General features: G+C 40.5%; 40 protein-coding genes (1 of these 40 running past the window's edge). 12 read left to right on the top strand and 28 right to left on the bottom strand.

The features are described from left to right. Positions 1–689: 689 nt before the first annotated feature. Positions 690–1,907, bottom strand: coding sequence for an enoyl-ACP reductase FabV (gene fabV / locus B5D47_RS09320; protein ID WP_078931566.1), 1,218 nt, complete (start codon positions 1,905–1,907; stop codon positions 690–692). 251 nt (positions 1,908–2,158) lie between these two features. Here fabV and B5D47_RS09315 point away from each other — a divergent pair, with 251 nt between their 5' ends. From B5D47_RS09315 to B5D47_RS09305, 3 genes are all read left to right on the top strand, one after another. Next, a complete protein-coding gene (locus B5D47_RS09315; RefSeq protein WP_078931564.1) occupies positions 2,159–2,911 on the top strand; it encodes an RluA family pseudouridine synthase in 753 nt (250 codons plus the stop codon). A 1-nt stretch (position 2,912) separates the two neighbouring features. Beyond that, a complete protein-coding gene (locus B5D47_RS09310; protein ID WP_143592664.1) occupies positions 2,913–3,935 on the top strand; it encodes an omptin family outer membrane protease in 1,023 nt (340 codons plus the stop codon). An 82-nt stretch (positions 3,936–4,017) separates the two neighbouring features. After that, positions 4,018–4,659: a cytidylate kinase-like family protein gene (locus B5D47_RS09305; protein WP_078931562.1), complete on the top strand. Its 642-nt coding sequence runs from the start codon at positions 4,018–4,020 to the stop codon at positions 4,657–4,659. 100 nt (positions 4,660–4,759) lie between these two features. Here the strand turns inward: B5D47_RS09305 and B5D47_RS09300 are convergent, their stop codons facing one another. From B5D47_RS09300 to B5D47_RS09285, 4 genes are all read right to left on the bottom strand, one after another. Next, on the bottom strand, positions 4,760–6,040 hold the full coding sequence (locus B5D47_RS09300; protein WP_078931561.1) for a hemolysin family protein: 1,281 nt from the start codon (positions 6,038–6,040) through the stop codon (positions 4,760–4,762). After that, positions 6,040–7,323 carry a hemolysin family protein gene (locus B5D47_RS09295; RefSeq protein WP_078931560.1) on the bottom strand — a complete coding sequence of 428 codons (1,284 nt, stop codon included), beginning with the start codon at positions 7,321–7,323 and terminating at the stop codon, positions 6,040–6,042. Before B5D47_RS09295 ends, B5D47_RS09300 begins: the two co-directional genes overlap by 1 nt. Positions 7,324–7,457: 134 nt before the next feature. Beyond that, positions 7,458–8,519: a thioredoxin domain-containing protein gene (locus B5D47_RS09290; protein WP_078931559.1), complete on the bottom strand. Its 1,062-nt coding sequence runs from the start codon at positions 8,517–8,519 to the stop codon at positions 7,458–7,460. A gap of 183 nt (positions 8,520–8,702) precedes the next feature. Next, on the bottom strand, positions 8,703–12,728 hold the full coding sequence (locus tag B5D47_RS09285; protein ID WP_078931558.1) for a phosphoribosylformylglycinamidine synthase: 4,026 nt from the start codon (positions 12,726–12,728) through the stop codon (positions 8,703–8,705). Between the two features lie 162 nt (positions 12,729–12,890). On the opposite strand from B5D47_RS09285, the gene proB reads away from it, so the two are divergent. Together proB and proC are read left to right on the top strand one after the other, a co-directional pair. Continuing rightward, positions 12,891–13,685, top strand: a complete 795-nt coding sequence (gene proB, locus B5D47_RS09280) for a glutamate 5-kinase (protein WP_078931557.1) — start codon at positions 12,891–12,893, stop codon at positions 13,683–13,685. Between the two features lie 11 nt (positions 13,686–13,696). Next, entirely contained in the window at positions 13,697–14,488 is a 792-nt protein-coding gene (gene proC, locus B5D47_RS09275) for a pyrroline-5-carboxylate reductase (RefSeq protein WP_078931556.1), read from the top strand. A gap of 226 nt (positions 14,489–14,714) precedes the next feature. Here the strand turns inward: proC and B5D47_RS09270 are convergent, their stop codons facing one another. Continuing rightward, positions 14,715–16,733: a pectate lyase family protein gene (locus tag B5D47_RS09270; RefSeq protein WP_078931555.1), complete on the bottom strand. Its 2,019-nt coding sequence runs from the start codon at positions 16,731–16,733 to the stop codon at positions 14,715–14,717. Between the two features lie 184 nt (positions 16,734–16,917). Between B5D47_RS09270 and B5D47_RS11545 the strand changes: the two genes are divergently transcribed. Then, positions 16,918–17,052: a LamB/YcsF family protein gene (locus B5D47_RS11545; protein ID WP_200806571.1), complete on the top strand. Its 135-nt coding sequence runs from the start codon at positions 16,918–16,920 to the stop codon at positions 17,050–17,052. Between the two features lie 2 nt (positions 17,053–17,054). On the opposite strand, the gene B5D47_RS09265 is transcribed toward B5D47_RS11545, so the two are convergent. The 17 genes from B5D47_RS09265 to B5D47_RS09190 form a co-directional block, all read right to left on the bottom strand. After that, positions 17,055–18,287, bottom strand: coding sequence for a Zn-dependent hydrolase (locus tag B5D47_RS09265; RefSeq protein WP_078931554.1), 1,233 nt, complete (start codon positions 18,285–18,287; stop codon positions 17,055–17,057). Positions 18,288–18,347: 60 nt separating this feature from the next. Next, the gene (locus tag B5D47_RS09260) at positions 18,348–19,007 is read right to left on the bottom strand and encodes a cytidylate kinase-like family protein (RefSeq protein WP_078931553.1); all 660 of its coding nucleotides are present in this window, start codon (positions 19,005–19,007) and stop codon (positions 18,348–18,350) included. 13 nt (positions 19,008–19,020) lie between these two features. Continuing rightward, positions 19,021–19,719: an urea ABC transporter ATP-binding subunit UrtE gene (gene urtE, locus B5D47_RS09255; protein WP_078931552.1), complete on the bottom strand. Its 699-nt coding sequence runs from the start codon at positions 19,717–19,719 to the stop codon at positions 19,021–19,023. Between the two features lie 2 nt (positions 19,720–19,721). Further along, entirely contained in the window at positions 19,722–20,588 is an 867-nt protein-coding gene (gene urtD / locus B5D47_RS09250) for an urea ABC transporter ATP-binding protein UrtD (RefSeq protein WP_078931551.1), read from the bottom strand. Positions 20,589–20,708: 120 nt separating this feature from the next. Then, the gene (locus B5D47_RS09245; RefSeq protein WP_078931550.1) at positions 20,709–21,815 is read right to left on the bottom strand and encodes an ABC transporter permease subunit; all 1,107 of its coding nucleotides are present in this window, start codon (positions 21,813–21,815) and stop codon (positions 20,709–20,711) included. A gap of 12 nt (positions 21,816–21,827) precedes the next feature. After that, positions 21,828–22,691, bottom strand: a complete 864-nt coding sequence (gene urtB / locus B5D47_RS09240; RefSeq protein ID WP_159443519.1) for an urea ABC transporter permease subunit UrtB — start codon at positions 22,689–22,691, stop codon at positions 21,828–21,830. A 116-nt stretch (positions 22,692–22,807) separates the two neighbouring features. Further along, a complete protein-coding gene (locus tag B5D47_RS09235; RefSeq protein ID WP_078931548.1) occupies positions 22,808–23,977 on the bottom strand; it encodes a transporter substrate-binding domain-containing protein in 1,170 nt (389 codons plus the stop codon). A 162-nt stretch (positions 23,978–24,139) separates the two neighbouring features. Next, positions 24,140–25,006 carry a carbon-nitrogen hydrolase family protein gene (locus B5D47_RS09230; RefSeq protein WP_078931547.1) on the bottom strand — a complete coding sequence of 289 codons (867 nt, stop codon included), beginning with the start codon at positions 25,004–25,006 and terminating at the stop codon, positions 24,140–24,142. Beyond that, entirely contained in the window at positions 25,006–26,163 is a 1,158-nt protein-coding gene (locus B5D47_RS09225) for an iron-containing alcohol dehydrogenase (RefSeq protein ID WP_078931546.1), read from the bottom strand. The genes B5D47_RS09230 and B5D47_RS09225 overlap by 1 nt, the downstream gene beginning before the upstream one ends. Positions 26,164–26,179: 16 nt before the next feature. Further along, positions 26,180–27,505 carry an aminotransferase class III-fold pyridoxal phosphate-dependent enzyme gene (locus tag B5D47_RS09220; RefSeq protein WP_078931545.1) on the bottom strand — a complete coding sequence of 442 codons (1,326 nt, stop codon included), beginning with the start codon at positions 27,503–27,505 and terminating at the stop codon, positions 26,180–26,182. A 146-nt stretch (positions 27,506–27,651) separates the two neighbouring features. Further along, the gene (locus B5D47_RS11805; protein WP_268811078.1) at positions 27,652–27,780 is read right to left on the bottom strand and encodes a hypothetical protein; all 129 of its coding nucleotides are present in this window, start codon (positions 27,778–27,780) and stop codon (positions 27,652–27,654) included. A gap of 34 nt (positions 27,781–27,814) precedes the next feature. Beyond that, positions 27,815–28,723 carry a patatin-like phospholipase family protein gene (locus B5D47_RS09215; RefSeq protein WP_078931544.1) on the bottom strand — a complete coding sequence of 303 codons (909 nt, stop codon included), beginning with the start codon at positions 28,721–28,723 and terminating at the stop codon, positions 27,815–27,817. Positions 28,724–29,041: 318 nt separating this feature from the next. Beyond that, on the bottom strand, positions 29,042–31,315 hold the full coding sequence (locus B5D47_RS09210; RefSeq protein ID WP_078931543.1) for a pectate lyase family protein: 2,274 nt from the start codon (positions 31,313–31,315) through the stop codon (positions 29,042–29,044). A gap of 295 nt (positions 31,316–31,610) precedes the next feature. Further along, positions 31,611–33,242 (bottom strand): MBL fold metallo-hydrolase RNA specificity domain-containing protein, encoded by a 1,632-nt coding sequence (locus B5D47_RS09205; protein ID WP_078931542.1) that lies wholly within the window; start codon positions 33,240–33,242, stop codon positions 31,611–31,613. A 127-nt stretch (positions 33,243–33,369) separates the two neighbouring features. Then, positions 33,370–34,077, bottom strand: coding sequence for a tRNA 2-thiocytidine biosynthesis TtcA family protein (locus tag B5D47_RS09200; protein WP_078931541.1), 708 nt, complete (start codon positions 34,075–34,077; stop codon positions 33,370–33,372). Position 34,078: 1 nt separating this feature from the next. Further along, positions 34,079–34,843, bottom strand: coding sequence for a protease inhibitor I42 family protein (locus B5D47_RS09195; RefSeq protein WP_078931540.1), 765 nt, complete (start codon positions 34,841–34,843; stop codon positions 34,079–34,081). Between the two features lie 96 nt (positions 34,844–34,939). After that, a complete protein-coding gene (locus B5D47_RS09190) occupies positions 34,940–36,661 on the bottom strand; it encodes a GGDEF domain-containing protein (RefSeq protein WP_078931539.1) in 1,722 nt (573 codons plus the stop codon). 199 nt (positions 36,662–36,860) lie between these two features. On the opposite strand from B5D47_RS09190, the gene B5D47_RS09185 reads away from it, so the two are divergent. From B5D47_RS09185 to B5D47_RS09170, 4 genes are read left to right on the top strand one after another with little or no spacing between them, the layout of a single operon-like run. Beyond that, the gene (locus B5D47_RS09185; protein ID WP_078931538.1) at positions 36,861–37,982 is read left to right on the top strand and encodes a C40 family peptidase; all 1,122 of its coding nucleotides are present in this window, start codon (positions 36,861–36,863) and stop codon (positions 37,980–37,982) included. A 19-nt stretch (positions 37,983–38,001) separates the two neighbouring features. After that, complete coding sequence (locus B5D47_RS09180) at positions 38,002–38,679, top strand: hypothetical protein (RefSeq protein ID WP_078931537.1); 678 nt, start codon at positions 38,002–38,004, stop codon at positions 38,677–38,679. A gap of 17 nt (positions 38,680–38,696) precedes the next feature. Beyond that, on the top strand, positions 38,697–38,897 hold the full coding sequence (locus B5D47_RS09175) for a SlyX family protein (RefSeq protein ID WP_078931536.1): 201 nt from the start codon (positions 38,697–38,699) through the stop codon (positions 38,895–38,897). A 24-nt stretch (positions 38,898–38,921) separates the two neighbouring features. Next, a complete protein-coding gene (locus B5D47_RS09170; RefSeq protein ID WP_078931535.1) occupies positions 38,922–39,878 on the top strand; it encodes an RluA family pseudouridine synthase in 957 nt (318 codons plus the stop codon). A gap of 23 nt (positions 39,879–39,901) precedes the next feature. Here B5D47_RS09170 and B5D47_RS09165 read toward each other — a convergent pair whose 3' ends face one another. Continuing rightward, positions 39,902–41,401: an NAD(P)H-hydrate dehydratase gene (locus B5D47_RS09165; RefSeq protein WP_078931534.1), complete on the bottom strand. Its 1,500-nt coding sequence runs from the start codon at positions 41,399–41,401 to the stop codon at positions 39,902–39,904. A gap of 138 nt (positions 41,402–41,539) precedes the next feature. On the opposite strand from B5D47_RS09165, the gene B5D47_RS09160 reads away from it, so the two are divergent. After that, entirely contained in the window at positions 41,540–41,860 is a 321-nt protein-coding gene (locus tag B5D47_RS09160; protein WP_078931533.1) for a prevent-host-death protein, read from the top strand. Positions 41,861–41,863: 3 nt separating this feature from the next. Beyond that, on the top strand, positions 41,864–41,971 hold the full coding sequence (locus tag B5D47_RS11940) for a type II toxin-antitoxin system RelE family toxin (RefSeq protein ID WP_374047905.1): 108 nt from the start codon (positions 41,864–41,866) through the stop codon (positions 41,969–41,971). A gap of 268 nt (positions 41,972–42,239) precedes the next feature. Here B5D47_RS11940 and B5D47_RS09150 read toward each other — a convergent pair whose 3' ends face one another. The 4 genes in view from B5D47_RS09150 to B5D47_RS09135 are tightly spaced (at most 59 nt apart) and all read right to left on the bottom strand, a layout consistent with a single transcriptional unit that may run on beyond the window. Further along, the gene (locus B5D47_RS09150) at positions 42,240–43,619 is read right to left on the bottom strand and encodes an MATE family efflux transporter (protein ID WP_078931532.1); all 1,380 of its coding nucleotides are present in this window, start codon (positions 43,617–43,619) and stop codon (positions 42,240–42,242) included. Positions 43,620–43,631: 12 nt separating this feature from the next. After that, a complete protein-coding gene (locus tag B5D47_RS09145) occupies positions 43,632–44,528 on the bottom strand; it encodes a mechanosensitive ion channel family protein (RefSeq protein WP_078931531.1) in 897 nt (298 codons plus the stop codon). Positions 44,529–44,587: 59 nt separating this feature from the next. Next, positions 44,588–45,232, bottom strand: a complete 645-nt coding sequence (gene nth, locus B5D47_RS09140; RefSeq protein ID WP_078931530.1) for an endonuclease III — start codon at positions 45,230–45,232, stop codon at positions 44,588–44,590. A 31-nt stretch (positions 45,233–45,263) separates the two neighbouring features. Beyond that, a protein-coding gene (locus B5D47_RS09135) for a YoaK family protein (protein WP_159443518.1) crosses the window boundary here: on the bottom strand, positions 45,264–45,880 show its 3' portion. It continues 73 nt past the right edge of the window; only the last 617 of its 690 coding nucleotides appear in the window; the start codon falls outside the window, past its right edge — the gene reads right to left on this strand; the stop codon is at positions 45,264–45,266.

Raw genomic sequence — 45,880 nt, 5'->3', positions numbered from 1 at the left:
TTTGTTCTCCTGTAAAAAGTTTTTGATTTGAGGAAAATGAAGGCTTTGTGATGATAAAGGTTTTAAATTTTTTCAGATTCGCTCACTATATATATTGTAAGCGGTTGTCAACTTTTGACATATTTTGAGGAAAAAAAACAAAAAATTGCAAGCGTTTGTCGTTTTTTTTGATTATAACAGTGTTTCTTCCTCTTTTAGCAGGAAGTCCTTTCCATCTCTAGCCGGAATTACATTCCTGCTCCAGCAGGAAGCCCTTTCCGCTTAGAACAAAAAGCATTTTCCTGTTCTAAGCGGAACTGCTTGGTGGTGGCCAAGTGCCATTGCTGTGCTTGACACCGCAATGTTTGAATAGAAAATTTGTCTAGCAATCTGTTGTAAAATTTTAATAGATTGTCCGGTCAAGACGGATAATGACAAAACAGTTAGATTATAGGCCTCGAAAAATTATAGCAAAACTGAAATTAAACCTAAAAAAAGCAAAAAAATGCCGCATTTACGGAAAAACTTAGCCCGGATCGGAACAGCGCGGAGCGTTCAAAGGGCGGAAAAGTTTTCCGTCCTTTGAATGGAGCGTAAGCGGAACCGTGCAGAAGCCGGTTTGTGGCTGTGGTGTGCTCCTTTAAAATAAAAAAAACCTGCCTTAAAAAAAGCAGGTCTTTAATCACTAAGAACTTTTGTTTAATTTTTGATTAGTCGATCTCGTTCATTTTTGTGATTTCTTTTGTATAGTCAACGCCTGGAACGTCAAAACCGTTTATCATCAAGAAGTCGTGGCGGAGTCCTTCCATGTCGCAGTATTCGTTTACTGTTTCTTCTGTAACATTTGGCATTGCCTTGTCTACTTCTGCCTGAATTGCAGGATCAAGCTCCCAGTCGTCAATGCGGATTCTGTTTTCTGAATCTACAGGAACTTTTTTATCTGCTGTGTAAAGGCGTTCTGCAAAAAGACGTTCCATCTGTTCGATACAGCCTTCGTGTGTTCCTTTTGCCTTCATAATCTTGAACAAAACTCCAAGATACTGTGCGATAATTGGAATTACTGCCGAAGAGCGGGTTACAAGACCTTTGTTTACTGAAACATAAGCAGCGCCGTTCAATTCCTTGAGAGAGCTGTCAATGTTATGGGCACGTGCTTCCAAATCTTTTTTTGCTTCGCCAATTGTGCCGTCGCGGTAAATCGGATGGCTGTATTTTGGTCCAATGTAAGAATAAGCAAGTGTGCGTACACCGTCAGCAAGAACATCAGCTTCTTTTAACTGTTTAATCCAGCGTTCCCAGTCTTCGCCACCCATTACTTTTACAGTATTTGGAATGTCATCTCCTTCGGCAGGTTTTACTTCCTGTACAGCAATTTTTCCAGTCATCATATCAAGTGCAGGACCGGTAAAAGTCGAACCGATAGGTTTGATTACAGAGCGGTACATAACTTTTGTGTCTGGGTCTGTGCGAACTGGAGAAGCGAGAGAATAAATGATAAGGTCGAATTTAATTCCCTGTTTTTTTGCTTCGTCAATTACTGCCTGACGACATTCGTCAGAAAAAGCGTCCATATTGAAAGTTTTTGATTTAAGACCAGCCTTCTGAGCTTCCTTGTCAAAAGTCATATTGTTGTAAAAACCAGGAGTTCCGGCTTTTGTTTCTGTAGCTTCTTTTTCAAAAGAAACACCGATTGTGTCTGCACCGTATTCAAAAGCTGCAGAAATGCGGCTTGCAAGTCCATATCCTGTAGAACAACCAAGGACAAGAACGTTTTTTGGAGCATATCCACCTTCAGCGGCAGTTTTTGTTCCACGTTTTGCTTTCTGAGCAACAGCATAGGCAATCTGATTTCTAGTATCCTGTGCACATCCAAGTGGGTGCGAATTGATACAAATGTTCGAACGAATCATCGGTTTAATAATAGCCATTTTTTTCCCCTAAAAATCGGCACCTCAAATTATAGAGAGCCAAAATACTAATTATTACCATTATGACATTTTTTATGTTTTTGTCAATTTACTTTTTTTTAGGCAAAACCTACGCCGGGGTGTAAGTGCGCCGAAGGCGTTCTAAAAAACGAAGTTTTTTAGAATGACAACACTGAAACACCGGTTTGACCGTGCGGTGCCGTCCAAAATTCAACTTCTATCAACTCTTTTTTTGTGCTACAATTTTTTCTATGAAAATTACGCCAAATTACACTGTCATTTATAACGACGACGATATTATTGTTTTGAACAAACGTTCCGGACTTTTAGTTGCGCAAGACCGCTACGATCCCGACGCCCCACGCTTAGATTCAGAAGCTGAAAAAGAATTCGGCAGGCTTTACGCTGTCCACAGAATCGACAAAGACACTTCCGGCTGTGTAATTTACGCAAAAAATGCAGATTCACACCGTGCGCTTTCCATGCAGTTTGAAAACCGGACTGTCGAAAAAATCTATCACTGTCTTGTAAACGGTCGGCCTCTCTGGCAGACAAAAACCGTAGACTCAAAACTTTTGCCAGATGGAGATTTCCGCCACCGTACGACGATAAATTCGCGCTTTGGAAAAACAAGCATTACGGATTTTAAACTTATCGGCATCTGCGGACCTTACAGCTGGCTTGAAGCCCGCCCAAAAACTGGCAGAACTCATCAGATTCGTGCCCATCTGCAGTCAATCGGACTTTCAATCGTCTGCGATCCTCTTTATTCCGGAAACCAAAAACCTGTCCGCCTGAGCGACATAAAAAAACGCTGGAACGGCGACACAGAAACAGAACGACCTCTTTTAAGCAGACTGGCTCTTCACGCCTACAGTCTTTCGCTCGAACACCCAAAAACCGGCGAACGCATGACTTTTACCGCGCCTTACCAAAAAGACATGGAAGCAACACGCAAACAGCTGGCAAGCATTTTTGGGGTTGATCCTTTTAATCAAAAATAAAATGAAAAAAGTTTTACCGTTAGTTTTAGCAATTCCTTTTTTTTCGATTTTTGCCTCAGTTTATGCCAAAGCCGAAATAAAAAAAACAGACTTTTCGCTTTCTGTTGAACCGCTGATTGGAGTAAAAAACGGCCAGGTAAACGAATATGTCTTTTTAAAAGAGCCAATCTACGATTGCGACAAATTAAGTGAATTAAACTGGGAAATCAAAAACGAATTCTATTCTGGACTAAAACTTAACGGCGGCTACAAAAATGTTTTTCTGGAAGCAGGATTTACGGCAGGTTTTCCGATGAAATGCGGAACAATGAAGGATTCTGACTGGCGCAATAATAATTCAAGCGAGGTGACGGAAACTTCTGGACACGATTATAAAACAAACTATTCGGAAAGCCGCAATTACATCGATTACGACATTTCTGCAAGCTTAAAAACCGGCTATTCGTTCAAACTGCCAGAACTAAAAAAAATCAGCACAAAGATAAGCCCGTTTTTTGAATTTGAATACCAGTTATTTAAGTTTACGGCAAAAAATGGAACTGGCTGGTATGGAAACAAAACAGACGGTTATTACGCGGCCTGGAACGATGAAGAAAACCGGTCAATTGAATATTTTTCTGGCGACGTAATTTCTTATAAACGGCAGAATTTTATTTTTTGGCTCGGAGGCAGCATCGCTTTCAACCTTCCAAAAGATTTTTCGGTCGGAGCTGGATTTAAATTTTCTCCGTTTGTCTATTCTGAGTCAATCGACTGCCACCATTCAAGAGGGCTTTATTATTTGGACATTGTTTCGGATTTTTGCAGCCTCTTTAATTACAATTTTAACACCGAATATAAAATCGATTCAAAAAAATCAATCTGCCTTAACGCAGATTACCTTTATATGAAAACTCTTCGCGGAAAATCGTATCTCAGCAATTCTCAAAAATGGTCTAAAGACAACGAACTAAAAGATTCGGAAGGCGGCGCTGACCAGCACTGCTTTAACATTTCACTTTCATTTAAATATAATTTTTTCTAAAAATTCACTTCCTAAATTTCTGCATTTTTGTGATATAATAAGCCTACAAAAAAACAAAAATCAGTCTTTACGGAGGCTTTTTATGAAAAAAATTATTACTATCAGCCGTGAATACGGTTCCGGCGGAAGACTTATCGGAAAACTCGTTGCAGAATCTTTGGGTTATGATTTTTACGACAAGGAAATCATCGACATGGCCGCTCAGGAAAGCGGACTTTCTCCAGATTTTATTAAAAAAACTGAACAGAATCTTTCTTCAGGATTTTTATACAATCTTCTTTTAGGCTCAAGCTACTCTGGAACAGCAAATGGAGCGTCTTCGATTAACGGAACTCAGATGCTTCCTCTTGCGGACCAGGTTTTTAATGCCGAACGTAAAGTTATTCTCGACCTTGCAAAAAAAGGAAACTGCGTAATTGTCGGACGCTGTGCAGATTACATTCTTAATACAAGCGATGAAATTGACTCAAAATCTCTTTTAAATGTTTTTATCTATGGAAATCTGGAAGAAAAACTAAAGAGAATCGAAGACTTGTACAAAGAACCGGAACAGGCGGCAAAAAAGACAATCCAGCAGATTGATAAACGCCGTGCAAACCATTACAACACTTTTACGGAAGCAACCTGGGGCGACCGCAAAAACTACGATATTATGATAAACAGTTCAACAGCAGGAATCGAAGAAACTGCCAGACTGATTTCGGAAATCGCAAAACACCAGTAAGTCAGGCGGCAAAAACGCATTGCCTTGCAAAGACGGATTACGCTATTTTATTGAATTTGTAAACCGTCTTTGCAGGGAATTTGAGGAAAATCTTTTAATATTACGGGAATGTGATTCTTACGCTCTGAATCCGACGACGGGTCTGGTCTTCTACCTTGAACAAAACTCCGTCACGACGAATTGTTTCTCCTGCTTCCGGAATTGCATCGAACTGTTCCAAAAGCCAGCCGGCAAGAGTATCGTAATCATCGCTTACAAGTTCGAGTTTTAAAAGTTCATTTACATCGTCAATTTTCATATCGCCAGGAACCAGAAATTCCTTTGAGGTGACAGGAACTATCAAGGTTTCTGGAGGAATATCTGACTGTTCTCCGTGCACGCTGTGCCCGAAAACTGCGCGCATAATGTCGTCCATCGTTACAATTCCAATATTTGAACCGTTTTCGTCAACAGCAACCGCAAAATTTATGTTTTCCTTTCTAAATTTTTGCAAAAGTTCTGTCGCGGTAATCGTTTCTGGAATAAAAAGCGCCGGACGCATACATCTTACCGCCAGATTTTTAGATTCCTTTATAACTCTTCCTGCCAAAAGCACATTTTTGTAATAAAGAACTCCAAGGACATCTTCAAAAGAACCTCGGCAAACAGGAAGCCTGCTGTAGCCGGTTTCTGCAAAAATGTCGGCAATTTCAACATACGAGGCATTTTCCGGCACAAACTGAACCTGACTTTTATGACGCATAATGTCGTGAACTTTCAAATCCGTAAATTCAAAAATTTTATACAACATTCGCTTTTCACTGTTTTCCAAAGTTCCTTCGTTTGCGCCAACTGCAATCAGCGATTTTAATTCATCTTCAGTTATAAGTTCCCGGCCTTCGTGAATAAAACTTGTGAGGATTTTTGTAATAAAATCCGTAATTTTAGAAAAAAGCCAGACAATCGGAAACAACAGTTTTTCCAAAAAAATCAGAGGAGAAGCGAAAACACTTGCAGCCTGAACCGGATAAGCAGCCGCAACCGTTTTTGGCATAATTTCTCCAAAAACAATCAAAACAAACGAAATAATGATTGTTGCATAGGTCGAACCTGAATTTCCTGCAAGTTTAATCGCAATCATTGCGGCAAGACCGGAAGCCAGAGAAGTTACAAAATTGATTCCAATCAAAATCAACGACAAAAGACGGTTTGTATCTTTTTTTAAAAATTGAATTTTTTTGGCCGGCGTATTTTTTTTATCGCCTTCTTTTTTTAACATCTGATGCAAGGTTACGCGGGTAATCGACAAAAAAGCCGTTTCGCTCGCGGCAAAAAAAGCGACAATAAAAACAAGGAGAATGTCGGCAAGGATCGGAAGAATTATTTCGACAAAAATTTTCATTATTCTTCGCCTCCAGGAATTTTTGTACAATGAACGCTTGCAATTCTGAGCCTGTCCATTGAACTTACTTCAAAACGATATTCGCCCACTTCGATAAATTCGCCGGGAACAGGAATGTGTCCCAAAACTTCGCAAATGTAACCGCCAATTGTTTCGTTGTCGCGGCTTTCAAGTTTTAAGTGGAGTTCGTCCGCCAAATCAATAAGCCGCGCGCTTCCGTCGAGCAAATTGTCGTCAGGATTTTTTATATGGACAGAGGTCGGGTCTCCTGCCTTTTGAAAATCGTCCGCAATTGCACCAAAAATCTCTCGTTCAATGTCTTCTGTCGTCAAAATTCCGTCAGTTCCAGAATATTCATCAATTACAACAGCAAAACTCTGCTTATTTTTGCGCATCATCTCCTGAATCGAGGACATTTTTGTAGTTCCGGGAATAAAAAGCGGAGGACGCATCAATTTCTCGACAGAAAAATCTTCTTTTGCGCCTCTAAAAAACAGCAAATCCTTTACATAAAGCACACCAAGAATATTGTCAATTCCGTCTTCGGTATAAACCGGAAAACGGCTGATTCGCGTGCGTTCAGAAAGCTGAATTATATCGCGGTAAGAAGCCTTTGTCTCAATTCCAATTACGTCGCAGCGGGGAACCATAATATCGGTAGCATTCAAATCGGTGAACTTAAAAACGCGGTTCATCATATTTTTTTCGCCATTTTCAAGAACGCCTTCTTCGCCGCCAACATCAATAAAAGTTTTGATTTCCTCTTCAGTAAAAGTTGCCTGCTTCTTTTTTGTGGAAATTCCAAAAATTTTCAAAAAAAGCCTGGAAATTGAAGTAAAAACTATTACAAAAGGACGCAAAAAATAAAAGAAAAACCAGACAAACCGGCTCAAGAAAAAAGATGATTTTTCTGGATAACGCGTGGTCAGACTTTTCGGGGTAATTTCGCCAAAAATCAAAAGCAAAACAGTCGCAATCGAAGTGGCAATTCCAAGACCAGCCGCTCCAAAAAGTTTTAAAAAAATTGAAGTTAAAACGACGGAAAGCGTAACATTTACAATTTCGTTTCCGACCAAAAGCATATTTAAAAGTTCTTCCTTGCGTTCAAGCAGTTTTCCAGCCCGAATAGCGCGCTTATCGCCTTTTTCACGCAAAAAATGAACACGAAGCTTGTTAAGCCCGAGAAATGCGCTCTCCGAAGCCGAAAAAAGCGACGAAAGCACAATACAAGTAATCGCAATCAATAAAAGAATAATTAAATTATCCGAGGGGTAGTCGTCCATATTTTTCCTATAAATTTTTCAGTCTGTCAAAAAAAACACAAGTCTGCAAAGCCGGCTTAGAAAAATAAAAAGCCGGAAAAGCAAACTGTTTTTTACAAAAAAACGTTTTTTAGACAGACCAGTTTTTTAATATTTTAGTTCTCAGCAGAATCTTTAGCTTCCGGCGCGTCTGCAGGAGGTTCTGCGCTTTCACCGTATTTTTCTTCCATCATTCGCATCATGCTCAAAATCGACTCCGCATATTCCGAATCTGGAGCCACATCGTAAGCTTTCTGCAAATAATCTTTAACTTTTACAGCGTCGTCCGTTCCGCTCGAAGCAAAAAGGTATGCCGCTGTATAAAAACACTGCTGTTTCTGTTCTGGTTCCAAAAATTTGCTCTTTGCTGCCGTTGCAAATTCTTCGCTTGCAGCCAGAGGATCCTGGTCAAGATAATGCTGAACAGCGTTTGAATTTGCCAATGCAACGACATAGCTTCCAACCATTCCGGTCGAATTTTTTTTGTCGAGTTTGATATAATCCGAGCAAAAATCAGCAAGCAGATAGCGCAACTGAGGGTCGGTTTTTTCAAAAAGACGGTTGATTGCAGCCAGTCTGTCTTCGGTTTTTCCAGAACGAGCCGCAGAAATAGTGTTTTCGTATTCAGCAATTTCTTCAACAAGCGGATTGTAACCGGCAAAAAAATCTTCCACAGATTCAGGTTTGTTTTCAAAAACCATCTGCTTAATTACATAACCTTCTTTTGTCAAAATATAATAAGAAGGAGTCACCTGAATATTGTAAAGTCCGGCATCGCGCATATTTTCTTCGAGTTTGACCCAAAGTTTGGCAGCCTCGGCTTTTTCTTCTTCAGAAGCTGTCGGTTCAGCAGCGGCCTTGTCAAAAAGCGAATTAGAAAAATCCAAATTAACAAGGACATAATTCTTTGTCATTTCGGAAATAAAACCGTCGCGGTTAAAAATCTTTTCTTTAAGTTCGGCGCTTGACTTATCCTGATCATCGCCCGAAAAAAACAGGAAGATTTTTTTATTTTCTTTAGAAGCCGCAGCTTTTCCGTCAATCAAATTGTCAACCCAAGTCGACGAATCAATATTTTCAGAAGGCTTGCGGACCTGATTTTCTTCTTTTTTTGAACATCCGGCAAAAATAACCGAACTCATCAAAAGAACAGCAAAAAGTTTCAAAATTTTTTTCATCTTAAATTCCTAAATTCTAAAATTTGGGGCTTCCCCGCTTGCGCGGGTCGGGCTTTCCGTGGCTACGGCATTCGCCTCCGGTGGCAGTCAAAGCCAGCCACTAAACCACTCCAATCCCTAAGCCGAAGGCTGCATGCAAAAGTCGCAGCGTGCTTGCCACGCAAAAATCCCTAAGCCGAAGACTTAATTAAAGTATCTTACACCTGCAGCAAAAATATTCTGGCAAGAAGAAGAACCATTGTCTTCGCCAGCAATATTTTTAATCAAATCATTGCTAAATCCGCCGATTCCAACAGTGCGCTCAGAATGTCCCATCTTTCCGAGAACGTGTCCGTCCGGACTTGTAAGACCTTCGATTGCAAATGCCGAACCGTTTGGATTATCTGGTTCGCTCACAGCAGGAATTCCGTTTTCGTCACAATACTGTGTAAATACCTGGCCGTTTTTGAACATTTTTTCCGCAAATTCTTCAGACATAATAATACGTCCTTCACCGTGGCTTACTGGAACATAGTGCGGACGAGCGTCCAAAACTGTTTTATCCAAAGCCCATGGAGAAGAAGCGCTTACCATTGTCGTTCTGACAACGCGGCTTATATGACGGTGGATATTATTGTAAGTAAGTGTCGGGTTTTCGGCAGACGGTTCAACGATTTTTCCAAAAGGAACAAGCCCCGTCTTAATCAAAGCCTGGAAACCGTTACAAATTCCGAGAATTAAGCCATTTTTCTTTTCAAGATGGTCTGTAATTGCCTGCGCAATATTTGCTTCCCGAATAACGTTTGCAATAAATTTGCCTGAACCGTCAGGTTCATCACCGGCAGAGAAACCACCTGCAAACGCAACAATCTGCGCGTCAGAAATTTCTTTCTGCAAACCAACAAGAGATTCTTCCAAATCTTTAGAAGTTCTGTTGCGGAAAACAAAGATTTTTGAATCTGCTCCAGCCAAATTAAAAGCACGGGCCATGTCGTATTCGCAGTTTGTGCCCGGGAAAACAGGAACAATTACGCGAGGCTTAGCTTTTGCCTTGTCGAGAACTGTAAAAGTAGAAACCTTTGCACGGGCTTCTTCGAGAGAATCGTGCTTTTTAACTGCCCATTCAGGAAGTTTTTTAGCAGGTTCTACAGCAGAAACCGGCGGGAATACTTTTGCAAGAGTTTTGTCCCAAGCCCCGTAAAGCTCATCAAGCGAAATTTCTGTAAGAGGAAGAGGATTAAGACCTTCCATTGCAACACTGATAATAGAATCTTTTTGAGTATTTCCGATTCTAATTACAGTCGTATTTACAAATCCATTGTTTTCAAATTTGTCGTCATCAGTTTCTACGATAATCGAACCATAGAGCGGAGTAAACAAATCTGCAATAGTATTGTTTACATTGCGGTGGAAACCAATTGCGGTAGCGCTTGAAGGAATTGCAGTCAACTGAACGCCAATTTTGTTTCCAAAAGCCATTTTTGTAACAGCCTCGGCAATTCCGCCGGCGCCAACAGGATACATTGCAAGCACTTTTCCAGCCTTGTTTGCTTCGTAAAGGGCATCTGAGTTCTTTTTAAAAGTATCCCAGTCAGGAGCAAGTTCCGCAGAATATGGAACCTGAACCAGATAAATATAGCTTCCAGATTTTTTGAATGAACCAGACTGAACGTTCTTTGCTTCATCATGAGCCACAGCAAAAGAAACAAGTGTGTGAGGAACATTCATATTTTCAAAAGTACCAGACATTGAGTCTTTGCCGCCAATCGAAGCACAGCCCATTTCGCGCTGAGCATCAACAGAACCTAAAAGAGCTGCGGTCGGATAACCCCAAGTTTTCTCGTCAACAGTGCGTCCAAAGAATTCCTGATAGCTCATGCGGCTTGTAGTTGCTTTTCCACCAATACAAGTAATTTTTGCAAGAGAAGACAAAACCGCCGTCTGCGCGCCATGCCACGGAGACCATTCGGCAACGCGCGGATCATAACCGTAAGACATAAGGCTTACAGTCGAAGTTTCGCGTGGAGAAATTACAGGAATTTTTGCAGACATTGCACATTCTGGAGTTCCCTGATATTTTCCGCCAAACGGGAACAAAACTGTAGAAGAACCAATAGAACCGTCAAAACGTTCCTGCAAACCACGCTGAGAACAGCAGGCAAGGTCTGCCATATCAGCGATAAATGCGTTTTTAATCTGTTCAGAATTCGGCATATTTTCGCCGCTTTCGCCAGTAGCCGAAGCACAGTTTCCGAGAGCTTTCTGTACGCTTTCGAGAGGCTTTACAAGCGGAGAAGAAGAATTTTCGGACGGACTTTCAATTTTTGCCTTAGCAAAGTGAGGAGCGCCTGCAGAATCGAGGAAAGAACGGTCAATGTCAACAATAGTCTTTCCGCGCCACTTCATCGTAAGTTTATTTTTGTCAGTAACAGTTGCAACAACAACAGCATTCAAGTTTTCGTCGTTACAGAATTTAATGAATTTTTCAACATCGCCGGCACGAACAACAACCGCCATTCTTTCCTGACTTTCAGAAATTGCAAGTTCGGTTCCGTTCAAGCCCTCGTATTTTTTTGGAACAGCATCAAGATTGATGTCGAGTCCAGGAGCAAGTTCACCAACAGCAACAGAAACACCGCCAGCGCCAAAATCGTTTGAACGGCGAATCATGTGGCTTACTTCAGGGTTTCTAAAAAGACGCTGAATTTTTCTCTCTTCAACGGCATTTCCCTTCTGAACTTCCGCAGCCGCAGTCGTAACAGACTTTTCGGTATGAACTTTGGAAGAACCCGTCGCTCCGCCAATTCCGTCGCGTCCAGTTCCGCCGCCAAGAAGAATTACAATATCGCCTGCTTCAGGAGTTTCGCGCATTACAGTTGAATAAGGACTGGCAGCAATTACAGCGCCAAGCTCCATGCGTTTTGCCAAAAATCCTGGATGATAAATTTCCGTAACCTGACCAGTCGTCAAGCCAATCTGATTTCCATAAGAAGAAAATCCCTGGGCAGCTTCGCGGCAAAGCTTAAGCTGAGGCAATTTTCCGTGGAGAGTTTCGCTCATTGGAACAGTAGGATCGCCGGCGCCAGTTACGCGCATCGACTGATAAACCCAGCTGCGTCCAGAAAGAGGATCGCGGATTGCGCCTCCAATACAAGTTGCAGCTCCACCAAAAGGTTCGATTTCTGTCGGGTGGTTGTGAGTTTCGTTTTTAAACTGCAAAAGCCACTGTTCAACTTCATCTTTTCCGTCTGGATAAGGATTTCCGTCTTTATCTGTCGTATAATGAACATCAATAAAAATTGAACATGCGTTGTTTTCTTCGCTCACTTCCATGTCATCAAGCATTCCGTGCTTGCGAAGATATTTTCCGCCGATTGTGGCCATGTCCATCAATGTGAGAGGCTTGTCCTTGCGTTTTGCATAAAGATCAGTGTGCAGAGCCTTGTAATTTTCAAGCGACTGCTTAAAGAGTTTTGCATAAGGACCTTTTTCGATTTTTATATCTTTAAGAACAGTATTGAACGTCGTGTGGCGGCAGTGGTCAGACCAGTAAGTGTCAAGAACACGAATTTCGGTTTCTGTCGGATCACGGTCGATAGATTTAAAATATTTCTGCAAAAACTGAATATCCGGCAAGTCCATAGCAAGACCCATTTTAGAAAGATATTCACCAAGTTCTTTTTTGCCAAACTTGTTAAAGCCTTCAACAACAGGAACATCGCCCGGTTCAGCAGCTTTAATTTCCAAAGTGTCAGGAATTTTCGAATCAGTAAGGCGGCTGTCAACCGGGTTTACAAGGTAATGCTGAATTTTAGCAACTTCGTCAGCACCAACGCTTCCAGACAAAACAACCATTTTTGCGCAGCGAACGCGCGGAGGCAGAGATCCAACTTTTGCAGAATTCTTCATAGATTCACGCAAAAGAGAAAGACACTGCTCAGCAGAATCAGCACGCTGGTCATACTGTCCAGGCAAATATTCCCAGACAATAACCGTGTCTTTTTCATCAATTTTAACTTCTTCATAAGCCACACTGTCGCTCTGAGGCTCAGAAAAAATTCTCAATGCGGCCATCTTAGACACTTCTTCCGAAGTGTTTTCAATGTCGTAGCGGTTAAAGTAACGCACTCCCTTTACAGAGGAAATGCCCAAAAATCCATTGATTTCCGATAAAATGCTCTGAGCTTCACTCTGAAAGCCAGGCTTGCGTTCTACATAAATACGAAACATTCTACTATTTTAATGAGAAAGACCTCTTAATTCAACATCGAAAAACCTTGTAAAAACTTCAATAAAACGCAAAACCGCCTTAAAAAATGCATTTTTCAATTCAATTTATAAGCGCAAAAATTTCTTGTTGTCCACAGCCTGTCTTTTCACTAAAATACTGTTATGAATATTCAGGACGCAATAAAATCTTCTCGCAAAATCGTTATAAAAATCGGTTCAAACACACTCGCATTGCCAGACGGAACCCAAAACACGCAATTTATGGCTTCGTTTGCAAAACAGTGCAAAAATTTAATCGATCAGGGCAAACAGCTCGTCATTGTTTCTTCAGGAGCACAGGTTTCCGGAGTTTCGACACTAAAAGAATGGGCGCGCAAAAAAGACCTGCATTTTCGACAGGCGTTGTGCGCAATCGGCCAGGTAGAACTTATGGCTCAATGGCGCAAAGCGTTCAATGAACAAGGCCTTCATATCGGGCAAATTCTTTTGACAAAAGAAGATTTTGAGGACAACAACCGCTCACTGAATATCCGCAACACGCTTTTTACACTTGCAGACGAAGGCGTTGTTCCAATCATCAACGAAAACGACTCCGTTTCTACCCTCGAATTTTCAATCGGCGACAACGACAACCTTGCGGCGCTCACATCAATTCTCTGGAGCGCAGACCTTCTAATTCTTTTTAGCGACATCGACGGAATTTTTACAGACAATCCGAAAGTAAATAAAAACGCAAAACTCGTAGAAGTCGTAAAGTCAATTCCAGAATTGCGGAAAACAATTCACATTGGCGACGCAAACAGTTTTGGAACAGGCGGAATCGAAACAAAAATTCAGGCAGCCGAAAAAACAACAGTCTACGGAATTCCAATGCTGCTGGCAAACGGCGGCAAAGAAAATATTCTGGATAAACTCAACGACGGCACAGAAAAAGGCAGCCTTTTCCTGGCAGAATAAAGAGGAAAAATATGGAAAAAATTGCATTTATCGGAATGGGAAACATGGCGCAGGCTTTGACCGGAGGCTTTATAAAATCCGGCAAAATCGAACCAAAAAACATATTTGCCTACGCACCAAACCAGCAAAAACTTGCGCAAAACGCGGCAAAATACGGTTTTATTCCCTGCGCCTCGTTAAAAGAAGCAGTTTCAAAAGCCGACACGATTTTTATGGCCTGCAAACCATACCAGATAGAAGACGTAATTTCGGAAGTTGGACGGGATTTTGCAAACAAAACGCTCATTTCAATTGCACTCGGCTGGAATTTTCACGCTTTTGAAAAAATATTTTCAGCATACACCGAAAAACCACGCATCCAGTTTGTCATGCCAAATACACCAGCCATGGTTGGCGAAGGAGTATTCCTTTTTGAAAAGACAAATTCGCTCAAACCAGAAGAACGCGCGCAAATCTGGCAGCTTTTTGAAAATCTTGGCACAGTCGAAGAATTGCCAGACAATTTAATGGGAATCGGAGGCGCAATAAGCGGCTGCGGACCGGCCTTTGTAGACCTTTTTATCGAAGCCTACGCAGATGCCGCCGTCAAATATGGAATTCCGCGCGCAACGGCATATAAACTCGTAAGCCAGACAGTTTTAGGCTCAGCAAAATTGCAGTTGCAGACAGGCGAACATCCAGCCGTATTAAAAGACAATGTGTGCAGCCCGGCAGGAAGCACAATCCGCGGAGTAACCGCCCTCGAAGAAAACGGACTTCGCAACGCCTGCATAAAATCAATCGATTCAATAATGCAAAAATAAAAATTATCAGAAGATTGTCCTATAAAAACACAAAACCCGGCTTAAAAAATTCCAAAAACGGAATTTAATAAAACCGGGTTCTTTTTTTACAAGGGCAGTCCGGCAGCAAAGCTGCCGTCGGGCGTGCCGCAATTCGCTAACGCTCTAAATCCTCGCCGCGCAAACAGCGCGGCTGCGGTTTTCGGCTTCGGCAGGTTCCAACCCGCCATCGCCGCTGCTCTATGCCCTACTGCAAATCACTAGCCGTCAAAACGCCAACACCAACATTTACACCTGGAGTCGGTTCAGAAACAGCACTGGCTGGCGCAGTATATTTATACGGCGGTTTATAAGAACTTGAACCACCGTTATTCGAAGAATTATTTACAGCTTTCCATTTACCAGAAACATTACCATATGTTTTGTCAGCCTCTGCAAAATAAAAACCAATTAAATAGCTTCCATTCTTAACAGAGTCTCCTGTTGTTTTAGTAAAATTAGCAAAATTATTGCCTTCAATATACAGTTCACTTCCTGCACGGACATTTATGCAGCTTGCGCTATCTGACTGCGTGCCAGCGTCAAAATAAGTATTGAGAATATGGCCTTTTCCATAACGGAACAACGGCATACGGGCATTTATATTTTTAAAGTAATTTCCAGCAAAAGTTACTCTCATATCCGCGTCTGTTGCACCAGTTGTTGTATTTGTATCAGGTTTTTCATCTCCAGAAGCACAAAGAACAGCCTTCCAATGATCATGGAAATAACAATTTGAAACAGTAATCCAAGTTGAGCCGTTCTTTATATCAAGCAAGCCATCATAAAAATCTTTCTTCCAGTCGTCATCGAAAGAATAATATGTAGAACTTGATGTAATTTCGTTTCCGTCCAAATCATGCGGTGTCAAATGCGACTGAAATTCACAATGGTCAATCCAAACATGAGTTGCGCCATTCAAACTAAGAGCATCGTCTGCGCCACTTCTTGCGTATCCGTCCCAGCTGACAACTTCCCCAAGCATCATATTACGAATAATTACGTTTTCGCCTTCAACACATAATTCAATATTTTGCAAACGTCCTTGTTCTGTTGTATCTCCATAAATAGTTGTATTTGAACCAACAGTAAGGTTTACACTTAAAAGAGGATTTGACTGTCCTGCGGTCGAAATTTTTCCTTTTATTGTAAAAATTGCCGGCGTATCAGAGGCAAGCAATTCTTTCTTTGCAATAAGTTCATCGTAAGAAGAAACAGTTACGATATTTTCACTTGCTGCACCTGCACCACCAGTAATCGTATAAGAAGCTCCGTTATCAGTTGTAACACTTGCATATCCAATAAGGCTAGCCGGAGCATTGTAATTTTCTGGAATAAAATGCGCCATTAGATAAGTTGCTTTAGAAAGCGTTATTTTTCTTTCCGCACTTGTATCTCCGTCAGTCCAGCACTCAAACTTCCAACCAGGATTTGCAGTTGCTTTTAAACTTATTTCAGTTCCTTCCTCAAGGCTTCCGTTTGTAGCAGAAGACGTTACAGAACCGGCAGTTTCGTTTTCTGAAGAAACATAAAATTTATACGAAGATTTCACATCCGAAGGATTTCCAAAAGAAATTCCTTTTCCATTCACAATAAGATAGTCGATATTGGCAAGTTTTTCGTCATTGTTTACATCTAATTTCGTCAAACCCTTTGCAGTATCTTTTGCAGTTGGAATGAAGTTTTCGTAAGAACCCTCTGGTACTCCTTTTATTTCAATCTTGTTAGTTCCAGATTTTAAGCTTATTCCTGTTAAATAACCAGAATCATACCATCTATCGGAAAGAGCCTGCCCTTTATTTCCTTTATTAGTATATGTGAGCGAAATTGGATTATTTTCATTTAGAAGCACATTGTTTACATAAACGTATGCCCCACGCACATTTGAAGCTTCCCAGTTTGCATAATGAATTGCAATTTTCGCATCATCTATTGCTGCTTCTGCCTTTACCGAATAAATTACACTCGTACCTTTTCCAAGGTTTTCAATAAAACCATCTCTACTAAAACCAATCCAATTTGTCTCTGTTGTCTTAACTGAACCAGTAGTGCTGACAAAACCATTTCTATTCTCTTCGATTTTTAACGTCGTTGTTCCGTCTGCATTTGTTTCGTTTGACGGTCCGCTTTCTTCTCCGCTGTTGCCGTCGTCGGTTTTGCAGCTTATTGCGCTAAACAAGATTGCCGTGCCTGCCAGAATTGCAGCAAGTCTGGTTAATTTTTTCATTCTGTTCCTCCAGATTTGTAAACTTCTCTCTTTTACGATTCATATTCTTGTTTATTTTATTCGAGGATTTTTTAATTGAATATATAAAATTCTATCTGTTTTTTCCAAAATAAAGGCAAAACTAATTCATCAAAATATTGCGCGGCTCTGCTTAAAAAATGTCAGCCCTCTAGAATTAAAAGCGATGGTTCAGTATCAAATCGGAGCCTTGCATTCTATCTGCATGCATGGCGACAGCCCTAAAGCCCTTGAATTTGTAAAAAAAATCCGGAGTTCACTTGAAACCGAAGGAATTAAAGTTGTTGCCATGGGAAAATAATCCTATTTTTTGTCTATCTCAAGAATTGTGTTAAGGAGCACGTTTGCTCCTTTCCAGCACCATTCAACAGGCGAATATTCAAGTTCGCAGTGGCTGTGTCCGCCTTTGCTCGGAACAAAAATCATCGTAGTAGGAACAATCTCGCTCAGGTATTGTGCGTCGTGACCGGCTCCAGAGTACATTTTGTGGCTCTTGTAACCCAGTTTTTGAGCCGCATTTTCAACATCATCAACCCATTCCTTGTGGAAAGTTACGGTGTTTCGCGCCCACGCTTCTTTATAGCTCATCGTGCAGTTTGCCCATTCTTTTGGCATAGATTTTATTATTTCAACACATTTTTTTATTATTTCTGGATTCTGATGACGCACGTCTAAGGTGAATTTTACCTCGTCCGGAATTATCGTGTGAATATTCGGATGACAGCTTATTTTTCCGGTTGTATAAACCAGTTCCTTGTCGCCTATCTTGTCAAATTCTTCGTGAAGGAACAAAAGAGCCTGGCTGGCAGCAAAAAGAGCGTCTTTCCGATAAGGCATTGGGAATGTGCCGGCATGGTCGGCCTGTCCGTGAAACGTAAATTCATAATTTATCATTCCAACCACTCCTTCAACCACTCCAACGTCGTATCCACCGGCTTCAAGAACAGGTCCCTGCTCAATATGAAGTTCAACAAGAGCTTCTGTTTTTGAAGGTTCAATTCTGTTTTTTTCTTCACCCAAAAATCCGCTTTCCGAAAGAGCCTGTCCAAAAGTTTTTCCAGAACCATCCTTTGCAACTGAAGCAAACATTTCTTCTTTTTTGAATTTGCCGCAGATTATTCCTGAACACATCATCGCAGGTTCATAAAGCGCACCTTCCTCGTTTGTCCAGACAACAAGCTGAATCGGATGCCTGTGTGGAATTTTTTTGGTGACTATAGTTTCTATCACTTCCATAGCAGTAAGAACGCCAAGAATTCCATCGTAATTTCCACCCTGACGAACTGAATCGCAGTGGCTGCCGGACATTATGACTTTTGCATCCGGATCTGTTCCTGGAAGAGTGCAGTAAATGTCTCCAAGATCGTCCGTCTTAAAATCAAGACCAAGCCTTGTCATGCGCAATTTTATCTCGTTTCTTGCCTGAATAGCCGCTGGAGAAAGTGAAAATCTTGTAATTCCACCGTGGCCTGTGTCCCCAAAGCCTCCAAAAGCGGTTATTTTCTCTTCCATTCTTTTTATATCACATTCATACATTTGTCATACCTCTTTTTAGCAGAGTTGTCCGGTTAAAAAACCAGACAGCTTTATCATTCATTAGATTTTTCCCTTGAATGTATCTTCAAAGTCCGCCCCGAATCTCCGCCGCATATAATCGATAATGACATCGGCACAGCGTCCGCGTCCCACTCTCGCACTGTTGAGCGTAAGGTCGTAGTTGACAGGGTTTGTCCAGTAGTTTCCGCCAGAATAAAACTTATAGTACTCGGAACGATACTTGTCCGTATTCTCAATCATCTTTGCGGCTTCTTTTTCATTTACGCCGGTCTTTGTCATGATTGATTCCAGACATTCTTTGCGGGGAGCTTCTATATAAAAACTCGCAACATTGTCAAAATCTTTGAGAATATGGTCGGCGCATTTTCCAATTATTACGCACGACACGTTCTGTGCAAGCTGCTTTATTATTTCAGCCTGAATACAAAAAAGATTTATATCGCTCTCAAAACGCTTGCTTGTAGGCGAAACTTCCTTTGGAAAAGTAAATTTTGCAAGAGCATTGGTTACATAATTTCCACGGAGTTTTTCATCAACTTCAATGAACATTTCCTCGCTTAACCCGGAATATGCCGAAGCCATTTCAAGAATTTGCTTTTCGTAGACTGGAATTCCAAGTTTCTCTCCAATCTGTGTCGCCGTCTGTTTGCCACCAGAACCGAAACCTCTCGCAATTGTAATTACATAATTTTTAGACATTTTTTACCCCCGCCTATACAGAAATATATTTAGCAGAAACTTCATCGGTCAGTTCGTCGATAGAACCTTCCTTTACGCTGCGGCCTTTTTGAATAATCATAAAACGGTCGCCAATTCTGCGCGCAAAGTGAAGATTCTGCTCTACGATAATCAGAGGAATATTCTTCGCCTTTTGATACCGTTTGAGAATGTCTGCAATTCCCATAACAATATTTGGCTGGATTCCTTCGGTCGGCTCATCAAGAATCAGAATTTTAGGATCGCTCATTAGTGCGCGGGCAATTGCAAGCTGCTGCTGTTGTCCGCCAGAAAGCACACCTCCTTTTCTACGCAGATGTGGCGTCAAATCAGGAAAATATTCAAGAATTTCCTTCATTTTTGCTTCAAATTGAACTTTTTTATGTGCCACAGCCCCTAATTGCAGGTTTTCTTTAACTGTAAGCATAGGAATAATTTCACGTCCCTGAGGAACATAGGCAATTCCTTTTTGAGAACGCTCATACGCCCGGCTCTTTGTTATATCGCTTCCGTCAAAATTTATTGAACCGCAATCTACCGGCAAAAGCCCAATTATGCTTTTCATAAATGTTGTCTTTCCAACACCGTTTCTTCCAAGAACCAGGAATGTTTCTGCGCCGTCAATCTTTAGGGAGATTCCGTTCACAACCCGGCTCTTTCCGTAACTTACACATGCGTCTTTTACTTCAAGCATTTTTATTCTCCTCCTGTAGTCTTCTGGCCAGCAACCGCCCCGGTAGAAACACCTGCCTTTTCAAGAAGCTGTGTCTGCATCTGTCTGATGATTTTTTCTTCGGCCGTCGGTTCTTTTTTATCAAGGTCGGCATCGTTTTTAAGATAAACACGGACAACTTCCGGATTATTGGTAATTTCCTCGTAAGTGCCTTCAGCAAGAATCTCTCCATGATTTAAAACAGTGACTTTTTTTGCAATTTGCTTAACAAAATCTATGTCGTGCTCGATTACAAGAATAGTTTTTCCTTTCATAACATTGAGAATCATCTCGCCTGTCTTGTATGTTTCGTCCGCTGTCATTCCCGAAGTCGGCTCGTCAAGAAGAATAACCTTTGGATCCTGTGCCAAAACCATTCCCATCTCAAGCCATTGCCTCTGACCGTGCGAAAGCGAAGAACTTACCATATCCCGGTAATCGTAGAGATTTATCTGCTTTAAGATTCCATTGATTTTTTCAACAATTTGCGGCGTGCGTCTGTAGGTGAATGTTTTTATAAGCGACGAATAACCGCGTAGAGCAACTTCTATGTTCTCAAAGACAGTCATGTTCGCAAAAATATTCGGTCCTTGAAATTTGCGCCCGATTCTGTAAGTTTCGGCGATTTTATAAGGCGGTTCTCCTGTTATATCGTATCCGTCAAGAAGAATCTGTCCCTCTGTCGGTCTTGTCTTACCGGTAATCATATCCATTATTGTGGTTTTTCCAGCACCGTTCGGTCCAATAAGCACGCGAAGTTCGCCTTTTTCAATCTTGAGATTGACTTTATTGACAGCCCTAAATCCTGAAAAAACAACTGAAACATCTCTCAATTCAAGGTATGAAGCCATTGTCATGCCTCCTTCTAAAACTCCGCGTTAGCGGTGAGCTACGGATGGCGAGAATCACAGTTTGAGAAAGCAACGCTTGAGCAAACTGTGATGATAAAAATTACAAGGACGTAATTTTTATCATGCCTCCTGTTTTTGCTGCGAGATTACTTTTGCAATTCGACGGTTATACTGAATATCCTGCAAAGTTCCAATAATTCCTTTTGGCAAAAAATAAACGATAAGAATAAGGACAGCGCCAAGCACAAGCTGCCACATATTGCCAAAACTTTCAGAAAGCTTTGACTGCAAAAAACTTACAAGAAGTGCGCCAGCCATTGCTCCAGTCAAATTTCCACGTCCACCGACAGCAAGCCAAACAAGAACCATAGTCGAAAAACTAACGCCGGCTGCTTCAATAGAAATAAACGACGTCATTGGAAGATAAACCATTCCGGCAAAACCTGCAAAAAACGCTGCTATTGTAAAGACCGCAATCTTAAACACCGCAGGATTGTATCCGAGAAACTGAAGCCTGGCCTCGTTGTCGCGGACAGATTTTATTACGCTGCCAAAACGAGCCTTTGTAATAAGACGGCAAAGAACATAAACTGCCACAAGCGCAACAAGACCGATATAATACCAGCCTGTAATTGTTATAGGTCTGCCGAAAAATTTTATCTTGTCGAGTCCTCCCGCAATTCCGTTGATTCCAGAAGAACCGCCGGTGTACATCTGCTTTGTAGCAAGAAGAAGCTCAAACAAAGCCGCAAGCGCAAGAGTTATAAGATTATAGAAAACACCCTTAATCTTGCTGTAGAAAATAAAAAGTCCAAGAATAAAGGCGACTGCCGCAGGAACCAAAAGCCCCATCAAAAATGCAAACGGAATATTCTGCAAAGGCTTATATAATAGAGGAATCTGTGTTAGTCCGCCAAATTCCATGAATGCAGGAAGCCCGTTCTGGCACGAGAGAGAGATTCCCAATACATATCCGCCAAGCCCAAAAAAGAGCGCAAATCCAAGATTCATCAATCCGGCATATCCCCAAAGAATATCAAGCGCAAGCGCAAAAATCATATAGGAGATAAATTTTCCGAAAACCAGCTGGCTATACATTGAACTAAAAAGCGGAATAAAAACAAGGAGCGCAAACATTCCGTATGCAATCCACTTTTCAACGCTTACAGATTTTACAGACGACAAGCATGGCGTCTTCAGTTTTTCAATTTTTTCATCAAAACTCATAATTCACCTCACCTATCTTTTTTCCTTTGAAGAAAACAGACCGTTTGGCCGGAAGCGTACAATCACGATTATCACAACAAAAATTAAAAGCTTTGAGACAATCTGGCTCATATATCCTGACATTATTGTGATTGATTCATTGATTACAAACGAACTGGCAAATGATCCTATTATTGAATTAAGTCCTCCGAGAATTACGACAAGGAATCCGTCAACGTTGAACGCCGGTCCCATTCCAGGAAAAACACTCTTTATCGGAGCAATCAACGCACCAGAAAAACCTGCAAGAGCCGCACCATAGCCGAATGTAAACATATTTATCCGTGCAACATTGATTCCAAGGCACTGCGTCATGTCGCGGTTTTGTGTAATTGCGCGGAGTTGCATTCCAAACGAAGTTTTATAAAAAAGAACAAGCGTAAGCGCAAGCACAACCAAGGCCATTAAAATCAAAATAAGGTTGTAATACGGAATAGAAACTCCAAGAACTGTAATCTGTCCACGCAATGGAACTTCCAAAGTCTGGCTTTCCGGTCCAAAAATCATTCGTACAATCTGCTGAATTATGTATTCAAGTGCGAACGTAACAAGCAGGGTTTCGGCAACTTTTCCATAAAGTTTTTTAATAACCGCCTGCTCAATTATTATTCCGACAATTCCAGTCACGAGGGCTGCAAGAATGCATGCGAGTGCAAACGGAATATGCAAGGCATTAACGCTTATACAGGCCGTATAAGCTCCAATCATTATGAACTCTCCGTGTGCATTGTTGACAACGTCCATCATTCCAAAAATGATTACAAGACCGATTGTCGTAAGAAACAAAACCGATGAGTTACTGATTCCGTTCAATAGCTGTTGTAAGAAAAGGCTCATCTGTGCCTCCTTATTTGTGTTAAAAAACTCATCAAGCGACTGTGCGCCGCGGCAGTTTTCTGTCATTGTCCACCGCGACGGCAGATTTTTTCTTCAATTTATTTCGTTTTATTCAGTTACTCAGGAATAGGAGCTACAAGTCCGTCACTTTTTGCAAGAATCTTGTAAGACAAATCATCCTGAACCTGTCCAATATAAGTGTTAAGCCAGCAATGATGGTTTTTCTCGTCCATTTTTATCTTTCCTCCAGGTGAATCAACCTCAACACCACTAGCTGCGGCTATAATGTCCTGTGCCGAAAGCGACTTTGCATTTTCTATTGCTTTTGCAAGAATATAGATTCCGTGGTAAGCGCCTTCTGCACTGTTTGTAACCGTTGTTGTTGTTCCAAAAAGTTTCTGGTATTTTTCAACAAAAAGTTTGCTTTCCGGCGTATCAAGAGAATTAAAATAGTCGAACGAAGCATAGTTTCCGACAGCTGCCGAACCTACAGCCTTAATTGCAGACTCGTGCGACGAAATTGAACAAAGCGGAACTTTTTTTGGATCCATTCCGTACTGAACATAGTCCTTGTAAAAAGGAACATTTGAGTTGCCTGCTACACCGGAGAATACACAATCTGCACCAGAAGCCTTAATTCTGTTTACAACGGAAGAAAAGTCTGTTTCGCTTGTAGGTGTATATTCTTCTCCAACAATTTGTCCGCCAAATTTTGCGATATATTCCTTTGCAAAGGCGATTGTCTTGCGTGGAAATTCATAATCTGATCCAACGATATAAATTTTTGGACCGAGATTTTTTATCATCCACGGAATAAAAGCCGCAACCTGCTGGTTTGGACAAGTATTTGTGTAAAGAAGGTTCTTAGAAGGTTTTTCGCCCTCATAATAGGTATTGTAAACGAGAACGCTGTTGTATTTTTCAATCGTAGGAATTACTGCAAGACGCGTATTAGATGCATTTGTTCCAACAATGGCAGTAACGCCATCTTTTAAAATCATCTGCTGAGCCTTTTCCGCCGCCATAGCCGGGTCTGAACCATAGTCAACATACAAAGGTTCAATCTGCATTCCTTTTACGCCGCCGGCCGCATTGATTTCGTCTATCGCCATTTTAGCCGCATTCTGCATAGGCGTTTCAGAAAGGCTGAAATTTCCAGTCGTACTGTAGAGAATTCCAATCTTAACTGTTTTTGCAGAACTCTTTTTTTCTCCACAAGAAAAAAATCCAAAAGTAGCCGCAAGGACTGCTAAAACCTCAAGTGATTTCTTAAAGACTCTTTTCATAATTATGCACCTCCATAGATGAATAAAAAAAGGCGGCTCAATTCACCTCTACGATGAACAGAACCGCCTTTGATTCATAAAATTAAACTTAGTATACAGACATTGTCCCGGACATAAAAATCTTATTTGCACAAATTTTAATTTTTTTTTCGTGCATTTTAACTATATGTCCGCATTATTTTCTGTAGCTTTCTTGCATTCAACAAGCGAATAAACGTCTTTTCTCCGGGCAGCAAGAATTTTATACTGATTTCGGAAATCATCTACCTGTTCAAGCTGCAAATCGTACAAAAGAATATTCTCCTTTTCGTCCAGCTGAGCAAGGATTTTTCCAAATGGATCGACAAAAAGTGAATGTCCCCACGCAACATAACCAGCATTTTCGTCGCGGGCAGGAGAACACCCTGCCATAAAAACCTGATTGTCGGTTGCACGTGCACGGAACATAATATCCCACCAGGCAGGACCGCTCGTCATGTTGAACGCCGCCGGAACAACAATCAGTTTTGCCCCCTTATCAACCATAAGCCGCGCCAATTCAGGAAATCGAATGTCAAAGCAAATCATAAGCCCGATTTTGCCGAATTCTGTGTCGAATACTGTTACGTTTTTTCCTGGACTTAAGGTTTCGCTTTCATAAAACCGTGCCGAAGGAATATCGCAGTCAAACAAGTGCATTTTGCGATGCTTTGCAATCTGTTTTCCGGTTCGGTCAAAGACATAGGAAGTATTGTAGATTTTTTCTACACGGCTGCCATTTTCCTCACTTATTTCCAGCTCAGGCATTGAGCCGGCTACAAGATAAATTTTGTTTTTTCTTGCAGCCGCACTCAACTTTTGACAGTTCTTTCCGTCATCTTCCTGAGCATAGACAGGGAAATTTGACGCCTTGTAAGGACAGGAAAACATTTCCGGCAAAACAACAAAATCAGCACCAGAAGCGCTTGCTTTTTCAATTTGTTCCAACGCAATTTCGATATTATCATCATTGGAATTTTTTCCTTTCATCTGAATCAGCGCGATTTTCATTATTTATTCCTCAAAATCTCATAAACTGCAATCTGCTCTTCTTTTGAAAGAACCTTGTAGCAGTTTGCAGGTGAACCAGACGCAACGGAATCTGACGCCATTTTCTCTTCTTTTTGAGCAAATTTCTGAAGATCAAGTCCGTATTCGCGGAGAGTTGGAACATTCAAGGATTTTGTAAATTCCTCAAGTTTTTCAAGAAATTTTTCAGAAGCAATCGCAGGTTCCTCTCCGTCCTGAGCCGCTCCAACCAATACGGCAAGTTCTGCAAAACGTGAATATGCTCCAGAAAGCACAGCGCGCAGACATTCAACCAAAAGCATAGCATTTGATATTCCATGCGGAACATGAAAAACCGCTCCAATCGGACGGCTCATTCCGTGAACAATCGTTGTCGGACTTGTATTTATTGCAACTCCAGCCTCGTAAGCGGCAATGCTCATATTTTCGCGGGCAACCTTGTCCGTACCGTCTTTTACAGCGACTGGAAGATATTTAAAAATTCTCTTAATCGCATCAAGACAGTACAAATCCGTAACTGGAGTATGTTTTATACAAGTGTAGCTTTCAATCGCATGCGTGAGCGCATCCATTCCTGTGGCCAGTGTGATTGAAGCAGGAGAAGAAACCGTATATGTGTAGTCAACAACAGCAATTTTTGGAAGAAGAGCGTCGCCTTTTATTAAGAGTTTTGAATCCGTCGCTGTCTCTGTAAATACAACATACTTTGTCACTTCAGAGCCAGTTCCGGCAGTTGTAGGAATCAACACAAGCGGCGCAAAATCCCCGGATATCTCCTTTCCTTTATAATCACCGAGTTTTCCGGGAAGAACCGCCATAGCCGCAATTGCCTTTGCGCTGTCGAGAGGCGTTCCTCCGCCAAGCCCCACAATAAAATCACACTTTTCTTTCTTAAAAACTTCGACCCCGGCATAAATCATCAAATCCGTAGGCTCTCCAGGAAGATCGTTATAGATAACGCTGTCAATTCCCTGTTCTTTGAGCACAGTCTGAACCTGAGCGGCAAGCCCTGTCTTTGTAATTATTTTTCCGGTCACAATCAAAGCTTTGTTTCCAAAAGACTTAAAATAAGGCGCAGCGATTTTTAACGCACCTTCGCCCATTACAGTCCTTGGCGCTGTCGTAAAATTGAATACCATTGGTTCCTCCCGTACGCTAAATGTATTTTTCGTCAACAATACTCAAAACATCGTCCAGCTTTTCAAGTTCCTCGTCAATCTGTGCTTCGGTTATGATAAGCGGCGGAGCGACAATAATTACATTTTCGTGTGAATATGTAAAAAATCCCCGGCTTTTGAGTTCCTTTACAATCGCTCCCATTATTCCTTTTGGATCCTGTCCCCAAGGAACAAGAGGTTCACGGGTTTCTCTGTCCTTTACCAGTTCAATTCCAGAAAAAAGCCCGATGTAGCGAACATCTCCAATGCTCTTGTGTTTTGCCTTAAGCTCCTCAAGTTTTTCTCCAAGATGCTTTCCAACTTTCTGAACATGAGATTCAATATCGTTTTTAAGGTAGAATTCCTGACAAGCAACACCAGCGGCACATGCCAACGGATGACCGGAATATGTAAGTCCGCACGAAAGATACTTGTCGTCAAAGAAATGGGCAATTTCGTTCTTTACGATACAGCCACCCAGCGGAATATAGCCAGAATTTACGCCTTTTGCAAAAGTTATAATATCTGGAGTTACGTCAAAATTCATGTATGCAAACATTTTTCCAGTTCTGTACCAGCCAGCCATAACTTCATCGCAAATCATCATGATTCCAAATTCATCACAAATCTTGCGCACACCTTTTAAGTAGTTCTTCGGATAGATGATAATTCCGTTTGAACCAACTACAGTTTCAAGAATAATTGCAGCAATTCTGTCGCCGCCTTCAAAAATAACCTGTTCACGCAGACGTTCTACATAATATTCACATTCCTCATCTTCCGACTCAAAGTGAATTTTTTCCTGATAAGGATAAGGTCCGCGGAAGTGAATAAAGCCCGGAATAGCCGGCTCAAGCGCAAAATGGCGTGGTTCACCGGTCAAGTTTCCGGCTCCAAAAGTTGAACCGTGATAAGAACGGTACTGGCTCATTACCTTGAAACGTCCGGTATACATTCTGGCAATTTTTATCGCATTCTCGTTCGCATCTGCTCCACCGTTTGTAAAGAACACTTTTCCAAAACAGTCAGGCAAACGGTCGATAATAGATTTTGCGAGTTTTGCCCGGCTTTCTGCTCCCCACGAGCCCTGAACATAAGCAAATTTATCAAGCTGAGCCTTTATCGCCTCGGTCATTTCCTTGTTTGCGTAACCGGCATTAACATTTACCTGCTCAGAAGACATATCCGCATATCGTTTTCCGTCGGTATCATAGATATAAATTCCTTCGGCATGATCAACAACAATCGGGTCTAATCCGCCCTGCTTGCTCCATCCCAAAAGCACATTTTCTGTCTGCATTTTTGCAATCTCTTTTGCATTCATATTCCTGCCTCCAAATTAAGTTCAGTTTTAGCGTAAAAAACTTCTGCCTACACGCTTTTGTTTATGACACAACATTAGCACGCTATTTTTTCGTGCACGATAGCAAATATGACAAACATTCATTTATTTTTTGTGCATTTTTTACATTAGTTCTGAAGAAAACTCTCTGGAATATCCGTTATGAGCATGTGTCCAGGCGCATGTGTTATACCACCAGCAGCAAATGCACTGCAAACCGCCATTGAAGCAACCGCTCCAAGTGCACAAATTTTCATATTCTTTTTTATGCAAAATAACCTTTCAAGAAAATCACTTATGATCAACAAATTCTTTTATTTCAGAAAGCATTTTTGTTGCAATGTTTCGGCCAATTTCATAAACACGCTGAAGTTCATCTGGATTTTTTTCTGTACGGCTAATTCCTAGAGAATTTTCAGGACAAATTACGAGAACATTGCCTTTCTTTTCCTGTTCAAAAACATACTCGGTTTCTGCGTTGTACATTTTGTGCCGATTTTGCATGGCCTGAACAAGCGCCGGATACTTTCTTAGCGACATTTTTATAAACGGCATAAGAGCGTTCGGAGATTTTTTGTAGTCGCGCGGCTGAGTAAGAACTACAATATTGCGAGAAAAACCAAGTTTTTCAAAAAATTCCAGCGGAATAGAATCTGTCATGCCACCGTCAAGCAATTTATATCCGTCAACCTCGACAGGCCGGCTCGCAAGAGGCATAGAAGCGCTCGCACGCATCCATTTAAGGTCGTTCTCATCGCAAGTTTCGAGTTTTTTATAAACACATTTACCAGTCCGGCAATCACTTGCCGCAACATAAAAAGGAATCGGATTTTTTTTGTAAGATTCAAGGTCAAACACGTCAAGTTCATTTGGAATTCTGTTATAACAAAAATCAGCCCCGTAAATGTCGCCGGTTTTTAAAAGCGAACGAATTGAACAATACCGCCAGTCGCCAGCAAAACGCTTGTTGTAACGAATCGTCCGCCCGATTTGCCGAGACTTGTAATTACAGCCAAAAACCGCACCAGCCGAAACCCCGACAACACCGTCAGTATAAATCTCATTTTCCATAAGAACATCAAGCACGCCAGCCGTAAACATACCGCGCATTGCGCCACCTTCAAGCACAAGCCCAGTTTTAGAAAAATTGCCGGAACAAACAGCCTCGCCTTTAATATTTTTGTCAGTATTATCTTTCATGCCATAAACTCCAGTTCAAAAACTCACCAACCCGTTAAATTTTAATATTTACTGTCTAGCGCCAGCATTTGCCTTTACCCAGGATTTTACGTCCTTTCTTTCAAGCGTAACATATAAATAATTATAATAAATTTTTAGAATTCTCCACAACTGCAAAAAAAACACCTCCGGCTCTTAAAAAACCAGAGGTGTAATATAAATTTTTGGGCGTACCGGCAACAAGTTGCCGTCGGGCTTTTCAGGGTTGTCATTCGCAAGCGAACGGCTCCGCCGCCCTTACAATCCCTTACGCATTAGTTCAATGACAAACGGTAAAGTTTATTTTACAACAGTCCAGACACCAGCACCAGCGTTGGCAGCAACGTATGTTTTTGCATTTTCGGCTGTCATTGGTTCATAAGAATAAGGCACAGTAAATGGTGCAGAATCAACCGCAGTATACTCATCAGTTTTCTTTGTATTTTTGTCAACACTTCCTGTGTCATAAACTTTTGCCATTGAAGCTGTTTTTTCATTTCCACGGATAGAATACTGCATATTGCTGTCGAAATAGTTTGCTTCAGAATAAATCAAAGCACCTTTTCTTGCACCAATACAGTAATCTCCTTTGGTCTTACCATCTCCAACTGACTGTGTTTTACCAAAAGTGTACCAGTTATTCAAAACATGGAACTGGCTGTTTCTTGCCATCGGCAAACGCTGTACACAAGTATCAAAATGATTGTTTATAATAGAAAGTTTACGCACTGTGTTATCGCCTTCATTATCGTCTGAACCTACAAGCATTGTTTTGTCGTGATGATACATATGGCAGTTAGAAACAGTTATTCCTTTGCCGTCGCCTTTTATATCGCAAAGACCATCATAATTCTGCCATTTTTCTTTTGTTCCAGACTGAACGTGCTGCATTACAAGAGTGTCTTTCATAGTACAGTGGTCAATCCAGATATTCGCAGTGTTAGAACCCTGAATTGTTATGCAGTCAAACTGAGCATTAAAACCATCAGATTCTCCTTTTGACTTCACTTCATGGTGTGGGAACATATCAATTGCATCAACCAGAGTAAGATTTCTAATTACAACATTCTTAATGCCATTGATGCTGATTGTTCCACCACGAATACCAGAATTATTTCCAAGCCCAATAATTGTCGTATTAGAGTTTAACTTAAGCTGGATTACAGATTTCCATGCATTATTTAAAGTCCATACCATCTTACATAATGAAGAATTACCTGAATTGCCAACCTCTTTATCATCAGTAGATTTTTCACAAACTGCCGCATAAGCCTCAACCCACGCAGCATATGTTTTATAAGCATTTGAAGTTTTTGACGCAATCCAAGAATCCATTACAGAAGAAACCGCAATATTGCTAGCACCTTCAGCAGGAAGTTTTGAGCCGTTTCCCTCATCTGACATATCAATCATTCCATCAATATAAATCAATGAATTTTCGTTATTGATTGCCTTCATCAATTCGTTTCTTGTTTTTACAGTCACAACATTAGTAAAAGTCGGCATTGCATAATTTACTCCAGCAAATCCAAGTGGTGTGTCGCTTGCTTTTATTACGTTTCCAGTCTCTACTGCAGCTGCCGCTCCAACCGTTACTTCGCAAGTGCTTTCTACAGAATTTGTTCCGTCAGAAGCGCTTACTTTTACTTTAACTGTTTGTTCTGCAGTTGTTGTGTTTTTTGCTGTGAGTGTGGCTGTTCCTGTCGTTGACTCAGAAAGCTCTGCATATTCACTGCCTGAGCTGATTGTCCAGGTGTAAGTGATTTCAGGATTGCCAGAATATACTGGCGTTGCAGTTAAGGTTGTGCTTCCGTCGCAAGCAATCGAGCTTTTTTCCGCGCTAACACTTACAGAAGTAACCTTGTTTTCTACAACCTGTCCTCGCGCAAGAATTTTTACAGTTTTTGTTGCTTCCTTAGTTGTTCCGTCGTAAGCTGCAGTTACTTTTACTGTAACTGTCTGTGCTTCCGTTGTTGTGTTGTTTGCTGTGAGTTTAATTGTTCCTGTTGTTGACTCAGAAAGCTCTGCATATTCTCTGCCTGCGCTTATTGTCCAAGTATAAGTTACAGTTGGCGAAGCCCCTTTAATTGTAAAAGCTGGAGTTGCGGTAAGCTCTGTATTTGCTGTTGATTCAATTTCTGCTGAACCTGCAATCGAAACGCTTTCTAGTTCTACTTTTGCCGTGCTAACAGTTACTGTTGCTTCTGCCTCTTTCGTGGTCGAAGCAAATGTTACGGTACATTTTACGGTTACGCGCTGAGCGCTTGCTGTTGTGTTTTTACCGGTAACAACACAAGTTGCAGAAGTTGCATTTTCAAGCGTTGCATAGTCGTCGCCAGATGTAATTTCCCATTTATAAACTGGAGTACCAGAGCCCTTTCTGTCAACATCTGCATAGAGCGAAATCTGTCCATTTGCGTTTATTGTCGCTTCTGAAGGATTAATTGTCACACTGTTCAATTCATCATCGTCGCTGTCTGTCTTGCATGCTGCTGTCGAAAAAAGCACTGCAAATAATGCGGCAAGACTTAATAAAATTGTGCCGAATTTTCTTTTTTGAGAGTTTTTTTTCATCGATTACCTCGTTAGAAATAAAATTCTGTCGTATTGATTGAGTTCACTCTTTCCCTTAATTTTGATGATAATCAAGAAAAAGTCGATTTTCTATATAAAACCTCGTATTTTTATATAAAATATGCTTTATAAAGGAGAATTAACTGTTATTTAAGATTTTTTTTGGAAAAACAAAAAATGCGTTAGCGGCGGGAGGGGCGCGCAAAAGGCGCGTTGTGGAACGAAGTGGAACAATGCAACCCCGGACAAAGCGGCGGCTGTTAAAAACAGCCGCAACGCCCAAAATATTTAAAAATTACGCCAGTTCGTAAGTTTCGCCGTATTTTACAATCTGAACGTGCTTGTATCCGTTTTCTTTTAGATAGTTTTGCAGATATTCCTGGGCATCTTTTTCGCCGTGAACCAGATAGATTTTTTTAAGGCGGCTTGTATCAACCTGCTTGAGCCATTTTACAATTTCTTCGTAGTCGGCATGGGCAGAAAATGCGTTGATTGTTTCGACATGCGCATTTACCTGATACCATTCGTCCATAATTTTTACTTCTTTTGCTCCGTCGCGGATTCTTCGGCCAAGTGTGTTTTCTGCCATATAACCGACTATCAAAATTGTGTTTTTCGGGTCGTTTATATTGTTTGCAAGGTGATGCACAACGCGTCCGGCTTCGCACATTCCGTCTGCCGAAATTATAATCATTGGTCCGGATTTTTGGTTCAATGCCTTTGATTCGTCAACGCTCGTAACAAAACTTAACTGGTCAAAGCCAAATGGATTTTTGTGCCGGTCAAGGAAGGCTTCTTCAACTTCGCGGCTGTAACATTCCGGATGTACCTGAAAAATACTTGTCGCGTTTACTGCCATTGGAGAATCCACATAAATTGGAATCGAAGGAATTTTTCGCTGGTCTACGAGCATGTGGAGGTAATAAACAATTTCCTGAGTGCGCTCAATTGCAAATGACGGAATTATGATTTTTCCTTTGCGGTCGATTGCCCGGCGAACAACTTTTCGAAGTTCTTCCATGGCAATTTCTGTGCCTTCGTGTTTGCGGTTACCGTAAGTGCTTTCCAAAAAAATGTAATCTGGCGCAGGAATTTTTACGCTTGGGTCGCGGATAATCGGTTTTGAAGAACGTCCTAAATCGCCTGTGTAAAGAATCCGAATCTCGTCTTTTCCTTCGCGGCGGTCGTAGCCAGAACGGCGTTCTATTCCCGAATACTGCGCCTGCTCTTCTGCCGTGGCTTTTCGCCTGTCGGCAGTTTTGCGTCTGTCGGCGTCTTCATTTTCTGCAAGCCTTTCTGCCCGTCTTTCCGAAATCGAATTTTTCCAGCCAAAAAGTTTGTTCCAGATATTTATTTTGTTTATTGAATCTATTTTTTTTGAAGCGCCGCGCTGGCCTTTTATCGTTATAAACGCAAATGCCGAACCCAAAATGTGTCCTGCGTCAAAAAATTCGAGTTCTACGTCTGGCGCAATGTACATCTGGCGGTTATATCCGAGCGTTACAATCTGATTTTCTGCCTTAATGCAGTCTTTTTCGTTAAAAAGAGGTTGCCATGTAAATTTTTCGCCTTTTTTTTGAGCCTGCTTACGAAGATATTCGGCATCACGTGCCTGAATTCTTGCTGAATCCATCATTACAAGGTCGGCAAGGTCGCGCGTTGCAGGAGTTGCGTAAATATTGCCGTCATAGCCTTTTTTGGCGAGCATTGGCAAAAGTCCGCAGTGGTCGTAATGGGCATGGGTTAAAATTACGGTTTCGATTTTGTCGACCGGAATTTCAAAATTCCGGTTTTTTGCATCGGCAACGGCACGTTTTCCCTGAAAAGCCCCGCAATCAACCATAAAAGCCCGGCCATCAATTTCAAAAATATGTTTTGAACCAGTCACTTCTTGAGCCGCACCGAGAGAATAACAAACAACTGACATAAAACCTCCCAAGAAAAAATCGCCAAAATTGACAGCATTTAATCTTTTTTAAATTTCAAGATTTCTTTTGTTCAATTTTAAATCCGAAAAAACAAATTCTCAAGATTTTTTTTATGTCAGATTTCTTTTATGGCAAGTATTCTGGTCTTATGTTTTTGAGCGCTTTAAAAAGTCTTTCTTTCTTTTTTCTGTCTCCGCCGGTCAAAAGTTCAAGACGGCGGCGGGCATCTTTTCTTGTGCTGTTATCCTGATAAGTGCAGGTGCATGTCCAGCCAAAATAGCCGCCTTTTTTTGAGTGTTCGACAATTGTCTGTACGCCAGCGTAACAAAGCGGGCGGATAATTTTTACAGGATATTTTTCGAGTTTTAGGGAAGGTGTCATTGTGCTGAGCTCGCCTTTATTCAAGGCATTCATCAGCAGAGTTTCCAAAATGTCGTCAAGATGATGTCCAAGAGCAATTTTGTTGAATCCGTTTTTTACCGCAAAGTTAATGAGTTCTTTTCGGCGCAAGTTTGAACACCAGTAACAGCTCATCTTATAACCGTCACTCAAGCGTCCTGTCACATCTACAAAAATGGATTTCACCGGAACATTCCACTCTTTAAAAAGTGTCTGAATGTCAGAAGGAAGTCCGCCGCCAAAATCTGTCTGAATATTCAATGCCAAAAATTCAAAATCGGCATTTTTTCTTTTTTGACGGTTTTCAAAATATTCTATGAGCGCAGTGGAGTCTTTTCCTCCAGATGCACCCACAAGAATTTTGTCGCCTTTTTCAATCAGTTTATAGTCAAAAACTGCCTTATCAATCAGATTGTATAAAAAAGGCTGCGGCATTTTACTGTCTTTCTACCAATGGTTCGTTTACAAGGCGATATTCTGCCGACAAACCGTTTTTTAAATTTGCAATTGTAAGAATTTCTGTTCCGTTTTTTACTGCCGGAATTACATAAAATTCTCCATTAAAAAGCTGGATGTAATTGTCTTCAAAAGACATTGCGTCTGCCGGTCCCATCATTTTTGTCAAGGCAAAACCGCCTTCGTCTTTTCCTATATTTCCCGAAAGTTTTATATTTCCGTTAAAAATATTAACTCCGGCTTCTCCAGCAACAAAAAAACCGTCCTTTTCTTTTTTTAAGTTGAGGGCAACATCGCAAATTGCCTGCGCTTCATCGTTTTTATAAAAAGAATTTATTCTCCAGTTTCCTTCGATTGTACCTAGAGCCAGAATTTTTCCATTTTTCACTTCGATTTTATAAACTATTGTATCAAGCGCTTCGTCTGCCTCGAAAGGTCGTTTGTAAACAAAAGTTAAATCTGTAGTTCCGTCCTTTAATGCTTTTACAGAATATTCAAATTTTGAAGGCGCGCCTGTAATTCCGTCTTTTCCAAGATATGTTGTTTTTTCTTTTACACTTACAATTTCTTCATTTGTAAGTGTATTTTCCCAAGAATATCCGGTTGTTGCGTTTCCTCCAAGAACTATTTTTAGTTCTTTTGAATTGCTTTCGCCCAAACTGTTTTTTGTTGAAGCGCATGAGCTTACTGCAAAGGCTGCAATTCCTGCACAAATCAAACTGAATAATGCTGGTGTTTTTTTCATTTGTTACCTCGTTAAATTTATTTTATATACAGTTATATAAAATAAACAAAAACTCTTCCGGAGAGCAACAGTTATTACAATTATTTTATTGCGAGTTTAGCCAATATTAAAAGTGCTTGCCAAAAGCCGCGCAACTACTAGCATAAAAATGATTTTTTCTTTTGGAAAGGTTCGTGCCGGTTTAAAAACGTCAAAGCAAATCAGCGTTTTTTTATTGCACAACACTTCCAAAGTTGATGATATGCAGTTTTTTCGATAAAAAACATATTTTTCCTGCGAAATCGAATCCAAAACGTTCGTATTGTCTAAGTGCAGGTAATCAAATCCATTAAAAAACGAAAAATAGTTTTCCTGTTTTAACGCTTCTTCCCTAAAATTCTTTTCTGCGCGGCCTGCACTGCAATAAAGGCGGTGTGCCGAATCGTAAACCATAATCGTGCTTATGCCGAGATAATCGACCAATTTTTGAAGAATCGGCTGCAGGTCCTCTTCACTCTTTTTTTCGCGAATTGCTTTTAAAATTTCAACTACATCGTCTGCCGCTTCGTTGTAAAGTTGTCCGCTTGCAATTTTGTTTTCGTTCTGTCTGTTCTGAATAAAAATGCAGTCATGAAGCTCAGGTTTATAGATTATATAACAGTTGCGTCCCTTGTTTTTGGCAATATAAAGGCATTTGTCGGCAAGGTTAAAAAGCGAATCATAATCTTTTACGTTCAATGGAAATCTTGCAACTCCCATTGAACAGGTTACGGTGCTTCCAGGTTCAATTGAAGTAATATTCCACTGAATTCCAGTGCGAATGTTTCGCGTAATATTTCGAATATCGTCTTCTTCGGTCAAATCAAGCAAAACCAAAAATTCATCGCCGCCAATTCTTCCTGCAATTCCTTTTGTGCCGATTGCCTCTTTTATGCAACTGGCAACAGAAGCAAGAACCTTGTCGCCAAAATTATGGCCAAAAGTGTCGTTACATTCCTTAAAATGGTCAACGTCAATTATAATCATTGAACACGGAACTTTCTGCCCATTGATTTTTTTGACTGCAATTTCGGTAATTGCCTTTTTATTGTAAATTCCAGTTAAACCGTCGTGGCTTTCGACATAAGCATTTTCTGCCAGTGCAATTTTCTGTCCAAAATTTACACTGCCGACAACAATTGTCTTTGTGCGCGTACTCGCCCGAAGCGTATGAACAGTAAGCATTTTTTTGTCTGCCCGCAAAAAATTGTAGTATTTGCCAGTCTCCAAGTTGCGGATATTTGCAAGCATGGCAATAAGCTGTTTGCTTTCTTGCGTGAATGATTTGTTAAGATGAAAAAAATTCTCAAAATATTCTTTAAATTCGTCGCAATTTCCGACAAAAAGCGTATTAAGGTCTTTTGTGTTTTTTACAGTAAATTTTTCACATTCGTAAATAAAATAATACGCATCAAAATTTTGAAGAAGAGTTGAATATTCCCTGCTTTCCAGAAGCGCCCTGTCCAAAAGGTGCCGCGAATACGAAAGTTCTTCGACAGTCACTTCAAAAAGGTTGTCGCCTGCCTTTATAACCGTAAAAATGCAGGTTATTAAATAATTCCTCGACTTGAGTTTTGCAACAAAGTTTGCAGGTTCATTTGGAACTTGTGGCTTAAAAGTTGAGAGAAAATGCTTAAAATTTGCTGTGTCATTTTCCGAAAGAAATTCAGAAAGATTTATGCTGGAAACTTCTGTTTTACGAAGAAAAATTGAAAAACTGCGGTTTCCTGATTTTATATTTAAATCTTTGTCTATGGAAAATGAGATGTCACTTATGCGTCTTGTGTTATGAACATCCAAGACATACCCCCCCCCCGCAAAAAATGCGCCCTATGTTTCAGTTTAGCACAATTTCTATATAAAGCAAAACGTTTTTATAAATTTGTGTCAAAAAAATCAATGCAAAGCCAGCTTTTATCTTGCAAGAAACTTGTGCCCTCAAATAAAAAAATCGTTCATTTTGCTTGTTATGGCTCTGTTTTTTTACGATAATTGAATTATGACGAGAAATGACAGAAATCGACTAGTTGTATGGTTTTGGCTTGGTGCTTTTATTTTGTTTACTCCGCGGCTGTGCGCGCAGACAATGGCTGCCAATGCGGAAAATGCCGCGGCAAACCGGCAGACTTTTGTTGATTACGGAAAAAAATACATTGGTCGTCCTTACGTAAATGGCGCAACCGGTCCAAATTCTTTTGACTGTTCAGGATTGATTTATACGGTTGCAAGAGAATCTATCGGCTATCAGTTGCCAAGAACTGTAAAAGGTATTTATTCGTTTTGCAAAATAATTGATGAATCTGAACGTGAACCAGGAGATTTAGTTTTTTTTAGAACAACTGCTTCCGGTGATCCGAGCCACGTCGGAATTTACATTGGAAACGGTCACTTTTTAAATGCCGCTTCTGACGGTCCAAACACCGGCGTAATTTTGAGTTCCCTCAAAGAAAATTATTGGAAAGGAAAATATTACAAAACCGGCCGATTTTTGCCGCCTTCAAAAATTTTAGCCGAAAACAATACTGCTTCCAGCAAAAACTCCGAATCGGTTTCTAAAGCCGGCTTATCCGGAAAAAACAGCAGTTCCCGCCAGACAAGCCGTCAAAATGGAAATTTTACGGACAAAATCATCTTGGACGGAATGTTCTGCCTTGACTGGAACTTTTTTACTCCTGACAATTTTATGCTTACTTTCCGTGGAATTGCCGGAACAGTGCATGCAACTTACGAAGGAAAAAATCTAAAACCAGGAATTGGAACGACTGTACGTTGGGACAGTGGAACTGGCGTAATTCAATTGCCGTTGATTTTTAGCCTTACGATGACCGACTATATGCGAATTTTTGCAGGTCCTGTCTTTACAATCGGAACTCCGTATCTTCCGGGCAACAACGACGAAAGAATAAAAGCCTCTGTTTTTCCAGGAATTTTGGGAATCAGCTTTAATTCGCCTTCGTTTAAAGCCGGAAAAACCGACATAAGTTTTGTACAGGACATTCACTACACTGTTTTTAACGACACCGACGGAAGCGCATTGAACGCTCTTAAAAGTTTTGCAACCGGACTTGTTTTTTCTTCCGGCGTGCGTGTAACCATTCCGTTGCGAGAATTGATTAAATAAGTGAAGTTTTTAGGAATTTATGAAATTTTTTAAAACCAAAATTTTTGCTCTTATCGGTTTTTCTCTTTTTTTAGTTTCGTGTTCATCTTCAATTTCTGTCAAAGCAGAAAATTCTGACGCCGCGACAATCGGTTTTTCGGCAAATTTTTCGCTGTCGGCAAACTCTGCTTTTAAGGAATTTTTGGATCTGGCTCAGGAAAATTCTGGTTTGGCCGAAAATACAAATTCAACTCTCTTTTCAAAACAAGAACTTGAAAATTTCCTGATTTCCGCTGGTGCAAAAAATGTTTCTGTAAATGTGGAAAAGGACGGAAAGACAAGCGCTTCTGGAAAAATCGAAAATCTTTCTAAATCTCTTCTTGCTTCATCAAAAATTCTTTCAAAAACCCAGTCGTCGCTCACTTTTTCTTTGGGACCGGAACAATTCAAGTCAATTTATGAAAAACTGGACGAAGAAACTCAGGGCTATTTTGATCTTTTGATGATTCCGTGTCTAAACGACGAAAAAATGAATGTTGAGGAATACGAAAATCTTCTTTCTTTTGTCTACGGCCCGGACTTGGCAAAACAAATCGTTTCTCAAAATCTTCAAATTGAATTAAAAAGTCCTGATTCAAAAAAAATTCTCTCTCAAAAAATCAAACTTGGCGAACTTTTAACACTCAACGAACAAAAATCGTGGTCAGTTTCGTGGTAATCCGTTAAAATAAAAATATGGACACAGAAAAACGCTTTATTGCTCTCGAAACAAAAATTGCTTTTATGGACGATTTTATCAACAAACTTCAGAACGAAGTCGTAGAGCAGCAAAAATTGATTGAAATTCTGCGCGAAGAAAACAAAATTCTTTCAAGCAGAATTATGGATTTGTCGGAGAATATCGAAATTCCAAACAGAAAACCGCCTCATTACTAGATTTTTTAATCGAAGGACAGGAATATGGCAAATTTAAACACAAACAAAAATGCCAAAACAAAAAAAGATTTTGGTCACGAAAAAATTGAAATTCTTTATTCAGACGAAACAATCTGCGTAATCAACAAGCCTTCCGGTTTGCTCAGCGTTCCGTATCCTGGAAGCCGAATTAGAACGGCACAAAGCATCCTCGAAGAAATTATGCACAAAAACGGAACTTTCAGCAGCTCGCACAGACCTTTTGCTGTCCACCGCCTCGACCGCGACACTTCCGGCGTAATGCTCTTTGCTCTTACCGAAAATGCGCAGAAAAAAATTATGGACACCTGGCATCAAATGGTAACAGAACGGCTTTACCGCGCAGTTGCAGAAAATCCGCGCAGCAAAAAACTTATTTTGCCGGATTGCGGTTTAATCGACGATGAGCTTGCATTTAACGCCCACAACGTTGGCTTTGTTCCAAAAGAATCCGAAAATTCCAAAAACAATTCTGACTCTTATGGTGAAAACCGCCGTTTAAAAACAGTTCCGGCACGCACAAACTATAAAATTTTGCAGTCAGGTCCAACACATACGCTTTTTGAACTTTCACTCGATACTGGAAAAAAGAACCAGATTCGCGCTCATCTTGCGTCAAAAGGCTATCCTCTTGCAGGAGACGAAAATTACAGGGCCAGAACAGACCATTTTGGCAGACTTTGCCTTCACGCCAGAACCTTGGAATTTGTCCATCCGTTTACGGGCAAAAAAATGAAATTTGAAGTTCCTGAACCAGAAACCTGGCTCGAATACGTAAAAAAAGGCGATCCAAATCCAAAAACTCCGCTCTGGATTGAATCTTTAAAAAATTCTTTCGATAAAAAAGGCGAACGCTTTCACGGAAAACACGAAAATTCACTGGACTTAGGTCAAAAACGCCTGAGCAAAAAAGACCGCGCCCACATGAATTTTATTGAAGCAGGAAAAAAAGGCAGAAAATAAAACGTTTTTGCGTTCAATTTTTTCTATAATTCTCCAATATTTTGAATTAAATCCGTCGGTGTAAGAGCAAAATTATTTTTTATTTTGCAGGCAGCGAGAGAATGAGCAAGGCAGGCTGTAATTGCGGCGTCTTTTCCTTCGTAATTTTGAGCCAAAAGCGCACATATCATTCCTGCAAGCGCATCTCCACTTCCACCTTTTGCAAGTGCCGGAGAACCAAAACTGTCGATAAAAAGATTAAAATCTTCTTTTGCAGTAAATACCCCGATAGCAGAATTTGCGCCTTTTGCAACCAAGACAGATTCCGGAAAGCGCCGGCAAAACTTTTCGACAAGTTCCGCCCGCCGAAAAATACATTCATCAACACTGTAATTTCCTAAACCGCAAAGACGCAAAAGTTCGGAAAATTCTTTTGGATGTGGAGTCAAAACACAGCCTTTTGGACGCCTCTCCAAAATTTCAAGAAGCAGTGGAGAATATAAAATATCCGCATCGAGCACACAGCGCACGTCCGGCGAATCTAAAAGAAACTTTGCATAAAATTCAGTGATTTTTTCGTCATAACCAAGACCCATTCCAACGCAAAGCGCGCTAATTCGTGGACCAAAATTATTTGTTACAAGAAATTCCATCGAAAGACCGGGAATTGGAGTTTTTGAAAAATTTTCATCTGGACGAATAAGAGTTACAAGACCTGCTCCAAATTTCAGGCAGGCATTTGCCGCAATAATGCTCGCCCCGGATTTTTCGCCGCATGCAATATAAGCGTTTCCAAAGCTTCCCTTATTTACAAGATTGTCAGTCCGGTACGGCAAAATCATATCTTTTTGTTCAAGAAGGAAAAGATTTTTTTGGCTTTCTTTCAAATTTTCAGCAGATTTTTCAAAAAGTTCTCTAGAAATGCCAAGTCCGCAAACCTTTATTTTTCCTGTAAAATTTTTTGCCATGTCGCTGTAAAGGCAGAATTTTTGCGCGCCCATTGTAAGAGTAATATCCGCCTTAAAAACAGATTGCGCCAAAGTTCCGTCGGCATGAAGTCCTGTCGGAACATCGCAGGCAATTTTTAGACATTCTGAAGAATTTACAAAAGCAAGAAGGTTGATGAGTTTTTCGCCGTTTTGATCAGTAAATCCGCCTTTAAAACCGCTCCCAAAAATGCAGTCCACAACAACAGCCGAATCCAAATTTTCCGCAAAAAAACTGTCCGATTCAAAAACCGAAACTCCGCACAACCTTGCGCGTTCAGCCTGCAAAACACAAAGTGGCGACGAAGGCTTGCCGCATTCAAAAACACAGGTTTTAAAAGAACCAGAAATCAGTCTGGCAAGCGCATAGCCGTCGGCACCGTTATTGCCACTACCGCACAAAATCAAAACTTTTTGAATTTTCCTGTCCAGCGAGATAGAGCAAATTTCGTTTTTAAGGGCAGAAGCCGCATTTTCCATCATAATTTCTTCGGAAAGAGCATATCTTTGCCGGCAGGCACAATCCAAAGTGCGCGTATCATAAAACATTTTTTGCATAAAAAAATTATAGCACGAAAAAAAAATGTGAAAAACTAATTTTTTAGCGCACGTAGCGAACTTTCAAAAAATATATAAATTTGACAACAAATAAAACGATATATATATTATTATTAAGATTAAAATCGGAGGTAAAATATGAAAGCTTTAAATACATTAAATATTCTTGATTCAATAATTCCTATCAGCCGTTTTAACAAAGGTGAAGCTAACAAAATTTTTTCTGATGTAAAAAAATTCGGTACAAAAATTGTTGTAAAAAATAATGTTCCAGAGTGTATTCTTATGAGTCCACAAAGTTATCAGCAGATGATGGAAGAATACGAAGATGCAATTCTTGCAGCAGAAACTTCAAAACGACTTTCTGAAAAAACTGAATATACAACTCAAGATAATTTGATGAAAAAATTCGGACTGACAGAATCCGATTTAGATGATATTGAAGTTAATCTGGAGTAGCTGATGGAATGGAAAATCAAGTATCATCCTCTCGCAGAAGAAGAATTATCTAAACTTGACGGCTCTGTCAGAAAAATAGTTTTAAAGGGCATATTAAAAGTATCTGCATAGGCATTCGCGTTGTATACAAACTTTTTGAAGATGAAAAAACACACGAAATGTACATTCTTGTAGTTTCCGTCCGTGCAGATAATGAAGCCTATGATTTAGCTAGAAAAAGAAAATAGCGCACGTCCGGGCTTGCAGCCCGGATTGGAAGGGCGCAGTCCGCTTTTGGCGGATGGAGCGTTAGCGAAACCCTGGAAAGCCGGTTTTTGCGACAACTGGACGGTTCTAACTGGCAAACTTTTCTTTTGCGCTAATTGTGCTCCCAAAATTTTTAAATTACTTTTTTTTCAAGCCATTTTTTGCCACAAAAACGCACGTAGAACATAATTCCGCGGAAAATCCAGTCCAAAAACATTCCAATCCAAATGCCAAAAAACGCAAATTGTGTGTTTCCCGGATAAATGCGCAAAATCCATTTTGAAATCAAAAAACTGCCAAGGACGCGGAAAAGCCACATGCTTATGTTTGAAATTATCATTGTGTACTTTGCGTCGCCTGCTCCACGAAGAATATTTGGCATTGTAAAACTCATTGGCCAGAAAAATATGTTTGCAACCATACAAGCGCGGATAACAAGCACGGCCAAATTTTGAGCTTGTGGCGTCAAATTGAAAATTTTCGTAACAAATGGTGCAAGTCCAAAAACCACAATTGCCGTAACAAACATTCCGCCGTAAGACAAAAGCATAATCTTTCGGCCATAAGATTTTGCCTGTTCTTTTTCGCCGGCACCAATGCACTGTCCGACAATTGTTACGCTCGCAAGACCGATTGCGTTTCCTGGAATATTTGAAAAACTTGCAACTGTATTTGTAATTGCATTTGCAGCAATTACCGTAATTCCAAAGGTGGACATAAACGAATAGACAAGAGTTTTTCCGATATGAAAAACAGAATTTTCAATTCCACTCGGAACTGCAATTTTTAGAATTCGTCCCATGAGCGTAAAATAAAACTGCGGCTTCCAGATTTTTTCTAAAAAAAGCGGCCATTTTTTTTGACTTAAAATGCAGAGCATTACAACGGCGGCAATTCCGCGGCTTACGAGGGTTGAAATTCCTGCTCCGGCAACTCCAATTTTTGCTCCGTAAATCAAAATCGCGTTTCCGGCAATATTTGTCAAATTCATTACAAGGCTGACTTTTAAACTTATTTTGCTGTTTCCCATTGCCCGGCACAACGCAGCGCAACTGTTATAAATTCCAAGCAACGGAAAACTAAACAAAATCCAGACAAAGTAAGTCAGCGCATTGTCCATAACCTGCGGATCAAGAGCGCCAAAAATTCCGTTCAAAATAATCCGGCGCAAAGGCAGACATATTGCTATAAAAAAAACTCCGGCAATCACGCACAAATTTAAAAGCTGTTTTGCAGAAGCCTGGGCCTTTTTTTGTTCTTTATGGCCGAGGTACTGGCTTGCAACCACCGCTCCACCTGTAGCAAACGCCGCAAAAAGTTGAATTACAAGCTGTCCAAGCTGATCAATCAAACTTACTCCGCTGACGCCGGCTTCTCCGACAGAAGAAACCATAACCGTATCGCAAGCCCCGATTGTCATTGCCAGAAATTGCTCTGCAACCAAGGGCCAGATTAAGCGATTGAGAAAATTTTTACTAAACAGCTGATTTACTGGTTTTGCCGGAGTTTGCATTCAATCCACTTCCTATTTTTTTTCGTTCAAAATCGCAACGTCCATACGGTTAAATGGAATATTGATTTGAGCTTCGTTAAAAGCTTTTAAGGTATTTATTGCAATATCGCTTTTTGTCTGCAAGAAATCTTCTTTCTTGCTCCAAACGATAATGTTCAAATTCACTCCGCTGTCTCCGTGAGTTGTCCAAAGCACTTTTGGGGAATACTCCGGATTATCAAGAACAACAGTCGGGCAACGTGCAGGAACAGTTTTTGCAACTTCCATAACCTTGTCAAAATCGCTGTCATAATCAACACTGGTTTCAAAAATGTAGCGTCTGTACGGAAAAGCCGAATAATTTTTTAGTTTTGTGTTGATGATTGTTGAATTTGGAATTCGCACAAGCTGGTTGTCGCCAGTATGAATTTTTATAGAAATTATTCCTATTGAATCAATCGTTCCAGAAATTCCGTCAACCTCGATAAAATCGCCGATTTTCATTGCCTTGTCGGTAACGACAAAAAGACCGGAAATCAAATTGCTTACGGAAGTTTGCGCCGCAAAACCAATTGCAACTCCAGCAATTCCCGCAGCACCCCAGATTGCGCTCAATTTTATTCCAAAAAGTCCGAGAACGTACATTACGATTAAAACGTAAAAACAATAACTGATCGCTTTTACAATAAGCGAAACTGTTTTTTTCTGCAAAGTTTTTGAAGCCGCTTTTTTTACAAAATGACGGATTATGCGATAAAACATCCAGAAAATAAGAATCGCCACAACGCTTGTAATCACTTTTGCAAGGTTTGCCCAGGTAAAATAAGCTGACAGTTCGTCGAGATGGAACAACGACTTTACTTCATTTGCAGTTCCGTTTGCAAGTGCAATCGCACCGTTTGCCGCTTCCGCAATTACGCTTTCTTCCATTTTTATCATGCCCCCAAAAAAATATTAAAACTTTTTACAATAATTTATCAATTCAAAAATCAATCGTCTTTAAGACTTCTGCCGTAAAGACACAAATCTCGTATTAAACATTCATTGCACTTTGGATTTCGGGCTGTACAAACATAGCGGCCGTGAAGCAAAAGCCAATGATGGGCATGCTGCAAATATTCGGCAGGAATATTTTTCAAGAGCGAATTTTCAACCTGCTCCGGAGTTGAACCTTCCGCAAGCCCAATTTTTGGACAAATCCGCAGAAGATGCGTGTCGACCGGCATTGTATTTTGACCAAAAACCACATTCAAAACAACATTCGCAGTTTTTCTTCCAACTCCCGGCAAAGACATCAGTTTTTCCCTGGAATCCGGAACAATTCCGCCAAAATCTTCAATCAACTTTTTAGAAAGTGCAATTATGTTTTTAGACTTATTTTTCCACAAACCGATTGGTTTTATAAACTCAATCAATTTTTCCTGACCAAGGGCAAGAATTTTTTGAGGAGTGTCGGCAACTTCATAAAGCGGTTTTGTATAAAAATTTACGGATTTGTCGGTTGCCTGAGCGCTCAAAACCACAGAAACAAGCAAAGTAAACGGATTCTTAAAATCAAGTTCGCTCTTTGGATTCGGATTTTGAACCTTAAAACGTTCCATAATTTCAACAATCTGCTGCTTTGAAAGAATCATTTTTTCAAACCTTACAAAATCACCAAAAAAACTATTTTGCCGAATCCTTTGGAAAAGTCGCAATCAAAACCGCAATTATCGCACAAGGAATCGTAACCAGCGTAAAACAAAAATTTCCAAGTTTTTCAAAAAGCTTAAATCCGGCAAAAATTCCAAGATAATAGCCAGCCAAAACCGCGCCATAAAACTGCGCCTTCAATTTAAATTCATTTTTTCCGTTACAAAAATATTCCGTCAAGGCGCTGATTGTCTGCTTAAAATTATTCGTACAAAAATTCGTCGAGGCCGCATAACCATAACTTCCCGAAAAACTGCTCCACTGAAGCGACATTGCAAAAAAAGTAGGATACAGATAAACAACCTTTGGCCAATTCGTCGGCATAAGCCACATTAAAAAGCCCATCGCCACATCAACCAAAAGAGCCAAATATTTTACGTTAATTTTTGTGTGTTCTTTGGCATAAGTAACAAAAAAAATCGGCAGTGCAAAAATCAAAACTCCAGCAAACCTAAGTCCAAGTTCAAACCAGTCTTTGCCAATCAAAAGCCGCACCATTTCAATCAAATGCGTCGTCTGAGAAGAACCAAAACTCTTTACAATGTTCTCCAACGGAAAAACCGTCAAAAAACCACCGCAAAATGCAACAA

This window comes from Treponema berlinense (assembly GCF_900167025.1).
GTDB classification, from domain to species: Bacteria; Spirochaetota; Spirochaetia; order Treponematales; family Treponemataceae; genus Treponema_D; species Treponema_D berlinense.
Note: the sequence above shows the minus strand (reverse complement) of the source record. Positions and strands in the feature narration are given on the sequence as shown.

Bases quoted from the DNA above. Each gene is read 5' to 3' on its own strand.
- B5D47_RS11805 (WP_268811078.1), bottom strand. From the start codon at position 27,780: ATGAAAATTTGTGCACTTGGAGCGGTTGCTTCAATGGCGGTTTGCAGT.
- B5D47_RS09245 (WP_078931550.1), bottom strand. From the start codon at position 21,815: ATGAGTTTTGATGAAAAAATTGAAAAACTGAAGACGCCATGCTTGTCG.
- B5D47_RS09225 (WP_078931546.1), bottom strand. From the start codon at position 26,163: ATGGTATTCAATTTTACGACAGCGCCAAGGACTGTAATGGGCGAAGGT.
- B5D47_RS09270 (WP_078931555.1), bottom strand. From the start codon at position 16,733: ATGAAAAAATTAACCAGACTTGCTGCAATTCTGGCAGGCACGGCAATC.
- B5D47_RS11545 (WP_200806571.1), top strand. From the start codon at position 16,918: ATGGTTCAGTATCAAATCGGAGCCTTGCATTCTATCTGCATGCATGGC.
- proB (WP_078931557.1), top strand. From the start codon at position 12,891: ATGAATATTCAGGACGCAATAAAATCTTCTCGCAAAATCGTTATAAAA.
- fabV (WP_078931566.1), bottom strand. From the start codon at position 1,907: ATGGCTATTATTAAACCGATGATTCGTTCGAACATTTGTATCAATTCG.
- B5D47_RS09220 (WP_078931545.1), bottom strand. From the start codon at position 27,505: ATGAATGCAAAAGAGATTGCAAAAATGCAGACAGAAAATGTGCTTTTG.
- B5D47_RS09215 (WP_078931544.1), bottom strand. From the start codon at position 28,723: ATGAAAGATAATACTGACAAAAATATTAAAGGCGAGGCTGTTTGTTCC.
- B5D47_RS09200 (WP_078931541.1), bottom strand. From the start codon at position 34,077: ATGCCGCAGCCTTTTTTATACAATCTGATTGATAAGGCAGTTTTTGAC.
- urtD (WP_078931551.1), bottom strand. From the start codon at position 20,588: ATGGCTTCATACCTTGAATTGAGAGATGTTTCAGTTGTTTTTTCAGGA.
- B5D47_RS09285 (WP_078931558.1), bottom strand. From the start codon at position 12,728: ATGTTTCGTATTTATGTAGAACGCAAGCCTGGCTTTCAGAGTGAAGCT.
- B5D47_RS09160 (WP_078931533.1), top strand. From the start codon at position 41,540: ATGAAAGCTTTAAATACATTAAATATTCTTGATTCAATAATTCCTATC.
- B5D47_RS09145 (WP_078931531.1), bottom strand. From the start codon at position 44,528: ATGGAAGAAAGCGTAATTGCGGAAGCGGCAAACGGTGCGATTGCACTT.
- B5D47_RS09305 (WP_078931562.1), top strand. From the start codon at position 4,018: ATGAAAAAAATTATTACTATCAGCCGTGAATACGGTTCCGGCGGAAGA.
- B5D47_RS09170 (WP_078931535.1), top strand. From the start codon at position 38,922: ATGGCAAATTTAAACACAAACAAAAATGCCAAAACAAAAAAAGATTTT.
- B5D47_RS09185 (WP_078931538.1), top strand. From the start codon at position 36,861: ATGACGAGAAATGACAGAAATCGACTAGTTGTATGGTTTTGGCTTGGT.
- B5D47_RS09195 (WP_078931540.1), bottom strand. From the start codon at position 34,843: ATGAAAAAAACACCAGCATTATTCAGTTTGATTTGTGCAGGAATTGCA.
- urtE (WP_078931552.1), bottom strand. From the start codon at position 19,719: ATGCTTGAAGTAAAAGACGCATGTGTAAGTTACGGAAAGAGCCGGGTT.
- B5D47_RS09175 (WP_078931536.1), top strand. From the start codon at position 38,697: ATGGACACAGAAAAACGCTTTATTGCTCTCGAAACAAAAATTGCTTTT.
- B5D47_RS09315 (WP_078931564.1), top strand. From the start codon at position 2,159: ATGAAAATTACGCCAAATTACACTGTCATTTATAACGACGACGATATT.
- B5D47_RS09310 (WP_143592664.1), top strand. From the start codon at position 2,913: ATGAAAAAAGTTTTACCGTTAGTTTTAGCAATTCCTTTTTTTTCGATT.
- B5D47_RS09295 (WP_078931560.1), bottom strand. From the start codon at position 7,323: ATGGACGACTACCCCTCGGATAATTTAATTATTCTTTTATTGATTGCG.
- B5D47_RS09230 (WP_078931547.1), bottom strand. From the start codon at position 25,006: ATGAAAATCGCGCTGATTCAGATGAAAGGAAAAAATTCCAATGATGAT.
- B5D47_RS09260 (WP_078931553.1), bottom strand. From the start codon at position 19,007: ATGTCTAAAAATTATGTAATTACAATTGCGAGAGGTTTCGGTTCTGGT.
- B5D47_RS09265 (WP_078931554.1), bottom strand. From the start codon at position 18,287: ATGTATGAATGTGATATAAAAAGAATGGAAGAGAAAATAACCGCTTTT.
- B5D47_RS09300 (WP_078931561.1), bottom strand. From the start codon at position 6,040: ATGAAAATTTTTGTCGAAATAATTCTTCCGATCCTTGCCGACATTCTC.
- proC (WP_078931556.1), top strand. From the start codon at position 13,697: ATGGAAAAAATTGCATTTATCGGAATGGGAAACATGGCGCAGGCTTTG.
- B5D47_RS09210 (WP_078931543.1), bottom strand. From the start codon at position 31,315: ATGAAAAAAAACTCTCAAAAAAGAAAATTCGGCACAATTTTATTAAGT.
- urtB (WP_159443519.1), bottom strand. From the start codon at position 22,691: ATGAGCCTTTTCTTACAACAGCTATTGAACGGAATCAGTAACTCATCG.
- B5D47_RS09290 (WP_078931559.1), bottom strand. From the start codon at position 8,519: ATGAAAAAAATTTTGAAACTTTTTGCTGTTCTTTTGATGAGTTCGGTT.
- B5D47_RS09235 (WP_078931548.1), bottom strand. From the start codon at position 23,977: ATGAAAAGAGTCTTTAAGAAATCACTTGAGGTTTTAGCAGTCCTTGCG.
- B5D47_RS09180 (WP_078931537.1), top strand. From the start codon at position 38,002: ATGAAATTTTTTAAAACCAAAATTTTTGCTCTTATCGGTTTTTCTCTT.
- B5D47_RS09165 (WP_078931534.1), bottom strand. From the start codon at position 41,401: ATGCAAAAAATGTTTTATGATACGCGCACTTTGGATTGTGCCTGCCGG.
- B5D47_RS09150 (WP_078931532.1), bottom strand. From the start codon at position 43,619: ATGCAAACTCCGGCAAAACCAGTAAATCAGCTGTTTAGTAAAAATTTT.
- B5D47_RS09205 (WP_078931542.1), bottom strand. From the start codon at position 33,242: ATGTCAGTTGTTTGTTATTCTCTCGGTGCGGCTCAAGAAGTGACTGGT.
- nth (WP_078931530.1), bottom strand. From the start codon at position 45,232: ATGATTCTTTCAAAGCAGCAGATTGTTGAAATTATGGAACGTTTTAAG.
- B5D47_RS11940 (WP_374047905.1), top strand. From the start codon at position 41,864: ATGGAATGGAAAATCAAGTATCATCCTCTCGCAGAAGAAGAATTATCT.